The organism is Kitasatospora sp. NPDC056446 (assembly GCF_042796115.1).
Lineage (GTDB): Bacteria > Actinomycetota > Actinomycetes > Streptomycetales > Streptomycetaceae > Kitasatospora.
Genome location: NZ_JBHTRF010000062.1, coordinates 1 through 52,113 on the forward strand (window position 1 = coordinate 1; position 52,113 = coordinate 52,113).

General features: G+C 72.3%; 39 protein-coding genes. 21 read left to right on the top strand and 18 right to left on the bottom strand.

Going from position 1 to position 52,113, the window contains the following annotated elements:
* Positions 1-143: 143 nt before the first annotated feature.
* Entirely contained in the window at positions 144-584 is a 441-nt protein-coding gene (locus ACFQ6N_RS29795) for an ATP-binding protein (RefSeq protein ID WP_380655570.1), read from the bottom strand.
* Positions 585-747: 163 nt separating this feature from the next.
* Between ACFQ6N_RS29795 and ACFQ6N_RS29800 the strand changes: the two genes are divergently transcribed.
* The 3 genes from ACFQ6N_RS29800 (at position 748) to ACFQ6N_RS29810 (ending at position 2,832) form a co-directional block, all read left to right on the top strand.
* Positions 748-1,557 carry a helix-turn-helix domain-containing protein gene (locus ACFQ6N_RS29800; RefSeq protein WP_380655572.1) on the top strand — a complete coding sequence of 270 codons (810 nt, stop codon included), beginning with the start codon at positions 748-750 and terminating at the stop codon, positions 1,555-1,557.
* Positions 1,558-1,595: 38 nt separating this feature from the next.
* Positions 1,596-1,718, top strand: coding sequence for a DUF397 domain-containing protein (locus ACFQ6N_RS29805; protein WP_380655670.1), 123 nt, complete (start codon positions 1,596-1,598; stop codon positions 1,716-1,718).
* A gap of 214 nt (positions 1,719-1,932) precedes the next feature.
* Positions 1,933-2,832, top strand: coding sequence for a hypothetical protein (locus ACFQ6N_RS29810; RefSeq protein WP_380655575.1), 900 nt, complete (start codon positions 1,933-1,935; stop codon positions 2,830-2,832).
* Positions 2,833-3,109: 277 nt separating this feature from the next.
* On the opposite strand, the gene ACFQ6N_RS29815 is transcribed toward ACFQ6N_RS29810, so the two are convergent.
* The 4 genes from ACFQ6N_RS29815 to ACFQ6N_RS29830 all read right to left on the bottom strand — a co-directional run bounded on the left by ACFQ6N_RS29815 (position 3,110) and on the right by ACFQ6N_RS29830 (position 7,998).
* Positions 3,110-3,655: an ATP-binding protein gene (locus ACFQ6N_RS29815; RefSeq protein ID WP_380655578.1), complete on the bottom strand. Its 546-nt coding sequence runs from the start codon at positions 3,653-3,655 to the stop codon at positions 3,110-3,112.
* Between the two features lie 182 nt (positions 3,656-3,837).
* The gene (locus tag ACFQ6N_RS29820; protein ID WP_380655581.1) at positions 3,838-5,058 is read right to left on the bottom strand and encodes an Ig-like domain-containing protein; all 1,221 of its coding nucleotides are present in this window, start codon (positions 5,056-5,058) and stop codon (positions 3,838-3,840) included.
* A 213-nt stretch (positions 5,059-5,271) separates the two neighbouring features.
* On the bottom strand, positions 5,272-6,528 hold the full coding sequence (locus ACFQ6N_RS29825) for an Ig-like domain-containing protein (protein ID WP_380655584.1): 1,257 nt from the start codon (positions 6,526-6,528) through the stop codon (positions 5,272-5,274).
* 234 nt (positions 6,529-6,762) lie between these two features.
* Positions 6,763-7,998 carry an Ig-like domain-containing protein gene (locus ACFQ6N_RS29830; protein ID WP_380655587.1) on the bottom strand — a complete coding sequence of 412 codons (1,236 nt, stop codon included), beginning with the start codon at positions 7,996-7,998 and terminating at the stop codon, positions 6,763-6,765.
* Positions 7,999-8,231: 233 nt separating this feature from the next.
* Here ACFQ6N_RS29830 and glgX point away from each other — a divergent pair, with 233 nt between their 5' ends.
* The gene (gene glgX, locus ACFQ6N_RS29835) at positions 8,232-10,454 is read left to right on the top strand and encodes a glycogen debranching protein GlgX (protein ID WP_380655590.1); all 2,223 of its coding nucleotides are present in this window, start codon (positions 8,232-8,234) and stop codon (positions 10,452-10,454) included.
* A gap of 35 nt (positions 10,455-10,489) precedes the next feature.
* Here the strand turns inward: glgX and ACFQ6N_RS29840 are convergent, their stop codons facing one another.
* The gene (locus ACFQ6N_RS29840) at positions 10,490-11,923 is read right to left on the bottom strand and encodes a family 2B encapsulin nanocompartment shell protein (protein ID WP_380655593.1); all 1,434 of its coding nucleotides are present in this window, start codon (positions 11,921-11,923) and stop codon (positions 10,490-10,492) included.
* A 233-nt stretch (positions 11,924-12,156) separates the two neighbouring features.
* Between ACFQ6N_RS29840 and ACFQ6N_RS29845 the strand changes: the two genes are divergently transcribed.
* Both ACFQ6N_RS29845 and ACFQ6N_RS29850 read left to right on the top strand, forming a co-directional pair.
* Positions 12,157-14,004 (top strand): ABC transporter ATP-binding protein, encoded by a 1,848-nt coding sequence (locus ACFQ6N_RS29845; RefSeq protein WP_380655596.1) that lies wholly within the window; start codon positions 12,157-12,159, stop codon positions 14,002-14,004.
* Positions 14,001-15,854, top strand: coding sequence for an ABC transporter ATP-binding protein (locus tag ACFQ6N_RS29850; RefSeq protein ID WP_380655599.1), 1,854 nt, complete (start codon positions 14,001-14,003; stop codon positions 15,852-15,854). The genes ACFQ6N_RS29845 and ACFQ6N_RS29850 overlap by 4 nt, the downstream gene beginning before the upstream one ends.
* Before the next feature lie 98 nt (positions 15,855-15,952).
* Here the strand turns inward: ACFQ6N_RS29850 and ACFQ6N_RS29855 are convergent, their stop codons facing one another.
* Both ACFQ6N_RS29855 and glgP read right to left on the bottom strand, forming a co-directional pair.
* The gene (locus tag ACFQ6N_RS29855) at positions 15,953-16,855 is read right to left on the bottom strand and encodes a hypothetical protein (RefSeq protein WP_380655602.1); all 903 of its coding nucleotides are present in this window, start codon (positions 16,853-16,855) and stop codon (positions 15,953-15,955) included.
* 78 nt (positions 16,856-16,933) lie between these two features.
* The gene (gene glgP / locus ACFQ6N_RS29860) at positions 16,934-19,633 is read right to left on the bottom strand and encodes an alpha-glucan family phosphorylase (protein ID WP_380655605.1); all 2,700 of its coding nucleotides are present in this window, start codon (positions 19,631-19,633) and stop codon (positions 16,934-16,936) included.
* Between the two features lie 1,163 nt (positions 19,634-20,796).
* Between glgP and ACFQ6N_RS29865 the strand changes: the two genes are divergently transcribed.
* The 4 genes from ACFQ6N_RS29865 to glgB all read left to right on the top strand — a co-directional run bounded on the left by ACFQ6N_RS29865 (position 20,797) and on the right by glgB (position 28,763).
* Positions 20,797-22,767 (top strand): alpha-1,4-glucan--maltose-1-phosphate maltosyltransferase, encoded by a 1,971-nt coding sequence (locus ACFQ6N_RS29865; RefSeq protein WP_380655673.1) that lies wholly within the window; start codon positions 20,797-20,799, stop codon positions 22,765-22,767.
* Positions 22,764-24,488: a maltose alpha-D-glucosyltransferase gene (gene treS, locus ACFQ6N_RS29870; protein WP_380655608.1), complete on the top strand. Its 1,725-nt coding sequence runs from the start codon at positions 22,764-22,766 to the stop codon at positions 24,486-24,488. The genes ACFQ6N_RS29865 and treS overlap by 4 nt, the downstream gene beginning before the upstream one ends.
* A 251-nt stretch (positions 24,489-24,739) precedes the next feature.
* Complete coding sequence (locus tag ACFQ6N_RS29875) at positions 24,740-26,230, top strand: phosphotransferase (protein ID WP_380655611.1); 1,491 nt, start codon at positions 24,740-24,742, stop codon at positions 26,228-26,230.
* Positions 26,231-26,615: 385 nt separating this feature from the next.
* Positions 26,616-28,763 carry a 1,4-alpha-glucan branching enzyme gene (gene glgB, locus ACFQ6N_RS29880; RefSeq protein WP_380655614.1) on the top strand — a complete coding sequence of 716 codons (2,148 nt, stop codon included), beginning with the start codon at positions 26,616-26,618 and terminating at the stop codon, positions 28,761-28,763.
* Between the two features lie 33 nt (positions 28,764-28,796).
* On the opposite strand, the gene ACFQ6N_RS29885 is transcribed toward glgB, so the two are convergent.
* Positions 28,797-29,201 carry a type II toxin-antitoxin system VapC family toxin gene (locus ACFQ6N_RS29885; protein ID WP_380655617.1) on the bottom strand — a complete coding sequence of 135 codons (405 nt, stop codon included), beginning with the start codon at positions 29,199-29,201 and terminating at the stop codon, positions 28,797-28,799.
* Positions 29,198-29,479, bottom strand: a complete 282-nt coding sequence (locus ACFQ6N_RS29890) for a type II toxin-antitoxin system Phd/YefM family antitoxin (protein WP_380655620.1) — start codon at positions 29,477-29,479, stop codon at positions 29,198-29,200. Before ACFQ6N_RS29890 ends, ACFQ6N_RS29885 begins: the two co-directional genes overlap by 4 nt.
* 178 nt (positions 29,480-29,657) lie before the next feature.
* Here ACFQ6N_RS29890 and pta point away from each other — a divergent pair, with 178 nt between their 5' ends.
* From pta to pyk, 3 genes are all read left to right on the top strand, one after another.
* The gene (gene pta / locus ACFQ6N_RS29895; protein WP_380655623.1) at positions 29,658-31,787 is read left to right on the top strand and encodes a phosphate acetyltransferase; all 2,130 of its coding nucleotides are present in this window, start codon (positions 29,658-29,660) and stop codon (positions 31,785-31,787) included.
* Positions 31,784-33,007 (top strand): acetate kinase, encoded by a 1,224-nt coding sequence (locus ACFQ6N_RS29900; RefSeq protein WP_380655626.1) that lies wholly within the window; start codon positions 31,784-31,786, stop codon positions 33,005-33,007. Before pta ends, ACFQ6N_RS29900 begins: the two co-directional genes overlap by 4 nt.
* Before the next feature lie 94 nt (positions 33,008-33,101).
* On the top strand, positions 33,102-34,529 hold the full coding sequence (gene pyk, locus ACFQ6N_RS29905; RefSeq protein ID WP_380655628.1) for a pyruvate kinase: 1,428 nt from the start codon (positions 33,102-33,104) through the stop codon (positions 34,527-34,529).
* 96 nt (positions 34,530-34,625) lie between these two features.
* Here pyk and ACFQ6N_RS29910 read toward each other — a convergent pair whose 3' ends face one another.
* The 4 genes from ACFQ6N_RS29910 to ACFQ6N_RS29925 form a co-directional block, all read right to left on the bottom strand.
* Positions 34,626-36,161 carry a hypothetical protein gene (locus ACFQ6N_RS29910; RefSeq protein ID WP_380655631.1) on the bottom strand — a complete coding sequence of 512 codons (1,536 nt, stop codon included), beginning with the start codon at positions 36,159-36,161 and terminating at the stop codon, positions 34,626-34,628.
* On the bottom strand, positions 36,158-36,883 hold the full coding sequence (locus ACFQ6N_RS29915; RefSeq protein ID WP_380655633.1) for a DUF6114 domain-containing protein: 726 nt from the start codon (positions 36,881-36,883) through the stop codon (positions 36,158-36,160). Before ACFQ6N_RS29915 ends, ACFQ6N_RS29910 begins: the two co-directional genes overlap by 4 nt.
* Positions 36,884-37,039: 156 nt before the next feature.
* The gene (locus ACFQ6N_RS29920) at positions 37,040-37,711 is read right to left on the bottom strand and encodes a DUF6230 family protein (RefSeq protein WP_380655635.1); all 672 of its coding nucleotides are present in this window, start codon (positions 37,709-37,711) and stop codon (positions 37,040-37,042) included.
* A 714-nt stretch (positions 37,712-38,425) separates the two neighbouring features.
* Positions 38,426-39,415: a tetratricopeptide repeat protein gene (locus tag ACFQ6N_RS29925; RefSeq protein WP_380655637.1), complete on the bottom strand. Its 990-nt coding sequence runs from the start codon at positions 39,413-39,415 to the stop codon at positions 38,426-38,428.
* A gap of 364 nt (positions 39,416-39,779) precedes the next feature.
* Between ACFQ6N_RS29925 and ACFQ6N_RS29930 the strand changes: the two genes are divergently transcribed.
* Complete coding sequence (locus ACFQ6N_RS29930) at positions 39,780-40,466, top strand: TetR/AcrR family transcriptional regulator (protein WP_380655640.1); 687 nt, start codon at positions 39,780-39,782, stop codon at positions 40,464-40,466.
* Positions 40,467-40,538: 72 nt separating this feature from the next.
* Here the strand turns inward: ACFQ6N_RS29930 and ACFQ6N_RS29935 are convergent, their stop codons facing one another.
* The 3 genes from ACFQ6N_RS29935 to ACFQ6N_RS29945 form a co-directional block, all read right to left on the bottom strand.
* Positions 40,539-42,224 carry a methylmalonyl-CoA mutase gene (locus ACFQ6N_RS29935; RefSeq protein WP_380655642.1) on the bottom strand — a complete coding sequence of 562 codons (1,686 nt, stop codon included), beginning with the start codon at positions 42,222-42,224 and terminating at the stop codon, positions 40,539-40,541.
* Between the two features lie 203 nt (positions 42,225-42,427).
* A complete protein-coding gene (locus ACFQ6N_RS29940; protein WP_380655645.1) occupies positions 42,428-42,769 on the bottom strand; it encodes a DUF3817 domain-containing protein in 342 nt (113 codons plus the stop codon).
* Positions 42,770-42,845: 76 nt separating this feature from the next.
* Positions 42,846-43,382: a MarR family winged helix-turn-helix transcriptional regulator gene (locus ACFQ6N_RS29945; protein WP_380655647.1), complete on the bottom strand. Its 537-nt coding sequence runs from the start codon at positions 43,380-43,382 to the stop codon at positions 42,846-42,848.
* Positions 43,383-43,876: 494 nt separating this feature from the next.
* Here ACFQ6N_RS29945 and ACFQ6N_RS29950 point away from each other — a divergent pair, with 494 nt between their 5' ends.
* Together ACFQ6N_RS29950 and ACFQ6N_RS29955 are read left to right on the top strand one after the other, a co-directional pair.
* Positions 43,877-45,505, top strand: a complete 1,629-nt coding sequence (locus ACFQ6N_RS29950) for a M4 family metallopeptidase (protein WP_380655650.1) — start codon at positions 43,877-43,879, stop codon at positions 45,503-45,505.
* Positions 45,506-45,942: 437 nt separating this feature from the next.
* Complete coding sequence (locus ACFQ6N_RS29955) at positions 45,943-47,571, top strand: M4 family metallopeptidase (protein ID WP_380655653.1); 1,629 nt, start codon at positions 45,943-45,945, stop codon at positions 47,569-47,571.
* Positions 47,572-47,710: 139 nt separating this feature from the next.
* Here ACFQ6N_RS29955 and ACFQ6N_RS29960 read toward each other — a convergent pair whose 3' ends face one another.
* A complete protein-coding gene (locus ACFQ6N_RS29960) occupies positions 47,711-48,022 on the bottom strand; it encodes a DUF3817 domain-containing protein (RefSeq protein ID WP_380655657.1) in 312 nt (103 codons plus the stop codon).
* Positions 48,023-48,314: 292 nt separating this feature from the next.
* On the opposite strand from ACFQ6N_RS29960, the gene ACFQ6N_RS29965 reads away from it, so the two are divergent.
* The 5 genes from ACFQ6N_RS29965 to ACFQ6N_RS29985 all read left to right on the top strand — a co-directional run bounded on the left by ACFQ6N_RS29965 (position 48,315) and on the right by ACFQ6N_RS29985 (position 52,060).
* On the top strand, positions 48,315-49,112 hold the full coding sequence (locus ACFQ6N_RS29965; RefSeq protein ID WP_380655660.1) for a DUF2127 domain-containing protein: 798 nt from the start codon (positions 48,315-48,317) through the stop codon (positions 49,110-49,112).
* A gap of 81 nt (positions 49,113-49,193) precedes the next feature.
* Positions 49,194-49,832: an AIM24 family protein gene (locus tag ACFQ6N_RS29970; protein ID WP_380655663.1), complete on the top strand. Its 639-nt coding sequence runs from the start codon at positions 49,194-49,196 to the stop codon at positions 49,830-49,832.
* Entirely contained in the window at positions 49,832-50,482 is a 651-nt protein-coding gene (locus ACFQ6N_RS29975) for an AIM24 family protein (protein ID WP_380655665.1), read from the top strand. The genes ACFQ6N_RS29970 and ACFQ6N_RS29975 overlap by 1 nt, the downstream gene beginning before the upstream one ends.
* Positions 50,483-50,694: 212 nt before the next feature.
* Positions 50,695-51,504 carry an AIM24 family protein gene (locus tag ACFQ6N_RS29980; protein ID WP_380655676.1) on the top strand — a complete coding sequence of 270 codons (810 nt, stop codon included), beginning with the start codon at positions 50,695-50,697 and terminating at the stop codon, positions 51,502-51,504.
* Positions 51,505-51,544: 40 nt separating this feature from the next.
* Positions 51,545-52,060, top strand: a complete 516-nt coding sequence (locus ACFQ6N_RS29985; protein ID WP_380655667.1) for a MarR family winged helix-turn-helix transcriptional regulator — start codon at positions 51,545-51,547, stop codon at positions 52,058-52,060.
* Positions 52,061-52,113 lie beyond the last annotated feature (53 nt).

Here is a 52,113-nt window from a genome sequence, read left to right on the forward strand (position 1 = left end):
CCAAAAACCCCCCCCCCTTTGGCCCCTCTTCTTATTTTTTAAAATCCCCATCCTACCTCCCCCCCCCGGCGGGGTTTTTGGCCGGGGGGTGCCGCCCCCCGCCCCCCCCCCCCACCCCCCGCGCCGGGGTGTGCCGGGGTGGTTCAGATGCCCGGGGTGGGGCCCGCAGGGGAGGAGAGGGCGAGTTCGCACCAGGTGGTCTTGCCGATGTGGCCCTCGCCGCGCGGGTGGGCGCCCCAGGAGGTGGCGAGGGCTTCGACGAGTTCGAGGCCCCGGCCGGACTCGTCGTCGGGGGCGGCCTGGCGCAGGACCGGAAGTTCGGAGTTCGCGTCCGAGACCTCGATGCGGAGCAAGGAGGGGGTGCGGAGGAGGACACGGACGCCGATCATCCGGTCACGCGGGCCACGGGCGTGCCGGCAGGCGTTGGTGACGAGTTCGCTGAGGAGGATCAGCCCGGTCTCGGCGGAGTCGACGGGCACGTCCCACTCGAACGCCTTCCGGATGAAGCGCAGACGCGCACGGCCCGCACTGCGGGGGAGGCGGGGGAACATCCACTCGACGACATTGGCGGGCTGAGTGAGCATCAGAGTCCCTCGGGAGTGTACGGACGGCTTCACTCGCAAGGGCCGAGTTGAGCCATTTCACCCTTCAAGGGTCGGCAGGCGGACATACGCTCGGCAAGTAACACCACAGGTACAGCGCGAGCTTGACCGCCCTGCAACCAGGGGCCGGGAGGGGTGCCAGACAATGAGCACGGCGAAGGAAAACCCGATGTCGTGGAAGTACTGCGGCGATCAGCTCAAGCGGTGGCGCGCCCAGGCGGGAGTGACACGGGAGCAGTTGAGCCAGGCCGCCTGCTACGACATCGAGAGCGTGCGCTCGATGGAAGCGGGGAGGCGGCGACCGTCGCTCAAGGTGCTTCAGGCGGCAGATGAGTTGTGTGATGCGAAGGGGATGTTGGTGGCGGCCCACCCGTACCTGGTGCCGGAGCCAGCGCCCACACGCAGCGATGTCTTCTTCGATATCGAGAAGGAGGCGGTCGCCTGTTACTTCTATGAGGCCCTTCACATTCCGGGCTTGCTGCAGACCGAGGACTATGCCAGGACGATTCTCAGTCGCCACATGCCTCCCGTGGACAGCGCCATCGCGGAAAAACACGTGGCAATCCGCCTCAAGCGGCAAGAGAGGCTCAAGGAGCCCGAGGTGCTGTTCAGCTTCACGATCTACGAAGCGGCCCTCCACACCTCCATCGGCGGCAGGGAGGTCATGAAGGAGCAGCTTCAACGGCTGCTTGAGTTCGAGAACTCATTCAGCCTCCCGATTCAGATCGTACCTACCGGGCAGGTACTCCCTTCCGGACTCGCGGGATCGCTCACCATCCTCGAAACCATCGACAATGAGCAGTATGCGTATGTTGAGACGCACGGGACGAACGCACTTCACTCCGAGCCGCGACTCGTAGGCAAACTCAGCCGACGTCACGCGATGATCCGCGCGCAGGCCCTGAACGTGCGGGATTCAGCACAGCTCATCCGAAAGACACTGCAACACCTATGAGCACCACCATGCCGTGGTTCCGCTCCAGCTAGGCACAACTGACGGCGGCGAGTGCGTCGAGACCCAAGGACAGGACCGGCCCGACCCTCACTTTCTCCCCCGCCGCCTGGTCGGCCTTCCTCGCCCTGGCGACCGAAGCTCAAGCCGCCAAGGCCGAGTGACCCTTTGGTCGAATGGGTGGGAAACCACCTTCCAACCACCCCCGTACACAGCAGATATGACTTATCGTCACCGCTTCGCGACGGCCGGTTCCCCCGTGTAGCGTGCCCATCAACGAAACAACCCCCGCCGGTGCTCCAACACCGAACGGGGGTCTGACCGGCACGATCGAAACGCGAGTTCGACCCTGTGGCTACCCACGACTCTACCGCCGCCATGGCCTCTCCCGGATACGGCAAGCAGTCCGCCCCCGGGCAACTTCCTCCGGCCGCCGACGACTTCGGCCACCTCCCGGCCCGCGAGGCGTACCTCGCCAGCCTGATCAACAACCTCCCCGACGGCGCCGCGATGGACGTCAAGACCCTCGCCGCCTACCAGCCCCTCTTCGGGCAGATGGCCGTCCGGACAGCCCTCAACAGGCTCTCCGCCGCAGGTCACCTGCGTCGCGTCCGGGAGCGCGTGAACGCCGAGCGCCCCCAGTGGGTGTTCCGCACCTACTTCTCCCGGACGCCGCGCGGCGACGGCTGGTGGAACTACTTCCTCGCCACCGGGGAGGCCCCGGGAGCGTCAACGGATTCGTCACCGGACCCCCCGGAAGAGCGAAGCGCCACCGCGCTCCCCGAGACCGCGCCCCCCGCGCCGCCCGCCACATCGCCCGCGTCGCCCACATCGCCCGCCTACGCCGCCCTCGCCAGCCTGGGCCTCGCGGACGCCCGGCTCTCCCTCTCCGCCGCCGACTGCGAAGCCCTCGCGCCGCTCGCCGCCGAGTGGCTGGCCCGGGGCTCCACCCCGGCCATCTTCACGGCGGCCCTCACCGCGGGCCTTCCGACGCCGGTCCACAGCCCGGCGGCCTTCACCCGCCGCCGCCTGCTCGACAAGATGCCCCCGGTGCGCCCGCGCCCCGACCCGCCGGCCGTCCGCATCCCCGAGTGCACCGGCTGTCGCACCCCGTGCCGCCCGCACGCCCTTCTCGGCGGCCTCTGCCGCGCCTGTCGCAGCACCCGTGCGCCCGCTCCCCCGCCGCCCCGCCCCGGCGGCCTCTCCGCCGCCGCCGTCCGCCGCCACGCCGCCCGGGTCCGCCAGGCCATGGGTGCGGGCGCAGTGCCGCGATCATGAATATTCACAGGCAGCGGCGTTAACCTATGCAAAATCCAAAGGTGAAGTAGGTTACAAACCTTGGATTCCCAGCCATCCGGTTTGCCCACATGCTGAGATCCGTGCGATAGTCAAGACATCGAGAACTTCGGCGGGCCCGACCTGGCACTGCCGACGCCCATCGCGCGGCACGCACCCCCTTGGCCGCCGCGATGACTTGCACGGGCCCCCAGCCGCCGGACCACGGCGATTCCGGGGGCCCTGCGTGTTTTCCGGACCGGAACAGCCCGGCAGCCGCTCAGTGCCGCTCGCGCACCTTGAGCTCGAACCAGACGCCCTTGCCGCGCGGCAGCAGGTCCGCGCCCCAGCGGTCGGACAGGTCGTCGACGATCTTCAGTCCGCGTCCGCGCTCGTTCACCGGCTTGGACTCGGCCATGATCATGCAGGGCAGCGCCCGGGAGGAGTCGCGGACCTCGACCCGCAGCCAGCCCGGCTTGCGGCTGACATGCAGACCGATGGTGCGCCCGGCGGCGTGCCGCACCGCGTTGGCCACCAGCTCGCTGGTGAGCAACTCACCGGCCTCCAGGAGCTGATGGAGCTCCCAGGACTCCAGGACGGAGAGCACCAGCCGGCGGGCCACCGGGCCCGACGCCGGCCGGGACGGCAGCCGTACCTCGTTCGGCGAGGACTGGTCGCACAGTCTGCCGCAATACATCTCCTCCAGTTCCTCGGAGCTGAGCCGCTCCAGCGCCGAGAGCGATCCCTGGACGTCGATCCAGGACGCCTCGGCGACCGTTCCGGCCCCGGGAACTGATGACTGATCTGCTTCGCCCCAACCCGCCATGCGGACCATCATTGCGGAACGCAAGCGGCCGCGTACGGACAATGAACAAACGATCTCACGCGAGTCGGCATATGCCGGACGCAACCGGGGCCGACCCGGACCGACGTACGTCAAGCCCGAGTTGACCCCGACCCCGTCCCACCGGCCGACCGGCGGGCGCCGGCCGGTCGGCTACCGGCCGCCTACCAGGTGCCCCACGGCAGGTTCCAGCCGCTCAGCCCGTTCGACGGGTCGAGCGTCTCCTTCTTCGTCGAGTTCTTCACGACGACCACGTCGCCGACCATCGAGTCCTCGTAGAACTTCCCCATCGAGGTGGAGTCCCCGCCGCCCTTGACGTCCTTGAGGCCGACGCAGCCGTGGCTGACGTTGTCCTCGCCGAAGGCGTTGCTCCAGTAGTTGCCGTGCACGTACGTCCCGCTGTCGGTGAGCCGGATCGAGTGCGGCACCTGGAGGTCGTACGGCGCGCCGGTCATCCCGGGCAGGGTGCTGGACTGCATCCGCACCACGCCCTCCTTGGCCATGACGACCATGGTGCCGTTCCAGGTGGCGTGTTCGGGCGAGCCGGCGGTGATGTCGATGTCACTCGACTGCCCGGCCGCGGCCACCGTCATCCGGTGCGCGGCGGCGTCAACCGTCGAGATCCGGGATCGCCCGATCGTGAAGGGCTCGTCCCGGTCCCCGCCGTACACCCCGGGGGCGATCTCCACGCTCTTGAGGCGGTAGTGCACGACCACCTTGGTGCCGGGCGTCCAGTACTGCTCCGGGCGGAAGTCCAGCCGGCGGTCGCCGAACCAGTGGCCCTTCACCGCGGTGCCGTTGTCGGTCTGGAAGGTGATCCCCCGCAGGACCTCGTCCTTGTTCTTGACGTCCTTGCTGAAGTTCACCGAGACGATCATGCCGACGCCGTACGTGGCGTCGTTGTCCACGTTGTCGGAGGCCTTGGCGAGCGCCGTCGGGGTCAGCGTGGTGAAGCTGCTGTCCGCCGTGGCGACCGCGCCGTCGGCGTCCGCCGCCATCGCGCTGACCTGGTAGGCCGAACCCACCGCCAGGGCCTCCGCGGGCGTCCAGGAGGCGCCGTCGGCGGAGATCGTGCCCGGGACCTCCTTGCCGGCCTTGTCACTCACCTTCACGGTGGTGAGCTTGCCGCCCGTCGCACCGACCTTGAGCGCGTTCGGCGCGACGTCCACCGAGCCGGCCTTCGGCTCGATGCTCACCGCGGCCCTGGAGACCTTGGGCACCGAGGCGGTGGGCGCCGCCGCAGGCGCGGAACCGGCCGCGCCGGCCCCCAGGTCGGCCTTGGCCGCGCTGCCGCCACCACCGCCGCCACCGCCACCGCAGGCGGCCGTCAGCGCCATCGCCCCGCCGACCAGGCCGGCGGTCACCACCCTGCGTATCGACCTCAACGTCGATTCCTCCCTCTGGACTCCCCGTACTCCCCGCGGACCTGCGACGGCCCCGGCCGGGTTCACACACCCGGCCACCGGAAAGGTTGCGCCATGCACGGGACTTCACGCCCCGGAAACCCGAGCGGCCCGACCCCATCGGGTGAGGACCGGACCGCTCGACGAGAACTCACCGGAGCGCCCGGACCCGCCGGGCCGCCCTCCGGGTGGGGCCTACCAGGAGGCCCAGTCCACGTTCCAGCCGCCGAGCCCGTTCGAGGGCGCGACGGTCTTCTCCTTGCTGTTCACGATCTTGATGACGTCGCCGACCATCGAGTCGTTGAAGAACTTGCCCGCCACCGAGGTGTCGCTGCCGCCCTTCACGTCCTGCATCGACACGCAGCCGTGGCTGGCGTTGGTCTTGCCGAAGGGGCTGGCCCAGTAGTTGCCGTGCACGAAGGTGCCGGAGGTGGTCAGCCGCATCGCGTGCGGCACGTCCTGGATGTCGTACTCGCCGCCGAGACCGACGGTCTGCGAGTTCATCCGGGTGACCTTCTCCTTGGACATGACCACCATCGTCCCGCCCCAGGACGGCGTGGCGTCCGCGCCCAGGGTGACCGGCACCGTGGTGCTCTGGCCGCCCCGGTCGATCGTCATCTGGTGCGACTTGGCGTCGGCGGTGGCGATCTGCGAACGGCCGATGGTGAACGGCTCGTCCTTGTCCACGTCGCCGTAGACGCCGGGGGCGACCTCGACGTTCTTCAGCCGGTACTTGATGGTCACCTTGGTGTTGGGCGCCCAGTACTGCTCCGGGCGGAAGTCCACCCGGTTGTCGCCGAACCAGTGGCCCTTCACCACGGTGCCGTTGCCGGTGTCGAAGGTGATGCCCTTGAGGACGGCTTCCTTGTTCTTCACGGCCTTGTTGAAGTTCACCGAGACGATCATGCCGACGCCGTAGGTGGCGCCGTCGCTGATGTTGTCGTTGGTGGAGACCTTCTTCTCCGGCGTCAGCGTGGTGAACGACGTGGTCGACGCGGTCACCAGGCCCGCACCGTCCTTGGCCTGCGCGTTCACCTTGTACGCCATGCCCACGGCGAGCGCCGCCGCGGGCTTCCAGCCGCTGCCGTCCGCGCTGATCGCGCCCTCGACCGGCTTCCCGTCCTTGTCCGTCACCTCGACCGTGGTGAGCTTGCCGTTGGAGACGGACACCTGCAGCCCGTTCGGCTGGACGTCCTGGGCCCCGTCCTTCGGCTCCACGGCGAGCACCGCGGCCGAGGCCTTCGGCGTCGCCGAACCGCCCGCGTCCGCCGAGGCCGGCGCACTGGCCGAACTGTCCCCACCGGCGGCCGCGGTACCGCCGGAACCGCCGGGCTTGTCGTCGTTGCAGGCCGCGGTGAGCAGCAGCACCCCACCCATGACCAGCGCCATCGCACCCCGGCGCCCGTAGCGGTTCGCGGTGCGTATCGCGGCGTCGGCCGTCTTCCCCGTCATCACGGTGTCTCCCCTCCCGTTATCCACCCTCTTGACGCATCGAACGCCCCGATGAGTTGCACCGGGCGCCGATCTTTCGCGCCGGGCGGTGGACGCGCCGGAGCAGGATAACCGGGCCGTCCTGAAGAGCTCACAGGGGTACCGGGTGAAGCCGGGGTGAACCGGGCGTGAAGCCCCGCCGGGGAGCCTGCGAAGGGCCGCGCCCGCCCGGGCCCGACCCTTCTGCAACGAGCTTCAGCGCAGGGCGCTCCCGGCGACCCACTGCTCCCAGGCCATGTTCCAGCCGTTGAGCCCGTTCTGCGGCGGCACCACGTCCCCGGCCGCGGCCCTGACCTCCAGCACGTCCCCCGGGACGGTGTGCTCGAACAGCCAGCCCGCCGGGGTGTCCTTGCTCGCGCCGCCCTTGGCGTCGGCCAGGCCGATGCAGCCGTGGCTGGTGTTGGCGGTGCCGAACACCCCGGGGTTCGCCCAGTAGTTGCCGTGCACGAAGGTCCCGGAGCCGGTCAGCCGCATCGCGTGCGGGACGTCCTTGATGTCGTACTCGTCGCCCATGCCGACGGTCTGCGAGTTCATCCTGGTCACCTTGTACTTCTCCGACACCACCATCACCCCCCGGTAGGTGGAGTGGTCGCGGCTGCCGCCGGAGACCTTCAGCACCCGGACCACCTTGCCGCCCTCGCCGGCCCGGACGGTCAGGGTGTGCGCGTCCAGGTCCACGGTGGAGACCTGCGCCCGGCCCACGGTGAAGCGCAGGTCCCGGCTCTGGGTGCCGAACTCGCCCGGCGCGCCCTGCACGTCCTTCAGTCGCAGCGCCACCGACACCCTGGTGCCCGCCGCCCAGTACTGCTGCGGGCGGAAGTCCAGCCGCTGGTTGCCGAACCAGTGCGCGGCCACCGGGACCGGCGGGTCCGCGACGACCTGGACGGCCCGCTCCACCGCCGCCCGGTCGGCGATCGGACGGCTGAAGCGCAGCGAGACCGGCATGCCGACACCGACCGTGGAACCGTCCTCCGGGGTGAAGAAGGCCACGAAGGTGTGCGCCCGGGCGACGGTCGAGAACGCCGAGTGCTGCGCGGCCTTCTGCCCCTGGTCGTCCTCGGCCACGGCGTCCAGGGTGAACGCGGTGCCCAACGGCAGCGGGCCGTCGGGGGCCCAGCCGGCACCGTCCGGGGCGATCGTGCCCGGCACCTCGGTGCCCTTGGCGTCCGCCAGCCGGACCGAGACCAGCCGGCCCTGCGCCGCGCCCACCCGGACCGCGCCCTCCGGCTGCACGTCCTGGGCGCCGTCGGCCGGCAGCGCGGTGAGCACCGCCCGGGACGCCGGCGGGGGCGCGCCCGCCGGGGCGACCGCCGCGTCCGCCCCGGCCGCGTCCCCGGCCGGCCCGGCCGGGTCGCCGCAGCCCGTCAGGACGGCCAGGCAGCAGGCCACCGCCGCCGCTCCCCGTGCCCACACCCGTCCTCGGCGCCGCATCCCGGGGCCTCCCACTGTTCGCGTCCGACGCCCGGGACAACGAGGGCCGCCGACCGGGGGACACGCGCGACGGGCGGAATCCCGTCGTCCGGGTACCGCTCCGCCCGCCCGGCGGCCCCGTCCCCTGCCCGCCATCCGTCGGCAAGCCCCCGTTCAGCGGCTTCCTCGCCCCGCATTCCGGGAAGGAGGAAGTGAACGGGGTCCGGGACACCCCGCCCAGGGAGGGTGCGGCCATGGCGTCAGGGCAGGAGCTGGAAGCCGGGGTACGGGCGGACGACGGCCCGCGCACCGCCGAGCCGCCGCGGCCCGGCAGCTGGCAGCCGCTCGGCGCCCGCTTCCGCACCGACCGGAACGGCTGCCAGGGCACCAACTTCGCGCTCTGGGCGGCCGGCGCCGAGGCCGTCGACCTGTGCCTCTTCGACGAGGACGGCCGGGAGAGCCGGCACCGCCTGGCCGAGCAGGACTTCCGGATCTGGCACGGCTTCCTGCCCGGCGTGCGCCCCGGCACCCGCTACGGCTACCGGGTGCACGGCCGGTGGGACCCGTGGACCGGCGCCCGCTGGAACCCGGCCAAGCTCCTGCTCGACCCGTACGCCCGGGCCGTCGACGGCTGTCACACCTCCCACGACGCGGCCTGCGCCGCCGTCCGCAACTGGCCCGAGGCGGACGTCGCCGACACCGTCCGGGACAACCGGGACTCCGCGCCGTACGTGCCCAGAGCCGTGGTCGTCCACGACGACGACGACTGGTCCGACGACCGCCGCCCGAAGACCCCGTGGGCCGAGACGGTCCTCTACGAACTGCACGTGCGCGGCTTCACCATGCGTCACCCCGACGTCCCGCCGCACCTGCGCGGCACCTACGCCGGCCTCGCCCACCCGGCCGCCATCGCCCACCTCACCCGGCTCGGGGTGACGGCCGTCGAGCTGCTGCCGGTCCACCAGCACACCAGCGAGGACCACCTCCAGGCGCGCGGCCTGGTCAACTACTGGGGCTACAACACCGTCGGCTACTTCGCCCCGCACGCCGGCTACTCCGCCTCCGGCTCCCGCGGCGGCCAGGTCGGGGAGTTCAAGCGGATGGTCCGCGCGCTGCACGCCGCCGGCATCGAGGTGATCCTCGACGTGGTGTTCAACCACACCGCCGAGGGCGGCGAACTGGGCCCGATGCTCTCGCTGCGCGGCATCGACAACGCCGCCTACTACCGCCTCCCCCCGAACCGCCCGCGCGGCTACGCCGACTACACCGGCTGCGGCAACACCCTGGACACCCGCCGCCCGCAGGTGATCCGGCTGATCACCGACTCGCTGCGCTACTGGGCCGCCGAGATGGGCGTGGACGGCTTCCGCTTCGACCTCGCCGCCGCCCTCGCCCGCGGCGGCCCCGACGGCGGCGACGGCGTGGACATGGACCACCCGTTCCTCGCCGCCGTCGCCCAGGACCCGCTGCTCAGCCGGGTGAAGCTGATCGCCGAGCCCTGGGACGTCGGCCCGGGCGGCTACCGGGTCGGCGGCTTCCCCCCGCCCTGGGCCGAGTGGAACGACAAGTACCGCGACACCGTACGGGACTTCTGGCGCGGCGCCCGCCCGGACGTCCGCGAGCTCGGCTACCGCCTCAGCGGCTCCTCCGACCTCTACCAGCACGACGGCCGCCGCCCGTTCGCCTCCGTCAACTACGTGACCGCGCACGACGGCTTCACCCTGCGCGACCTGGTCTCCTACGACCGCAAGCACAACGAGGCCAACGGCGAGGCCAACCGGGACGGCACCGACGACAACCGCTCCTGGAACCACGGCGCCGAGGGCGAGACGACCGACCCGCAGGTCAACGCCCTGCGGCTGCGCCAACTGCGCAACCTGACGGCCACCCTGCTGCTCTCGGCCGGCGTCCCGATGATCACCGCCGGCGACGAGCTGGGCCGCACCCAGGGCGGCAACAACAACGCCTACTGCCAGGACAACGAGGTCGGCTGGCTGGACTGGTCACTGCTGGCGGAGCCCGGCTGGCAGGAGCTGTGCGACCTCACCGCCCGGCTGGTCCGGCTGCGCCGCTCCCACCCGGTGCTGCGCCGGCGGGCGTTCTTCTCCGGCCGGGCCGCCACCCCCGGCGGCCGGCCCGACCTGGCCTGGTTCACCCCGCAGGGCAAGGAGATGACCGAGGCCGACTGGTTCGCGCCGACGGCCTGCCTCGGCATGCTGCTGTCCGGCACCGCGATGTCCGAACGGGACGACTCCGGGCGGCCGTTGCGCGACGACAGCTTCCTGCTGCTGCTCAACGCCGGCCACCCGGAGACGCTGTTCACCCTGCCCGGCGAGCCCTGGGCGGCCGACGGGCAGGCGTACCGGACGGTGGTCGACACCGCCGCCGCGGGCACGGGTGAACCGTGCCCGCGGGGCGCCGTCGTCCTGGCCGGACGCTCGCTGCGACTGCTGCGGCTGCCCGCCCCCGGAGCCTGAGGCCGCCGCCCCGGGCCGCCGGGGGCGCGGCCGGATCAGCCCCGGGCGTGCCCGAGTTCGACGTTCTCCAGCACGCCGATCGCGTCCGGCACCAGCACCGCCGCCGAGTAGTAGGTGCTGACCAGGTAGGAGGCGATCGCCTTCTCGTCGATGCCCATGAAGCGGACGTTCAGCCCCGGCTCGACCTCGTCCGGGATGCCGACCTGGGTCAGCCCGACCACGCCCTGGTTGTCCTCGCCGACCCGCAGCGCGAGGAACGAGCTGGTCTGCTGGTCGGAGACCGGGATCTTGCCGCACGGGAAGATCGGCACCCCGCGCCAGGTCGGCCGCTGCTTGCCCAGGACGTCCACGGTGCCCGGGTAGACGCCCGCCCGGTTGCACTCCCGCTCGAAGGCCGCGATGGCGCGCGGGTGGGCGAACAGGTAGTCGGTGTCACGCCGCATGCTGAGCAGCTCGTCCAGGTCGTCCGGGGTGGGCGCGCCGGAGCGGGTCTGGATCCGCTGGTCGAAGTCGGTGTTGCCGAGCAGGCCGAACTCCGGGTTGTTGACCAGCTCGTGCTCCTGCCGCTCACGCAGCGCCTCGATGGTCAGCCGCAACTGCTCCTCGGTCTGGTTCATCGGCTTGTTGTAGAGGTCCGCGACCCGGGAGTGCACCTTGAGGACGGTCTGCGCGACGCTCAGCTCGTACTCGCGCGGCTTCAGCTCGTAGTCCACGAACGCGCCGGGGAGCTCGTACTCGCCCCGGTGGCCGGCCGACAGGTCGATCTCCGCCTCGCCGTGCGCGTTCTGGGCCTGCGCGGCGTCGGCGGCGAAGCCGAGCAACTGCTCGCGCAGCGACTCCGAGCGGTCGACCAGCTCCTGGAAGACCGTCCTCGGCATCGCCATCGCCACGCCGGCGGTCACCGCCTTCACGGTGTACGACCAGGTGCCGCCCGGCTCGGTGATCACCTCGTCGCCGAGGTGGTCGCCGTCGGCCAGGGAGCCGAGCACCGTCTCCTCGCCGTACTTGCCGGTGCCGATCCGGTCCACCTTGCCGTGCGCGACCAGGAACACCTCCTCGATCGGCGCGCCCTCCCGCACCAGCACGTCGCCCGCCGAGAAGTCCCGCTGCACGAACCGGCGGGCCAGTTCCTCCAGCACCGCGTCGTCCTGGTAGCCGTTCAGCGCCGGCACCTCGCGCAGCGAGGGGGCCACCACGCTCACCGCCGACCCGGTCTTGGCGAAGCCCACCCGGCCGCGCCCGGCGGCGAAGCTGAGCCGGCGGTTGACCCGGTACGTGCCCGCGCTGACCTGCACCCAGGGCAGCATCTTCAGCAGCCAGCGGGAGGTGATCTCCTGCATCTGCGGCTTCGACTTGGTCGTGGTCGCGAGGTTGCGCGCCGCGGTGGTGCTGAGGCTGAGCTGGGCCCGTACCCGCACTGTCGCGGCACCGGGACCGGGCGCCTGGGCGGGATCGGTTTCGACCGTCATGTCCGCACTCCTGTCACTCAGGTTTCAATGAGCATCCGTCAGGAGATCCATCGGCTGATCGGGCGGGGCTCGCAAGAGGCGCCCGGCGCACTCCTCCCTGCACGAACCGCCGCGCGCGCCCCCCGCGTCCGCCTCCGGGCGGCCCGCCCGGGTGGCCGGTTCTCGCCCTGCGTCCGCGACAGGGGCGAAAAACCTGATGAGAAATGACGGCCTCTCTGCCTACCCTCACCGCGATGGCCGAGAACCGACAAGACACCGACAAGCCGACCACGGACGAGCCCGACCGGACGGCCGCCGCCCCCGCACCCGGGGCCGGCCCGCGCCGCTCCACGGTCCGCTCGCTGCTGCGCCTGTGGGCGTACGCCCGCGCCGTCCGCGGCCGGCTGACCGTCTCGGTATCGGCCGCCGTGCTCGCCATGCTGAGCGTCCTCGCCGTCCCGATCGTCCTCGGCCGGATCGTGGACGGCCCGCTCGCCCGGCACGACCTGTCCGGCCTCTGGCCGCTGGTCGGCCTGCTGCTCCTGCTCGGCCTGGTCGAGGCCGGCCTGTTCTACACCCGCCGGGTGGTCCTGGCCCGGCCGCTGGCCGGACTGGAGACCGCGATGCGCGGCGACCTCTTCGCCAAGCTCCAGCGGCTTCCGGTCTCCTTCCACGAACGCTGGGGCTCCGGGCAGCTGCTCTCCCGGGCCACCGCCGACATGTACACCATGCGGCTGTTCCTGGCCTTCCCGCTGGTCTTCCTGATCGTCAACTCGCTGGGGTTCCTGGCCGGCACGGCCGTGATGTTCACCCAGGACTGGCGGCTCGCACTGATCACCCTCGTCCCGGTCGTCCCGCTGTTCGTGCTCACCCGGCGCTTCGAGTACGGCTACTCCGGCGCCTCCCGCCGCGCCCAGGACCAGAACGGCGACCTCGCCACCGTGGTCGAGGAGTCCGTCCTCGGCATCCGGATCCTCAAGGCCTTCGGCCGCCACCGCTCGATGGCCGAGCGCTTCCGCGCCCAGTCCCACGAGCTGCGCCGCACCGAACTGCGCAAGGCCCACCTGCTCGCCAACCTCTGGGCCGTCATCGTCGGCCTGCCGGAGGTCGCCCTCGGCTGCGCCCTCGCCGTCGGCGCCTACCTGGTCGCCCACGACGAGATGAGCGCCGGCACCCTGGTCGCCTTCCTCTCCACCGCGCTCGCCCTGCGCTGGCCGGTCGAGTCGCTCGGCTGGCTGCTCGCCTACGCCAACGAGGCCGCCACCGCCACCGACCGCTTCTTCGAGGTGCTGGACGAGCCGGACACCCCGGACGGGGGCACCGCCACCGGGCTCGCCGCCCCGGACGGCATCCGCTTCACCGGCGTCCGCTTCCGCTACCCCGACGCCCCCGAAGGCACCCCCGACCTGCTGTCCGGCATCGACCTGCACATCCGCAGCGGCGAGACGATGGCCCTGGTCGGCGCCACCGGCAGCGGCAAGACCACGCTCACCGCGCTGCTCCCGCGCCTGTACGAGGCCACCGCCGGCACCGTCACGCTGGACGGCCGGGACATCCGCGACCTGCCCCGGGCGCGGCTGCGCGAGCTGGTCGCGGTCGCCTTCGAGGAGCCCACCCTGTTCTCCGCCACCGTCCGGGAGAACGTCCTGATGGGCGCCCCGGACGCGAACCGGGAGCAGTTGCGCTCCGCGCTCGGCATCGCCCAGGCCGGCTTCGTGGACACGCTCCCCGAGGGCGCCGACACCGAGGTCGGCGAGCAGGGCCTGAGCCTGTCCGGCGGCCAGCGCCAGCGCCTCGCACTGGCCCGCGCGGTGGTCGGCGACCCGGCCTTCCTGGTGCTGGACGACCCGCTCTCCGCCCTGGACGTGCACACCGAGGCGCTGGTCGAACGGGCACTGCGCGAGGTCCTCGGCACCACCACGGCCCTGGTGGTCGCCCACCGCCCCAGCACGGTGCTGCTCGCCGACCGGGTCGCGGTGCTGGCCGGCGGCCGGATCGAGGCCGTCGGCACCCACCAGGAGCTGCTGCGCGACTGTCCGCACTACCGCGAACTGATGTCGGGCGAGGCCGCCCTCGTGCCCGAAGGAAGTGCAGCCCCGTGACCACCACCGTCGAGCCCACCACGACCGGTCCCGTCGGGTCCGCCGAGGAGGAGCCGCCCCCGCCCCCGCCGGCCGACGAGGAGGACATCCCCGTCCCGCCCGGCGCGCCCCGGGAACTGCTGCGCTCCCTGCTCGGCCCGCACCGGGCCCGGATCGCCGTCGCGATGGTGGTGATCCTGGTCCAGCAGGCCGCCCTGCAGTCCGGCCCGCTGCTGGTCGCGGTGGCGATGGACCGCGGCATCCCGGCGCTGCGGGCGCACGACTCCGGCCCGCTGATCGCGGTGGTCGCCGGGTACCTGTTCTGCGCCCTGCTCAGCCCGGTGCTCCAGTGGGTGTTCATCAAGGTCAGCGCCCGGGTCAACCAGGACATCCTGCTGGAGCTGCGCGGCCGGATCTTCCGGCACGCCCAGCGGCTGAGCCTGGACTTCCACGAGCGCTACACCTCGGGCCGGATCATCTCCCGGGCCACCAGCGACATCGACGCGCTGCGCGAACTGCTCTCCGAGGGCCTCCAGGAGCTGCTGACCGTCCTGCTGTCGGTCTGCTACATCTCGGTGCTGCTGGTGGTGCTGGACTGGCGGCTCGGCCTGGTCTCGCTGGTGTCCGCCGTGCCGCTGGCGCTGATCGCCCGGTCGTTCCGCCGCCGCTCGCGCCGGGTCTACCGCCGCTCCCGGACCTCGGCCGCCTCGCTGATCGTCCGCTTCACCGAGACCATGAACGGCATCCGCCTGGTGCAGGCCTTCCGCCGCGAGAAGGCCAACGACGACGCCTTCGCCGTGGTCAACCGGCAGTCCGCCACCGCGACCGCGGACGGCCTGCTGGAGATCGCCCGCTACGTCGGCCTCTCCCGCACCACCGCCAACCTGTGGATCACCGGCGTGGTGCTGCTCGGCGCCTACCTGGCCGTCGACGACGGGCTGGAGCTGGGCGTGCTGACCGCCTTCGTGCTCTACCTGCGCCGGCTGTACGACCCGATCGACCAGCTGGCGATGTTCCTGAACAGCTACCAGTCGGCCGCGGCCGCCCTGGAGAAGATCGCCGGCCTGCTCGCCCACGAGCCGACCGTCGCCGAACCGGCCGAGCCCGAGACCCTCCCGGGCCCGGAGCGGGTCACCGCCCGCGAGGTCTCCTTCGAGGGGACCCGCTTCGCCTACCGCACCGGCAAGGAGGTGCTGCCACCCTTCGACCTGCTGATCCCGGCCGGGCAGACGGTCGCCGTGGTCGGCGCGACCGGCGCGGGCAAGTCGACGGTCGCCAAGCTGCTCGCCCGCTTCTACGACCCGACCGACGGCCGGATCCGGCTGGACGGCGTGGACCTGCGGGCGCTGGCCACCCCCGAACTGCGGCGCGCGGTGGTGATGGTCACCCAGGAGTCCTTCCTGTTCTCCGGCACCGTCGCCGAGAACATCGCGATCGGCCGCCCCGGCGCCACCCGCGAGGAGGTCGAGCAGGCCGCCCGCGACATCGGCGCGTACGAGTTCATCGCCGCGCTGCCGGACGGCTTCGACACCGACGTGCGCAAGCGCGGCGGCCGGATCTCGGCCGGACAGCGCCAGCTGGTGGCCTTCGCCCGCGCCCTGCTGGCGGACCCGGCGGTGCTGATCCTGGACGAGGCGACCAGCTCGCTGGACGTCCCCGGCGAGCAGGCCGTCCAGCGGGCGATGCGCACGGTGCTGGCGGGCCGCACCGCGGTGATCATCGCGCACCGGCTCTCCACCGTGGAGATCGCCGACCGCGTCCTGGTGATGGACCAGGGCCGGATCGTCGAGGACGGCTCCCCGAAGGAGCTGACCGAGGGCACCGGCCGCTTCGCCGACCTCCACCGGGCCTGGCGGGACAGCCTGGTCTGACGGGGCCGACGCCGGGGGCCGACGCCCCCGGCCCATGAATGTGCCCGTCCGGGTGCGCCGTTACGCACCCGGCCGGGCCGCCCCCTTTCCGCGGGCCGTCAGCTCACGGTCACCACGAAGTCGGTGTGCCAGTCGGGCGAGGGCCAGTCCTCCTGGCCGGACACGTCCAGCGTCCCGCCGGTCAGCACCTGCCCGCTGACGGCCGCCGGGTCGATCACCACGGCCGGGTCGATGAAGACCGCGTCGTGGTAGCGCGGCCCGGCGGCGAAATGGCAGGTCAGCGTCCGCTCCCCGGTCGCCGTGCAGCCGTACGGCGGGGTGCCGGTCAGCGTGGTGTGCTCCGGCGTGGTGACCCGCAGGTCGATCGGGTGGGTCGAGTACGAGGGGCCCGCGTTGTACACCCACAGCGGCAGGTAGACGGTCGCCCCGGGCTCGCCGGTGAGGTCGCCCGGCTGCGGCACCGGGTGGCCGGCCTGCCAGGCCGAGGAGGCCCCGACCATGAAGTGCGCCCTGGTGTCGGCGGTGGTGAGGCTGTAGGGCGTGGTGTGGCCGGACTGGTCAGGGTCCCCGGCGTAGAAGGCCTGGACGTCGCCGCCGATCGTGGTGAACGGCGAGGTGATCGGCGCGACGTACAGCGCCAACTTCTCGACCGAGGTCGCCCCCGGGGCGAGGCCGGCCGGGATCTCGTAGGAGCTGCCGGTGCCGAAGTAGGTCAGGGTGACCGGCGGGTCGGCGGACCGCACCACGCCCGGCGGCGGGAAGTGCACGACCACCTGGGTCGGGTCGGAGGTCGCGGCCGGACCGTGGTTGGTGATCCGGACCTCCATGGCCCCGGTCTCGCCCGGGACCACCGGGTCCTGCGGCGGGCAGAGTTCGACGGACAGCCCCGCGGTCGCCGGTGGCGCCGCGAGCGGGGCAGTGGCGGCCTGGGCCGGCCACGCCACCAGGACGACGGAGAACACGGCGAGGGCGGCCGCGCGCAGGGTTCGCATCATGGGCATCACGCTCCCCCGGCCCGACACGCGGGGCAACCGGATGACTGCCGTCCGTGGCGGACGGACGGCAGTCATCCGACCGGCTCAGCGCAGCAGCCCCGCGTCCATCCCGGCCGACTCGGCCGGCAGCGCGACCAGCCCCAGCTCGGCCGGGGAGGCCAGCCGGGGGTGCGCCGGCAGCACCCGGACGGTGTAGCCGAACGGGCCGGTGCGGCACAGCTCCAGCGAGCCCTCGTAGCGGGTGCGGCCGTCCAGGTCGGGCCCGCCGACCGGCTTGAGGGCGAGCAGGCAGGCGTCCGAGATGCCGTCCGACTCGTCCACCCGGCCGGAGACCACCTGGACCTCGACGTCGGCCGGGTCCAGCGTCCCGAGCGCGACCTGCACCCGCAGCGCCAGCGCGCTGCCCAGCTCCTGGGCCTCGGCCGGACAGTCCGCCTCGACGTGCTCGACCCGGACGGCCGGCCAGGCCTCCCGGACCTTCGCCTTCCAGACCGCCAGCTCCCGCGCGGCCGTGAACCGCCCGCCCGGCGGGCGGCCCGCCGACAGCTCCCGCTGGGCCAGCGCCGCCGGGGCGTACAGCCGTTCGACGTACTCGCGGACCATCCGCCCGGCCAGCACCTTGGGCCCGAGGGTCACCAGGGTGTGCCGGACCATGGCGATCCAGTGGTGCGGCAGCCCGTCGGCGTCCCGGTCGTAGAACCGGGCGGCGACCTCGTCCTCGATCAGGTCGTAGAGCGCCGCCGCCTCGATGTCGTCGCGCCGCTCGGCCTCGCCGCTGTCCGGGTCGAGCACCCCGCCGCTCTCGTCGGCGGTGGGGATCGCCCAGCCGTTGCGGCCGTCGTACCACTCGTCCCACCAGCCGTCCAGGACGGACAGGTTGAGGCAGCCGTTGAGCGCGGCCTTCATCCCGGAGGTGCCGCAGGCCTCCAGCGGGCGCAGCGGGTTGTTGAGCCAGACGTCGCAGCCCGGGTAGAGGTGCCGGGCCATCGCCATGTCGTAGTCCGGCAGGAAGACGATCCGGTGCCGGACGGCCGGGTCGTCGGCGAAGGCGACCATCTGCTGGATCAGCCGCTTGCCGCCGTCGTCGGCCGGGTGGGCCTTGCCGGCGACCACGATCTGCACCGGCCGGGTGGGGTGCAGCAGCAGGCCGCGCAGCCGCTCCGGGTCGCGGAGCATCAGCGTGAGCCGCTTGTACGAGGGCACCCGGCGGGCGAAGCCGATGGTGAGCACGTCCGGGTCGAGCACCGAGGAGACCCAGCCGAGCTCGGCCTCGCCGGCCCCGCGCTGGCGCCAGGAGGCGCGCAGCCGGCGGCGGGCCTCGTCCACCAGCTGGGCGCGCAGGGTGCGGCGCAGCTCCCAGACCGCCGAGCTGCCGATGGCCTCCAGACCGGTCCAGCGGGTGGCCTCGCCGGTGGTCATCGCCTCCTCGGCGCGCTCGGCACCGATCTCGGCGGCGCCGAGCCGCACCACCGCCGGGTCGATCCAGGTGGCGGCGTGCACGCCGTTGGTGACCGAGGCGATCGGCACCTCGGCGTTGTCGAAGCCGGGCCAGAGGCCGCTGAACATCGAGCGGCTGACCTCGCCGTGCAGGGTGGAGACCCCGTTGGCGCGCTGGGCCAGCCGCAGGCCCATCGCGGCCATGTTGAACAGCTTCGGGTCCCCGCCGCGCCAGGTCTCGGCGCCGAGCGCGAGCACCTGGTCGACCGGCACGCCGGGCAGCGCGGCGTCACCGGCGAAGTGGCGGGCGACCAGCTCGCGGTCGAAGCGGTCGATGCCGGCCGGGACGGGCGTGTGCGTGGTGAAGAGGGTGCCGGCCCGGACGGACTCCAGGGCGGCGGCGAAGTCGAGGCCGGCGGTGTCCGGGTCGGTCGGGCCCTCGGCGACCAGCTCGCGGATCCGTTCCACGCCGAGGAAGCCGGCGTGGCCCTCGTTGGTGTGGAAGACCTCGGGGGCGGGGTGCCCGGTGAGCCGGCAGTAGGCGCGCACCGCCCGTACGCCGCCGATGCCGAGCAGCATCTCCTGGAGCAGCCGGTGCTCGCTGCCGCCGCCGTACAGCCGGTCGGTGACGTCGCGTTCGGCGGGCGAGTTGGCCTCGATGTCGGAGTCGAGCAGCAGCAGCGGCACCCGCCCGACCTGGGCCTTCCAGATCCGGGCGGCCAGGGTGCGGCCGCCGGGCAGCACGAGGTCGACCTGGCTGGGGGTGCCGTCGGCCTCCCGCAGCGGGCTGACCGCGAGCTCGTCCGGGTCGAGCAGCGGGTAGCGCTCCTGCTGCCAGCCGTCCCGGCCGAGGGACTGCCGGAAGTAGCCGTGCCGGTAGAACAGCCCGACGCCGACGACCGGGACGCCGAGGTCGCTGGCGGCCTTGAGGTGGTCGCCGGCCAGGATGCCGAGCCCGCCGGAGTACTGCGGCAGGGCGGCGGCGATGCCGTACTCGGGCGAGAAGTAGGCGATCGCGGCGGGCAGCGGGGCGGCGTCGGCCTCCTCCTGCCGGGTCTGGTACCAGCGCGGGCCGGTCAGGTAGTCGCGCAGGTCGTCGGCGAGGTCGCCGAGTCTGCGCAGGAACCGCCGGTCGGCGGCGAGCGCGGCGAGCCGGCCGGCCGGGACCTCCCCGAGCAGCCGCACCGGGTCCTCGCCGGTCGCGGCCCAGACTTCCGGGTCCACGGACCGGAACAGGTCCCTGGTCTCGGGGTGCCAGGACCAGCGCAGGTTGAGGGCCAGCTCGTGCAGCGGCTGGAGTTGTTCGGGCAGGACGGTGCGGACGGTGAATCTGCGGATTGCCTTCACGGCGTGAAGCGTAGCCGCGGCGGTCGGCCCGACAGTGGGTCAAGTGGACTATTGGGCATCCGTTCGGCCTATTGATGAGATCGCATTCGGCGCATTGGTCTGCACGGGGGGCGCGCGCGGCGCACATTTCGGGGGGACGCACTACCAATACGTGAACTCTGCGGTACGGATCCATTTCCGATGGCGCATCCGCTCGCGAGAAGGCCCGAAACTACTGTCGTACCGCTGCAAAAACCTTGTCGCCGGTGCGAGGATGACCGAAGGTCGTTGATGCTGTGGGGAGTACGGCGACGGGTGGCGTCCCCCCTGAAGCAGCACGTCCGAATCCTTTTCGCGTTGGCCGTTCCCGTTCTTCTTAGCCCATTCGGCGCTCACCTCCCACCGGCGCGTGTCCTCGCGCCCGGCCTGCTCGTTCACGGGTGGACCGGGCCGCCCGGGGACGCGCCCCCGGAGGCGTGCGCCGGGCCGCACACGGGCTCCGGGGCGTCCCGCCACCGGCTCGGCGGGCGCCGGGCAGGTTGCCGGGAACAGCGGCGCGGGCAGGCTCCGGTCGCACGTCCTCCCCACCCAGCAGTCCTCCCGGTACTCCCCTGGCCCGACCCCGGCCCGCGGGAGCTGCCGCCGATCTCGGGCAGGAGCTTGGCATGCACGGCGACACGCGGGACCAGTCCACACCGGTGGCGGAAACGCCCGACGCAGCGGTCGCGGAATCCGCCGGACGGGTGGATTCCGACACTCGGACAGATCCGGCGATGCCCGCGCCCAGGGCGTCCGGGGCGGTCGGTGGCGGATCCTCCGAATCCCGGCCCCCCGCGGCACCGACCGCCGCGGCACCGACCGCCGGGGCGCACACCTCCGCGGCACCGTCCTCCGCAGCGGCCCGACAACCCGGGGCCGAGGAGGACCGGGCCGCGGCACCCCGCCGGCGCACCACCACCACGCGCCGCACCACCGCCACCGCGACGGCCGCCACCCCGAAGGCCGGCACCGGGGCCGACCCCGCGCCGCGCCGCGCCGCCGGCGCGAAGAAGGCGGCGGCCCCCAAGGCGGCCTCCGCCGGACCCGCCGTCAAACCCGCCGCCCGGAGCGCCGCCAAAGCCACCGGCAAACCCGCCGGCAAGAGCGCCGCCAAGACCGCCGCCCGCAAGACAGAGAGCGACACCGTGATCGGCCGCATCCCCGTCCTGGACGTCAGCCCCCTCGTCGACTCCGGCCGCCGCCCGGCCAAGGCCGTCGCCGGCGAGGCCTTCCTGGTCACCGCGACCGTCTTCCGGGAGGGCCACGACGCCGTCAACGCCAACGTGGTGCTGCGCGACCCGCGCGGCCGCGGCGGCCCGTGGACGCCGATGCGCGAGCTGGCCGAGGGCACCGACCGCTGGGGCGCGTACGTCACCCCGACCGCGCCCGGCCGCTGGTCCTACCTGGTGGAGGCCTGGAGCGACCCGATCGCGACCTGGCGCAGGACCGCCTCGGTGAAGCTGCCCGCCGGGATCGACACCGCGCTGGTCCTGGAGGAGGGCGCCCGGCTGCTGGAGCAGGCCGCGGCCGGCGTGCCGAAGAAGGAGGGCCGCGCCGACGTCCTGGCCGGCGCCGACGCGCTGCGCGACCCGACCATGCCGCCGCTCTCCCGGCTGGCCGCCGCCCTCGCCCCCGAGGTGCTGGAGGTGCTGGCCCGCCACCCGCTGCGCGAGCTGCTCAGCACCTCCCGCCCGCTGCCGCTCCAGGTCGACCGCGAGCGCGCCCTGTTCGGCTCCTGGTACGAGTTCTTCCCCCGCTCGGAGGGCGCCGCGGTGGACCCGAGCGGCGTCGCGCCGCCGCGCCCGGGCACCCTGCGCACCGCCGCCGAACGGCTGCCGGCCGTCGCCGCGATGGGCTTCGACGTGGTCTACCTCCCGCCGGTCCACCCGATCGGCCGAGCCTTCCGCAAGGGCCCGGACAACACCCTGACGGCCGGTCCGCACGACGTCGGCTCCCCCTGGGCGATCGGCTCCCCCGAGGGCGGCCACGACGCGGTCCACCCGGACCTCGGCACCATCGAGGACTTCGACCACTTCGTCACCGAGGCCCGGGAACTGCACCTGGAGGTGGCGCTCGACTTCGCCCTCCAGTGCTCCCCCGACCACCCCTGGGTGAACAAGCACCCGGAATGGTTCAGCCACCGCGCGGACGGCACCATCGCCTACGCGGAGAACCCGCCGAAGAAGTACCAGGACATCTTCCCGATCAACTTCGACCAGGACATGGACGGAATCGTCAAGGAAACCATCCGGATCCTCCGGTTCTGGATGTCCCACGGCGTACGGATCTTCCGAGTCGACAACCCGCACACCAAACCGGTGCTGTTCTGGGAGAAGGTGCTCGCCGACATCGCCCGCACCGACCCGGACGTGGTGTTCCTGGCGGAGGCCTTCACCCGCCCCGCGATGATGCACACCCTCGCGAAGATCGGTTTCCACCAGTCGTACACGTACTTCACCTGGCGCACCACCAAACCGGAACTCACCGAGTACCTCACCGAACTCACCGGTGACGCGGCGGCCTACATGCGCCCCAACTTCTTCGCCAACACCCCGGACATCCTGCACGCCTACCTCCAGCACGGCGGCCGCGCCGCCTTCGCGATCCGCGCGGTGCTCGCCGCCACCCTCTCCCCCAGCTACGGCGTCTACGCCGGCTACGAGCTGTACGAGAACGAGCCGGCCCACCCCGGCTCCGAGGAGTACCTGCACTCGGAGAAGTACGAGCTGCGCCCGCGCGACTGGAACCGCACCGACACCCTCGCCCCGCTGCTGACCGTGCTGAACCGGCTGCGCCGTCGCCACCCCGCCCTGCAGCAGCTGCGCGACCTGCGCTTCCACCCCACCGACAACGACCAGGTGCTCGCCTACTCCAAGACCGCGACCACCCCCGAGGGCCTCACCGACCAGGTCATCACCGTGGTGAACCTCGACCCGCACCACGTCCAGGAGGCCACCGTCACGCTTGCCCTCCCCGGGCATGACACGGCCGGCCCGTTCGTGGTGCACGACGAGCTCACCGGCGCCGTCTACACCTGGGGCCGGCACAACTACGTCCGGCTCGATCCCTCAGCCGAGCCGGCTCACCTCCTCACGGTTCGGAGGAACCCAGCGTGACAGTGAACGAGCCCGTCCCCGACACCTTCCCCGGGACCTCGAAGAAGGACCTGGACCCCGAGTGGTTCAAGCGTGCGGTGTTCTACGAGGTGCTGGTGCGGTCCTTCCAGGACAGCAACGGCGACGGGGTCGGGGACCTGAAGGGGCTCACCGCCAAGCTCGACTACCTCCAGTGGCTCGGGATCGACTGCCTCTGGCTCCCGCCGTTCTTCGCCTCGCCGCTGCGCGATGGCGGGTACGACGTGTCCGACTACACCTCGGTGCTGCCGGAGTTCGGCGACCTCGCCGACTTCATGGACTTCGTCGACGCCGCGCACGCCCGCGGCATGCGCGTGGTCATCGACTTCGTCATGAACCACACCAGCGACCAGCACCCGTGGTTCCAGGCCTCCCGGACGGACCCGGACGGACCGTACGGCGACTTCTACATGTGGGCCGACGACGACAAGCAGTACCCGGACGCCCGGATCATCTTCGTCGACACCGAGACCTCCAACTGGACCTACGACCCGGTCCGCAAGCAGTACTACTGGCACCGCTTCTTCTCGCACCAGCCGGACCTCAACTACGACAACCCCCGGGTCCAGGCCGAGATGATCGCCGGGCTGCGGTTCTGGCTCGACCTGGGCATCGACGGCTTCCGGCTGGACGCGGTGCCGTACCTGTTCGCCCGCGAGGGCACCAACTGCGAGAACCTGCCGGAGACCCACGAGTTCCTCCAGCGGGTCCGCAAGGAGATCGACGCCGACTACCCCGACACCGTGCTGCTGGCCGAGGCCAACCAGTGGCCGGAGGACGTCGTCGACTACTTCGGCGACTTCACCTCGGGCGGCGACGAGTGCCACATGGCGTTCCACTTCCCGGTGATGCCGCGGATCTTCATGGCAGTGCGCCGCGAGTCCCGCTACCCGGTCTCCGAGATCCTCGCCAAGACCCCGCGGATCCCCAGCGGCTGCCAGTGGGGCATCTTCCTGCGCAACCACGACGAGCTGACCCTGGAGATGGTCACCGACGAGGAGCGCGACTACATGTACGCGGAGTACGCCAAGGACCCCCGGATGCGCGCCAACGTGGGCATCCGCCGCCGGCTCGCCCCGCTGCTGGAGAACGACCGGAACCAGATCGAGCTGTTCACCGCCCTGCTGCTCTCCCTGCCGGGCTCCCCGGTGCTCTACTACGGGGACGAGATCGGCATGGGCGACAACATCTGGCTCGGCGACCGGGACGGCGTGCGCACGCCGATGCAGTGGACCCCGGACCGCAACGCGGGTTTCTCCTCCGCCGACCCGGGCAGGCTCAGTCTGCCGCCCATCATGGACCCGGTGTACGGCTACCAGGTGACCAACGTCGAAGCGCAGCAGAGCAGTTCGAGTTCGCTGCTGCACTGGACGCGTCGCATGATCGAGATCCGCAAGCTCAACCCGGCGTTCGGCCTCGGCAGCTACGCCGAACTGCCGTCCAGCAACCCGGCCGTCCTGGCCTTCGTGCGCGAGCACGAGGGGGACCTCGTCATGTGCGTGAACAACTTCTCGCGGTTCGCACAGCCGACCGAGCTGGACCTGCGGCAGTACGGCGGACGGTACCCGGTCGAACTGATCGGCGGGGTGCGCTTCCCGTCGATCGGCGAGTGGCCCTACCTGCTCACCCTGGCCGGGCACGGCTTCTACTGGTTCCAGCTCCGGCAGCCCCCGCGCCCGAGCGGCACCAGGCGGTCGAAGTAACGATCCGCCGTACCCCGCCGCACCGCCCCGACCGCACCACCAGACCCTCCGGGGGCGCGAGTTGAACCCCAGCGCCCCCGGAGTTCTCTGCACCGCCGCGTACGGAGAACAGCCCAACGGCCACCCACACGAAGGCGTGACACCCGAGCCACACTCGCGTGCCGCGACCGCCGCGCCGCCGAAATCCGGAAGACTGACGGACCCGGCCACGACCCGTCGGGCAGTCCGCGTGCTTCCGGGGAAAGGGAGCCATGTCCGAACCCTCCCGTTCTCAAGCCCATGTGCAGCACGACGCCCAGGCCGGCACCACCGCGCCGGCCGGCGCCCGGGGCCCCGGGGCCCGCAGAACCGCCCTGGGAGTCAGCGAACTCGTCCAGGCCGCACTGCCGCTGATCTCCGCATGGCTGCCCACCCAGCGCTGGTACGCCGGAAAGGGGCGGCCCATCACCGGCCTCACCCCGGTGGTCGGCACCCCGCTCCAGGTCGGCGACCCCGCCCTGCTGCACCTCCTGCTCCGGGTCGAGCACGCCACCACGGCCGGCGCCCCGCACGGCGACATCTACCAGCTGCTGCTCGGCATCCGCTCCGCCGGGCTAGGGGACATCGGCCCCGGCGCCGTCCTCGGCCGGCTCACCCAGGGCCCGTACGACGGCGCGACCCTCTACGACGCGGTGCACGACCCCGAACTCACCGGGCGGCTGCTGGAACACCTCGCCACCGGCGACCGCTTCGGCTCGCTGTCCTTCCGCCGCACCCCCGGCTCCGGACTGCCCGCCAACCTCCCCGGCCGCGCCTCCACCGCCGAGCAGTCCAACAGCTCGGTCATCTACGGCACCTCGTACATCCTCAAACTGTTCCGCCGCATCCACCCCGGCACCAACCCCGACCTCGAACTCTCGCTCGCCCTCTCCCGGGCCGGCTCCACCCGGATCCCCCGGGTCGCCGCCTGGTTCGAGAGCCGGATGGAACGCGCCGAGCCCGCCACCCTCGGCCTGCTCCAGCGCTACCTGCCGGACGCCGAGGACGGCTGGGAGCTCGCCCTCGACCAGGTCGGCCGGCTCAAGGGCGACCGCTCCCCGGGGAACTTCGCCATCGAGGCGCACCGGCTCGGCCGGGCCACCGCCGAGGTCCACCGGGTCCTGGCCCGCTCGATGCCGGTCGCCCGGCTCGACCGCACCCAGACCGGACGACTGGCCACCGCGATGGCCGACCGGCTGGACAGCGCCGTCGCCGCCGTCCCCGGCCTGCTGCGCTTCCGGGCCGCCCTGCGCACCGCCTTCCAGCAACTCGCCGACGCCCACCCCGACGGCCTGCCCGTCCAGCGCATCCACGGCGACCTCCACCTCGGACAGGCCATGCGGACCCCGCACGGCTGGGTCCTGCTGGACTTCGAGGGCGAGCCGGCCAAATCGGTCAACGAGCGCCGCGAACCGCAGCCCGCCCTGCGCGACGTCGCCGCGATGCTCCGCTCCTTCGACTACGCCGCCGCCCACCTGCTGGCCGGCGGCCCGGTCGACCCGGAACTGGCCCACCTGGCCGCCGCCTGGGCCCAGCGCAACCGCACCGCCTTCTGCGCCGGCTACACCGCCGGGGGCGGCGCCGACCCGGCGGCCTCCCCGGAGCTGATGCGGGCACTGGAGATCGACAAGGCGGTGTACGAGGTGGTGTACGAGGCCCGGCACCGGCCGAGCTGGCTGCCGATCCCGCTGGCCGCGATCAACCGGCTCGCCCTGTCCGTCTGACGCCCGCCCGCCGCACCGCCGTCTCCCGCCCGCCGTTGCCCGATCGCCCGCAGCAGTTCGTCCACCCCCGCCGCAGGAGGACCACGCCGTGACGCCGCCCGACCCGACCGGCCGCCCGAGCCGCCCCGTTCCGGAGACCTTCCTGGCCGGCCCGCCGCCCGCCGAAGGGCGCACCGACACCGAGGGCCCGGGCCGCTCCGGCCCGCCCGCGCGCCCGGAGGGAGCGGACCGGGCGGCGGGCGCCTCCTCGGCCACGTCCGCAGTCCCTTCCCCAGCCCCTTCCCCAGCCCCGTCCCCAGTCCCGTCCCCAGGCCCGTCCGGAGGCCCGTCCGGGGCGCTGCGCCTGCCCGAGGCGCCGCTGCCGCCGGCAGAGGTGGACCGGCTGGTGGGCGGGCAGCACCACGACCCGCACGCGCTGCTCGGCGCGCACCCCGTGCACGGCGGCACGGCGATCCGGGTGCTGCGCCCGTTCGCCGAGCGGGTGGTCGTCGAGACCGCCCAGGGCCCCGCAGAACTCACCCACCAGCAGGGCGGGTTGTTCACCGGGCTGGTGGCCGGCGGCGAACTGCCGGACTACACCCTGCTGGTGACCTACGCGGACGGCGAGCCACTGCGCCAACAGGACGGCTACCGCATCCCGCCCACCCTCGGCGACCTCGACCTGCACCTGATCTCCGAGGGCCGGCACGAGCAGCTGTGGCGGGCGCTCGGCTCGCACGTGCGCACCGTCGACGGCGTGGCCGGCACCGCCTTCGCGGTCTGGGCGCCGAACGCCGTCGGCGTACGGCTGATCGGCGACTTCAACCACTGGGACGGCACCGGGCACCCGATGCGCTCGCTCGGCTCGTCCGGGATCTGGGAGCTGTTCGTCCCCGGCCTGGCCGAGGGCGCCACGTACAAGTACGAGGTCCACACCCGGCAGGGCTGGACGCTCGACAAGGCCGACCCGCTGGCCCGCGCCGCCCAGTGCCCGCCCGGCACCGCCTCGGTGGTCACCTCCACCGCGTACCGCTGGGAGGACGCCGAGTGGATGGCCCGCCGGGCCCGCACCGCGCACCACCGGGCGCCGATGTCGGTGTACGAGCTGCACCTGGCGTCCTGGCGGCCCGACCTCACCAGCTACCGTGCGATCGCCGAGGAGCTGCCCGGCTACCTCAAGGAGCTGAACTTCACCCACGTGGAGTTCATGCCGGTGATGGAGCACCCCTTCGGCGGCTCCTGGGGCTACCAGGTGTCCGGCTACTACGCCCCCACCGCCCGGCTCGGCGGCCCGGACGACTTCCGGCACCTGGTGGACACCCTGCACCGGCACGGCATCGGCGTGATCGTCGACTGGGTGCCCGCACACTTCCCCAAGGACGACTTCGCCCTCGCCCGCTTCGACGGCGAGCCGCTGTACGAGCCCGCCGACCCGCTGCGCGCCGAGCACCCGGACTGGGGCACGCTGGAGTTCGACTACGGCCGCAAGGAGGTGCGCAACTTCCTGGTCGCCAACGCGGTCTACTGGTGCGAGGAGTTCCACATCGACGGCCTGCGGGTGGACGCCGTCGCCTCGATGCTCTACCTGGACTACTCCCGCGAGGGCGGCGCCTGGACGCCCAACCGGCACGGCGGCCGGGAGAACCTGGACGCGGCCGCCTTCCTCCAGGAGATGAACGCCACCGTCTACCGGCGCTGCCCCGGCGTGATCACCATCGCCGAGGAGTCCACCGCCTGGGACGGCGTGACCCGCTCCACCGACGCCGGCGGCCTCGGCTTCGGGCTGAAGTGGAACATGGGCTGGATGCACGACTCGCTGGTCTACATGTCCAAGGAGCCGGTGCACCGCAAGTACCACCACGACGAGATCACCTTCTCGATGGTGTACGCCTACTCGGAGAACTACATCCTGCCGATCTCGCACGACGAGGTCGTCCACGGCAAGCGGGCCCTGGTCTCCAAGATGCCCGGCGACTGGTGGCAGCAGCGCGCCGACCACCGCGCCTACCTCGGCTTCATGTGGTCCCACCCCGGCAAGCAACTGCTCTACATGGGACAGGAGTTCGCCCAGGGCGCGGAATGGGACCACGAGCAGGGGCCGCAGTGGTGGGTGCTCGACGAGCAGTGGCCGGCCCACCGGGACCACCTGGGCGTGCGCCGCCTGGTCCGCGACCTCAACCGCCACTACCTCGACACCCCGGCCCTCTGGGAGCTGGACACCACCCCGGACGGCTTCCGCTGGCTCGACGGCGGCGCCGCCGAGGACAACCTGCTCTCCTTCGTCCGCTACGCGGCCGACGGCAGCCCGCTCGTCGCGGTCTGCAACTTCTCCCCGGTCGTCCGGCACGGCCGCCGGGTCGGCCTGCCCCGGCTGGCGGGCCGCGACCAGCTGTGGGAGGAACTGCTGAACACCGACGCCGAGGAGTACGGCGGCAGCGGCGTCGGCAACTCCCACCCGGTCAAGGCCGACCCGGTGGAGTGGGACGGCCAGCCCCGCTCCGCCGAACTGGTCCTCCCCCCGCTCGCCACCCTCTGGCTCCGCCCGGCCCGCTGAGCCCCCGGGCGCCCGCCCTCACCGGGCGGGCGCTCACCGGGGGGCGGTGACGGGGAAGCCGAGGTCCTCCGCCGCCCGGCCGAGCTCGCGGTCGTAGGTGACGAAGTCGGTGAGTTCGGCCCGGAACGGCTCCGCACTGGCCAGGTGGAGCGCGTCGAGCGACCCGAGCCTCGGGGTGCGGTACGCGAGGGCCCTGGCCAGCACCGCGCTGCTCAGATCGACCCGGTAGGCGCCCCGGAGCGCCTGGTCGACGTGGTACGGGACGAGTTGGTGCGACAGGCCCGCCCGGAGCAGCGTGCGGGTGATCTCCAGCCCGGCCAGCTCGCTGGTGATCAGCTCGGTGCCGTCCGGGAGCGCCGCCCGCCAGGCGCGCAGTGCGGCCGTCTCGGACTCCGGCTTGATGAACTTCAGCAGCGCACACGAGTCGAGGTAGATCAACGGTCACGCTCCCGATTGCGGTCCTCGATCAGGAGGTCCGACAGGCTGCCGAGGTCCGGCAGCAGGTCGAGGGCCAGCTCGGGCATGCCCGACGCGACGGGCGGGGTGACCTCGCCGGCCGCGACCATGCGTTCGAGGGTCGTCTCCGGAGGCGTCTCCGGCACGAGTCTCATCACGGGCCGCCCGCGGTCGGTCACGACGATGGTCGCTCCGGCCCGGACCCGCGCGACCGCCTTCGAGGGGTTCTGGTTCAGCTCGCGAAGTCCCATGGTCTCCATACCACCCAATGTAGCTACAACATGTAGGTACATCAAGGGCGGGCATGCGCGCAACTCCCCTGGTCGGGCCCTCCGGCCCTTGCCCGACCGGGCCCGCTCTGCTCGCGGACAGCCGTTCGCAGTGCGAAGGTATGGTCGATATGACCACCTTCCGAGGCGACGGGACGGAGACACCCACGTGGCGCGCAGCGTGTACGTGACCGGGATCGACCGGGGGGACGGCCGGCAGGTCGTCGAACTCGGGGTCATGGAACTGCTCACCCGCCAGGTGGACCGGGTCGGGGTCTTCCGCCCGCTGGTGCACGCCGACGCACCCGGCGAGCGGGGCTCGGACCACGTGGTCGAGCTGCTGCGCGGGCGCTACCGGATCGACCTGCCGAGCACCGAGCTGTACGGCCTCACCTACGAGGAGGCCGCCGCACTCCAGGCCGCCCAGGGACAGGACGAGCTGGTCTCCGTCCTCGTCGACCGCTTCCGCGCGATGGAACGGCGCTGCCAGGCCGTGCTGGTGCTCGGCACCGACTTCGCCGACACCAACATCCCGGACGAACTCGCCTTCAACGCCCGCCTCGCCAACGAGTTCGGCGCGGCCGTGCTGCCGGTGGTCGGCGGGCACGCCGAGGACGCGGACGCCGTGATCGCCGAGGTCCGCAACGCCCACCGGGCGTACACCGACCTCGGCTGCGAGACCCTGGCGATGATCGCCAACCGGGTCGCGCCCGGCGCCAAGCAGCGGATCCAGCGCACCCTCACCGAGAAGCTGCCGATCCCCGCCTACGTCATCCCGGAGGAGCCGGCGCTGGCCGCGCCGACCGTCGCCCAGCTGGTCGGGGCCACCGGCGCCGAGGTGCTGCTCGGGGACGCGGCCGGGCTGGCCCGGGACGTCCGCGGCTACGTCTTCGGCGGCGCCATGCTGCCGACCTTCCTGGACGCGCTGACCGAGGGCGCGCTGGTCGTCACCCCCGGGGACCGCGCCGACCTGGTGATCGGCTCACTGGCCGCGCACGCCGCCGGCGCCCCGCCGATCGCCGGCGTGCTGCTGACACTCGGCCAGCACCCCGGCCCGAACGTGATGGCCCTGGCCGCGCGGCTCGCCCCCGGCACCCCGGTCGCGGTCGTCCCCGAGGGCAGCTGGCCGACCGCCGCCACCCTGACCCACCTGGAGGGCAAGCTCACCGCGGCCAGTCCGCGGAAGGCCGAGATCGCCCTCGGCCTGTTCGAACTGCACGTCGACACCGCCGAGTTGACCAACCGGATCGAGGTCGGCCGGTCCGAGCGGGTCACCCCGATGATGTTCGAGCACGAGCTGCTGGAACGCGCCCGGGCCGGCCGCCGGCACGTCGTCCTGCCCGAGGGCACCGAGGAGCGGGTGCTGCGCGCGGCCGAGATCCTGCTGCGCCGCAACATCTGCGACCTCACCCTGCTCGGCGAGACGGACGCGGTGCGCCGCAAGGCCGCCGGCCTCGGCATCGAGCTGCCACAGGAAGAGCCGGGCGCCGACCGCGCCCAGGTCCGGATCGTCGACCCGACCACCAGCCCGCTGCGCCGCCAGTTCGCCGAACTGTACGCGCGGCTGCGGGCCCACAAGGGGATGACCGTCGAACTGGCCCTGGACGTGGTCACCGACGTCTCGTACTTCGGCACGCTGATGGTCCAGGAGGGCATCGCGGACGGCATGGTGTCCGGCGCGGTGCACTCCACCGCGGCCACCATCCGGCCCGCCTTCGAGGTGATCAAGACCTCGCCGGGCGCCTCGATCGTCTCCTCGGTCTTCTTCATGTGCCTGGCCGACAAGGTGCTGGTGTACGGCGACTGCGCGGTCAACCCCGACCCGGACGCCCAGCAGCTGGCCGACATCGCGATCCAGTCGGCCGCCACCGCCGCCCAGTTCGGGGTGGAGCCGCGGGTCGCGATGCTCTCGTACTCGACCGGCACCTCCGGCTCCGGCGCGGACGTCGACAAGGTGCGCAAGGCCACCGAGCTGGTCCGGGCGCTGCGGCCGGACATCCTGGTCGAGGGCCCGATCCAGTACGACGCGGCGGTGGACGCGCACGTCGCGGCGACCAAGCTGCCGGGCTCGGCGGTGGCCGGGCGGGCCAGCGTGCTGATCTTCCCGGACCTCAACACCGGCAACAACACCTACAAGGCCGTCCAGCGCTCGGCCGGCGCGGTCGCCGTGGGCCCGGTGCTGCAGGGGCTGCGCAAGCCCGTCAACGACCTCTCGCGCGGGGCGCTGGTGCAGGACATCGTCAACACCGTCGCGATCACCGCCATCCAGTCCCAGGACCGCAAGGAGCCGTCGGCATGAGTGAGGGAACCCGTGTCCTCGTCCTGAACGCCGGCTCCTCGTCGGTGAAGTACCAGCTGATCGACATGCTGGACGGCGCCCGGCTCGCCTCCGGGCTGGTCGAGCGGATCGGCGAGTCGAGCGGCCGCCTGGTGCACACCCCGCCCGGCGGCGAGCGGCGCGAGACGCCACAGGCCTTCCCCGACCACGCCGCCGCGCTGAAGGCCGTCGCCGAGGAGCTGGCCGCCGACGGCCTCGGCCTGGACTCCCCCGAGCTGGCCGCGATCGGCCACCGGGTGGTGCACGGCGGCAAGCGGTTCACCGCGCCGACCGTGGTCACCGACGAGGTGCTCAAGGAGATCCGCCGGCTGATCCCGGTCGCCCCGCTGCACAACCCGGCGAACATCACCGGCATCGAGGTGGCCCGCGCGCTGCGGCCCGACCTCCCCCAGGTGGCCGTCTTCGACACCGCCTTCCACGCCTCGATGCCCGAGTACTCGGCCCGCTACGCGATCGACAAGGCCGTCGCCGACGAGCACCGGGTGCGCCGCTACGGCTTCCACGGCACCTCGCACCAGTACGTCTCGCGGGCCACCGCCCGGCTGCTCGGCAAGGACCCGGCCGAGGTCAACGTGATCGTGCTGCACCTGGGCAACGGCGCCTCCGCCTCGGCGGTCAGCGGCGGCCGCTGCGTGGACACCTCGATGGGCCTGACCCCGCTGGAGGGCCTGGTCATGGGCACCCGCTCGGGCGACATCGACGCCGGCGTGGTGTTCCACCTGCACCGGGTCGGCGGGCTGTCGGTCGACGAGATCGACGACCTGCTCAACCGGCGCAGCGGCCTGCGCGGGCTGTGCGGCGAGAACGACATGCGCGAGATCATGCGCCGGGCGGACGAGGGCGACGCGGACGCGAAGCTCGCCTTCGACGCGTACGTCCACCGGCTGCGCAAGTACATCGGCGGCTACTACGCGGTGCTCGGCCGGGTGGACGCGATCGCGTTCACCGCGGGGGTCGGGGAGAACGCGGCGCCGGTGCGCGCGGCGGCCACCGCGGGGCTGACCGAACTGGGCATCGAAGTGGACCCGGAGCTGAACTCGGTGCGCTCCGGCGAGGCCCGGATCATCTCGCCCGCGTACGCCCGGGTGGCGGTCGCGGTGGTGCCCACCGACGAGGAGTTGGAGATCGCCCGGCAGGCCTTCGCGCTGGTGCACCGAGAACAGCGGGGGTCCGAGGACTGACACGGAACTGTCTCATTCTTCGGAACCATTCGACGGCGATTCCTCCCGGTCCGTGCCGAATGCACCTATAACACGAACGGATAGACTGATCCATATGCGCCGAGCGAAAATTGTCTGCACCCTGGGTCCGGCGACGGACTCCTACGAACAGCTGAAGGCCATCGTCGAGGCGGGCATGAACGTCGCCCGACTGAACATGAGCCACGGCAACCACGCGGACCACGAAGAGCGGTACCGCAAGGTCCGCCAGGTCTCGGAGGACACCGGCAAGGCCATCGGCGTCCTGGCCGACCTCCAGGGTCCGAAGATCCGTCTGGCGACCTTCGCCAACGGCCCGGTGACCGTCGACAACGGCGACGAGTTCACCATCACCACCGAAGACGTGCCCGGTGACCAGTACATCTGCGGCACCACCTACAAGGGCCTGCCCGGCGACGTGAAGCCCGGCGACCCGATCCTGATCAACGACGGCGTCATCGCCCTGGAGGTCGTCAGCGTCGACGGCCCGCGGGTGAAGACCGTGGTGGTCGAGGGCGGCGTGCTCTCGAACAACAAGGGCATCAACCTGCCCGGCGCGGCCGTGAACGTGCCCGCCCTGTCCGAGAAGGACAAGGACGACCTGCGCTTCGCGCTGCGCCTGGGCGTCGACATGATCGCCCTGTCCTTCGTCCGCAACGCGGACGACGTCAAGGACGTCCACGAGGTCATGGACGAGGTCGGCATCCGCGTGCCGGTCATCGCCAAGATCGAGAAGCCGCAGGCCGTCGAGGCCATGGAGGAGATCGTCCTCGCCTTCGACGCCATCATGGTCGCCCGCGGCGACCTCGCCGTCGAGTACCCGCTGGAGCGGGTGCCGCTGGTCCAGAAGCAGCTGATCACGCTGGCCCGCCGCAACGCGAAGCCGGTCATCGTCGCCACCCAGATGATGGAGTCGATGATCCACGCCTCGCGCCCGACCCGCGCCGAGGTCTCCGACGTCGCCAACGCCATCCTGGACGGCGCCGACGCGGTCATGCTCTCCGCCGAGTCGAGCGTCGGCAAGTACCCGATCGAGACCGTCCGCACCATGAGCCGGATCTGCGAGAAGGCCGAGGAGGAGCTGGCCTCCCAGGGCCTGCAGCCGCTCAACCCGGGCCGCAAGCCGCGCACCCAGGGCGGCTCCGTCGCCCGCGCCGCGTGCGAGCTGGGCGACTTCCTCGACGGCAAGGCACTGGTCGCGTTCACCAAGTCCGGCGACACCGCCCGCCGGCTGTCCCGCTACCGTTCGCCGATCCCGGTGATCGCCTTCACCCCGGACAGCGCCACCCGCAACCAGCTCTCGCTGAGCTGGGGCGTCGAGGCGTACGTGACCGAGCAGGTGGCCACCACCGACGCCATGGTCGCCCAGGTCGACCGTGAGCTGCTGCGGCTGCGCCGGCTCGACGAGGGCGACACCGTCATCGTCACCGCCGGTGTCCCGGTCGGCATCCCCGGCACCACCAACATGGTGCAGGTGCACCACCTGGGCACCCGGAGCGAGTGAGCCCCGGCCCGCCAGAACGCCCGTGGGGCGGTCCTCCCGTCCGGAGGGCCGCCCCACGGGCGTCACGGCGCCGCCCGCCCGGGGCGGGCCGTCCCGCTACTTGTCGCTGTAGGGCGCGTCGTCGTTGAACAGGTGCATCCCGGGGATGTGCAGGGTGCCGCCGAACTGGCCGGCCTGCTTGGCGGTGACGCCGGTCAGCTCCAGGTCCAGCGGGATCGGGATGGCGCCGATCAGGTCGTACAGCCAGCGCGGCAGGGTGTCCGGGGTGAGGGTGATCTCCCCCAGGTCGATCGGGATCGGCAGGCCGAGCAGCTTGGAGAGGTGGCCTGACAGCCGCTCCACGTACATGGTGACCTGGCCCTCGCGCATGGTCGAGGTGGAACCCGGGGCGCCCTGGACGTGGAAGGTCACGCCGTTGCCCTGAAGGGTCGACATGTCGAGGTTGTCGATGTCGACGCTGTCGACCACGAACTTCAGCACCCGCTTGCTGCCGGTCGGGGTCCGCACGTCGTAGACGCCGTGGAAGGTCGCGCCGTGCAGTGCCAGCCGGCTGGTCCGCAGCGTCCAGTTCTGCTCCGGGACGACGTGTCCGGGGGCGGGCGCGCCGGCGGTCAGACTCCGGGCGTCCACATCGCAGTTGGGGTTCTCGGTGGGCGTCGCGGACGGGCTGCCGGAGGCGCCCGCGGTGGGCGAGGCGGAGCCGGAGGCACCCTCGGTGGGCGTCGCCTTGGGGCTCGCCTTGCCGCTCGCCTTCCCGGTGGGCGTCGCGGCGGGCGAGGAGCCGCCGGAGGGCTCGGCCGCGGGCGGAGCGGCGTCCTGGGCGGCCGCCGGGGCCTGCTGCTGCCCGGGGGCGGGCTGGGCCGGGGTGCCCGTCCGCGGGGCCGGGGCGTCCGGTCCGGCCGGGGTGGTGGCCGCCGGCGGCGGGGTCGTCCCCGGCTTGGGGGCCGGGGTCGGGGCCGCGGTCGGGCTCGGGCTCGGCGAGGCGCTCGGGTTCAGCAGGTGGTTGATGCCGCCGACGATGTCGTCGATCAGCCCGGCCCGGGTGGCCTGGCCGGTGCCCCCGGCCGTACCGGTGCCGGTGTCCTGCCGGGCCGTGCCCGACGGGAGCGCGTCGCCGACGGCGCCCGCGCGGGCGGCGGGCTGCTGAGTGGCGGGCGTTCCGGCGGGCGTTCCGGCGGCCGGCTGGGTGGCGGGCGGCTTGACCGGCGAGGTGGGCTTCCCGGCGGGGGCGCCGGTGGGCGCCTGGGTCGGTACCGAGCCCGGGTCGGTCGAGGGCGCGGTGGTCGGCGCGGTCGTGGGTGCGGTGGTGGGTGCGGTGGTGGGTGCGGCGGTCGGCTCCGCGGACGGTCCCGGCGGCGGCTCGGGCAGCTCGCTCTTGGGGACGGGCGTCTCGATCGGCGTGACATCCGGCACGGCGACCGGCGCGTTGCCGCAGGGCTTGGCCGCGGCGGCCTCGGCCAGCGCCGGGTTGGGCGTGTAGGCGGCGGCCATCAGCAGCGCGGTCGGCACCGCGGCCATCGCCAGCGCGCGGCCTCTCAGCCGGACCCGTACCGGCGTGCGCGGGGCCGCGTGGCGGCCGGAGCGCCGGGCGGGGGCGGCCGGGTCGTCGGCTTGCCCGTCCGACCCGGTCACCGGGCGCCCTCCGGGTCGCCGGCGGCCTGCTTGGGCGCGACGGCCTGCTTGGGGGCGACGGCCTCGGCGGCGGGGCCGACGGGCGGCTCCTGCGGCCCGCCCTGGGCGGGCAGTTGGGCGGTGGGCGCCTCGGCGGCGGGCTCCGCCGTGGTGACGGCCGCGGGCTCTGCTGCGGGCTCCGTGGCGGTGACGGCGGCGGGCTCGGCGGCGGACTCGGTGGCGACGCTCTCCGCCACGGCAGCCGTGCCCTCGGCACCCTCGGCGCCCTTGGCCCGGCGGCGCCGACCGCCCCTGGCCGTCGACTCGGCCCTGGGCTCGGGCAGCGGCGCCCAGGAGACCATCAGCCCGCCGCCGATCAGGCCCGGCAGCAGTGCCATCCCGAAGCCCGCCAGGTTGGAGACCGGGATCGAGACCAGCGTCAGCAGGATGGTCGCTATGCCGCCGAACACCCGCACGGCGGGCTGGAACCAGGCGGTCAGACCGAGGATGATCATCAGGACGCCGATGATCATCGACCCGGCGCCGGCCGTGGTCGACATCGCGATGGTCAGGCCGCCGAACGTGATGTGCGCGTAAGGGAAGTAGAGGATCGGGACGCCGGCGATCATGGCCAGCAGGCCGCCCCAGAAGGGCCTGGTGCGGCGGAAAACACGGAAGTGCCGCCAGAGCCACCCGATCGGGTTCTGGTGGCCGGTCCGGGGTTCGACCGTTGCGCTGGACATGGTGCAGCTCCTCGACGTCGCTACGAGGGAAGGACATATGGGGGTGGGCCGGGAGAGGCGGTGCTCCGCCTGTCCCGGCCCGGGTGGACCCGTCGTCCGGGCCGGCCGCCCGGTCCGCCGTCAGGCGTGCCGGGCGGCCGTGCCGTCAGGCGAGGCTCAGAAGCACTCGTTGCCCGCGCCGTCGCCGCTCTTCAGCGCGAGGTTCAGGCCGTTGAGCTTGAAGGTGCCGGCCGAGGTGGCGCGGGCGACCTGCTGGACGCCGCTCAGGTCGGCCTTCTTGGCGGCCTGGGCGAAACCGGTCGGACCGGTCGGCAGGCCGGCGCCGCCGCCGGCCTTGGTGACGCCCGCGTGCGGGGCCCAGCCCTGGGTCGCCGTGCCCGGGAGGGTGGAGGCGTCCTGGCCGATGTTGATGTCGGTGAAGGTCGCGTCCGCCTTCAGCTGCTCCAGGTCGATCAGCAGGTTGTCGGCCTGGACCGGCTTGCCTGCCTCGGTACCGGCGTGCAGCTGGAGGGTGATCTTGCCCAGACCGAACGCGGTCAGGTCGGTCACCACCGACTGGCACAGGTTGGTGATGTCGGCGTGGTCGAAGGCCGAGACCGCGACCGGGTGCGGCTTGCCGTTCGCCTCGATGTCGACCGAGCCGAACTGGGAGAAGTTGGTGCCGTGCAGCTGGTCGGTGCTGACCTTGAACTGCTGGCCGGAAATGCTGAACGAGGCGGCGAGCGCACTGTTGGCGATCGAGACGCCGACCATCGCGGTGGCCGCGACGCTCGGCACCATCACCAGGGCGAAGCGCTTCCAGCGGGTCTTGCCGTAGGTCTGGGACATGCGAGTCCTCCTTCTAGGACGTACATCTCCGGCTCCCCGGCGGCGCGTCCCGCGCCGGTGGGGGCCTGGGATGGGAGAGAGCTACGTCCTCGGTAGCGGAGAGCGCCTTGGGCGTCGTCGGACGCGGGAGCGGTCCGCGTACAGCGGCCCTCCCGGCCAAGCACCGGCCGACCTTGTGGGGCGGCGGGCAGGACCGACGACATCGGCGATCACCCCCGAGCGACAACCAGCGACCGCGCAGGGCCGCGCGGCCGGTCGAAGGACAGGAACCGCCGTGGGACCGCGGATACCCCCCTGCCCTCCCTACCGCCGGCCGGAGCCGACGGATCACCCGGTGGGGATCCCTCGCCCCGCGTGGCCGACGGACTGTCGGCGGAGGCGGAGTCTGGGACCGGGCGTCGCCGATGCTGCTCGAATCCCGGGCGAAGCACAAGAGGTGCCTTACTGACGGGTAATGCAACATCCGGTGGTGTCGATCATGGAATGGGCGCCATCTGCACCGTGCGTGACGCCTTGAAGAAAGCGTGACGGCGAAATTTACCGGAAATACTGATGAAACACCCGTGGGCGGTCACCAAGAGTGACCGCCCACGGGTGAAATCAAGATTTGGTAAACCTCTGTCCGGTTGGCCTGATTGTCGCCAAATCACCTGGCGACACCGCAGGTCATCCGCCGTGCCAGACGGCGGCCCCGGACCGGGGCCTGACGGTGGCTCAGAACAGCACGCGCGCCAGCGCCGTACGGGCCGCGACGACCCGCGGGTCCTCCGGGCCGATCACCTCGAACAGCTCCAGCAGGCGCAGCCTGGCCGCGTCCCGGTCCTCGCCGGCTGTCCGCCCGACCGTGTCCACCAGGCGCCCGAAGGCGTCCTCGACGTGACCGCCGACCAGGTCCAGGTCGGCCGCCTGGAGCTGGATCCCGACGTTCTTCGGGTCGGCGGCGGCCGCCGCCCGGACGCTCTGGAGGTCCAAGCCCTCGATCCGCTGGAGCAGCTCCGCCTGGGCCAGGCCCAGCTTGGCCTCGGTGTTGCCCGGCTGGTCGGCGAGCACGTTCCGGTAGGCCTGGATGGCGCCGCCCAGGTCGCCGGAGTCCAGCGCGTCGTGCGCGGCGGACAGCGCCGGGTCCTCGGGGCGCTGCGGGGCCGCGGCCGGGTCCTCGCCCGGGGCGGCGCCGCCGCCCACGCCGAAGCGCTGCTCGGCGACCAGGATCAGCTGGTCCAGCACCTTGCGGATGTTGGCGGCGCTCTCCGCGCCCTGGAACAGCGGCACCAGCTGGCCGGCCACCACGGCCATCACGGCCGGGATGCCCTGGATGCCGAACTGCTGGGCGAGCAGCTGGTTGGAGTCCACGTCGATCTTGACGAGCACGAAGCGGCCGGCGTACTCCTCGGCCAGGCCCTCCAGGATCGGGCTGAGCTGCTTGCAGGGGCCGCACCACTCGGCCCAGAAGTCGATGACGACCGGCACCTCGGTGGAGCGCTGGACGACCTCGGCCTCGAAGGTGTCCTCGGTGACGTCGATGACGAGCGGGTGGAGGGGCTGGGGAACGGCGGTGCCGTCCGCTTCGGCGGTGGCCGCCTGACGGGCCCGCTCGGCCCGGGCCTGCTCGGCCTTCTGGGCGGCCTCGCCCGCCGCCTTCACTGCGGCGAGGTCGACCGCGCCGCGGAGGGCGGAGCTGTTGAGACGCGAATTCCGTGGCTGCATGGCACTATCCTCCCCCGTCCGCACTGCTCGCGGGCACCATCCCCGGGAAAGTCGCCCCGCGCGGACCGCGCGGCGCGGGTTCCCGGGCGCCGCGCCCTTCCCCCGGTAGCCTGAACCGTTCGGCGCGGATCCCCACCCGCGCCCGCGCCGTCCCGTCCCACGGGTACGGCGCCTGGTTGTCGCCAGCTTTCGCTACGAGTCGTAGCGTAACTGGAGCCGGTGCCCCGGCCGCAAGCCCCCTCGGCGGTTCGGGGACGTGAGCTGCCCCACTTTCCCGGTCGGCCCGGCTGCCCGAACGGGCGAACAGTCGCTACCGTTACCAGCCCCACCCAAGTTACTTACCAGTACAGAGCCAGGAGGCCCGGTGCCCGCCGCCCAGCCCCCCGCGGCCCCGGAGAGCACCGCCCCGGCAGCCCCGACCCCGGCAGGCGCGGTCCCGGAGACCGCCGGCGCCGCCCGCGCCAAGGGCCGGCCGCGCAGCGCCGCCGCCGACCGCGCGATCCTCGACGCCACCCGCGAGGCCCTCGCCGAACTCGGCTGGGGCGGACTGACCATGGGCCACGTGGCGAGCCGCGCCGGGGTCGCCAAGACCACCCTCTACCGCCGCTGGCCGTCCAAGAACGAACTCGTGGTCGACGCCGTCGCGACCCTGTTCGACGACCTGGTGATGCCCGACCTCGGCAGCCTGCGGGCCGACATCGAGGCCGTGGTGGCCCAGTTCGCCGACCTGCTGGCCCGCCCGGAGACCCAGGCCGCGCTGCTCGCGCTGTTCGCCGAGGGCACCCGCGACGGACAGCTGCGCCGCCGGATCCGCGAGGCCATCGTGGACCCGCAGAAGCGGCTGGTCCGCCAGGGCCGGGCCTCCGCCCAGGCGCGCGGCGAACTGGAGGCGGACACCGACCCCGACGCGGCCCGCGCGGAGGTCGACATCATCTTCGACACCATCGCGGGCACCGTCGAGCACCGCGTCCTGGTCAGCGGCGAACCGATCACCCCGGCGTGGACCCGCCGCTTCACCGACCTGCTGCTGGGCCCGCTCACCACCTGCTGAGGACACGGCGAAGCCGCCCGTACGGGTTCCGTACGGGCGGCCGCCGACCGGGACGCCCCAGCCGGGACGCGGTCAGAACGCCGCGTTCTCCTGGTACGTCCCCCACTCCTGGCGCAGCGCGTTGCAGATCTCGCCCAGCGTCGCCTCGGCGCGCACCGCGTCCAGCATCGGCGGGATCATCGACGCGCCCGAGCGCGCCGCCGCCAGCATGGCGTCCAGCCCGGCCCGCACGGCCGCCTCGTCCCGCGCCGCCTTGCGCTCGGCCAGCACCCGCACCTGCTCGCGCTCGACCTCGTGGCTGACCCGCAGGATCTCCAGCTCCGGGGTGACGCTGCGCGGGTGGCAGTTGACGCCGACCACGCGCTTGTCGCCCTTCTCCACCGACTGCTGGTACTGGAAGGCCGCCTCGGCGATCTCCCCGGTGAACCAGCCCTCCTCGATGCCGCGCAGGATGCCGGAGGTGATCGGGCCGATCTCGTGGTCCTCGCGGCCCTTGTCCAGGATCCGCTGGAAGATCGCCTCGGCCTGCTGCTCGATCCGGTCGGTCAGCGCCTCGACGTACCAGGAGCCGCCCAGCGGGTCGGCCACGTTGGCGACGCCGGTCTCCTCCATCAGCACCTGCTGGGTGCGCAGGGCGATCTCGGCGGCCTGCTCGGAGGGCAGCGCCAGGGTCTCGTCCAGGGCGTTGGTGTGCAGCGAGTTGGTGCCGCCGAGCACCGCGGCCAGCGCCTCGACGGCGGTGCGGACCACGTTGTTGTACGGCTGCTGCGCGGTGAGCGAGACGCCGGCCGTCTGGGTGTGGAAGCGCAGCCACTGCGCCTTGTCGGTCTTGGCGCCGAAGCGGTCGCGCATCCAGCGGGCCCAGATCCGGCGCGCGGCACGGAACTTGGCGATCTCCTCGAAGAAGTCCAGGTGCGCGTCGAAGAAGAAGGACAGGCCGGGCGCGAAGACGTCCACGTCCAGGCCCCGGGACAGCCCCAGCTCGACGTAGCCGAAGCCGTCCGCGAGGGTGTACGCCAGCTCCTGCGCGGCCGTCGACCCGGCCTCGCGGATGTGGTAGCCGGAGACGGACAGCGGCTTGTACGCGGGGATGCCCTCGGCGCAGTAGGCCATCAGGTCGCCGATCAGGCGCAGGTGCGGCTCGGGCGCGAAGAGCCACTCCTTCTGCGCGATGTACTCCTTGAAGATGTCCGTCTGCAGGGTGCCGTTGAGCACCGCCGGGTCGACGCCCTGGCGCTCGGCGGCGACGAGGTACATGCAGAAGACCGGGACGGCCGGGCCGCTGATCGTCATCGAGGTGGTGACCTCGCCGAGCGGGATGCCCTTGAACAGCACCTCCATGTCGGCGGCCGAGTCGATGGCCACGCCGCAGTGGCCGACCTCGCCGAGCGACTTGGCGTCGTCGGAGTCGTAGCCCATCAGGGTGGGCATGTCGAAGGCCACCGAGAGGCCGCCGCCGCCCGCGTCCAGGATCATCCGGTAGCGCTCGTTGGTCTGCTGCGCGTTGCCGAAGCCGGCGAACTGGCGGATGGTCCAGGTGCGGCCCCGGTATCCGGTCGGGTGCAGGCCCCGGGTGTACGGGTACTCGCCCGGCCAGCCGATCCGCTCGAAGCCCTCGTAGGCCTGCCCGGCGGGCGGGCCGTAGACCGGCTCGACCTCGTCGCCGGACAGGGTGCTGAAGTCGGCGTCCCGCTTCCGGGACTTGTCGTACCGCTGCTGCCAGCGCTGCCGTCCGCGCTCGATCTCCTCGGCGTCCATGGCCCCGAACTCCGCTCCGTAGGGCCGCCACGGCGACGGGCGGCACTGCTATTAGGACGTCCTACCAATTTACTCGGACGTCCTAGTACTTGTCGACGGCCATCCGCGGGCGAACGGCTGACCCGGGCGAACGGCTGACCCGGGCAACACGAAGGGCCCCTCCCCCGTGACGGGGAAGGGGCCCTCGGCGCGGACTCCCGGACTCAGACGCCGGCCGGCTGGCGGGCGCCGGCGCCCGCCGTCAGCCGCTCGGCGGCCTCGCCGGCCACCTTGCGCTCGAAGACGAAGGAGAGGAACGGGATGCAGCCCGCCGCCAGGGTCAGCACCAGCCGCCCGAGCGGCCACTTCAGCTTCTGCCCGAGCAGGAAGGTCACCACGAAGTACCCGATGTAGAGGTAGCCGTGCAGCATCGCGACGTACGTGGTCACCTCCTCGGCCTTGCCGAAGCCGTACTTCGCGACCATGAAGCCGCAGAACACCAGCAGCGCGACACCGGTCGCGATGGCCAGGGCCCGGTACCAGCCCAGCAGGGGGGTCGCCTTCATGTTCTTCCTCGCCTCGCTCGGCATTTTCGGCCGGTACGCCCGGATCCGCGCACCGCTCCCACGAGGGTAGCCGTCCTCACGCCCGCTCCTTCGCAGCCCCCTCGTCCGGCTCGGAGAAGTCGCCGGCCGCGACCCGCAGCGGCCTGAGCAGTTCGAACACCTGGCGGCACTGGTCGGGGCCGTACTCCTCCAGCCCGAACTCCATCGCCATCAGCTCCCGGGTGGCCTCCTCGACCGCCTCGCGGCCGCGCCCGGTGATCGCGGCCAGCACGCCGCGACCGTCCAGCGGGTTGGGGCGGCGGGCGACCAGTCCGGCCCGCTCCAGGCGGTCGACGGTGTTGGTCACGCTGGTCGGGTGGACCATCAGCCGCTCGCCGATCTTGGAGAGCGAGAGCTCGCCGGTCCGGCTGAAGGTCAGCAGCACCAGTGCCTCGTACCGGGCGAAGGTCAGCCCGTACGGCTTGAGCACCGCGTCCACCCGGGACAGCAGGATCTGGTGGGCGCGCATGATCGAGGTGATCGCCGCCATCGAGGGGACCCCGCCCCAACGGCGGGTCCACAGCTCGTCGGCGCGGGCGATCGGGTCGAAGTCGAGAGCGAGGGGCTTGGCCACCTCCTTACCGTACCGGCGGCCCGGACGGGCGCTACCAGGTGTCCTGATGGTGGACAAGCGGGACACGTGGCGGGATCCCGCCAATCGGACGGCCAGGTCCATACCAGGACATTGCACCGGCGTGAACCCTGGCCAACGGGCGCACGGCGCACCGGGGTTGACCGCCGATCACGCCACTGCCCCGCTACCAGGCCTCGGTTCGGATCGAAACCCGCTGAAAGGCGGGTCGATTCGCACCTTTTGTCGGTCCGTTCACAATCCTTCCGGCTGGCGGGACTTGGCCAATTCATGAACAAGACCTGTCATTTGATTTGCTCGATTGTCATGCTTTCCGCCAACCCCGTCCGGTAGCCACCACCCCCACCCACCGGTGGCCAGCCGCTCGACCGCTCGGGGCCCTGCACGTCAGCGCCCGTCCCGCCCCTCAGGTGCCGACCCGGCCCCCGGGACGCGGCGCGACCGCGCCCTACGCGGTTTCCCGGAAGGACTCGTCCGTGAAGCGAAAGCTCGCCGCAGTCGCCGTACTCTCCGCCACCGCCCTGCTCACCGGCGTCGTCCAGGTGAGCACCGTGGCCGTCGCGGACCCCGCCCCGCACTCCCGGTCCGCGCAGCGCGCCGACCTGATAGCCCTGGCGAACGGCCAAGCGGGCAAGGTGGCGCACGGCCTGGCCCTCGGCGGCCAGGAGCACCTGGTGGCCAAGGACGCCGTGGTCGACGCCGACGGCACCCGCCACTTCCGTTACGAGCGCACCTTCGCCGGCCTCCCCGTCCTGGGCGGAGACCTGGTGGTGCACCAGAAGGCCGACGGCTCGACCTCCTCCGTCGACCTGGCCACCGGCGCGCGGATCGCCCTGCCGAGCCTGACCCCGCAGATCCCCGCCGACAAGGCCGCCGCCCAGGCGACCGGCGCCGTGCGGTCCACCATCGGCATCGCCGCCGACGAGGACGAGGCACCGCTGACCGAGGTCCGCCAGACCGGCGCCGCCGAGCTGGTCGTCTGGGCCACCGACGGCACCCCGCGCCTGGCGTACCGCACCACGGTCGAGGGCCTGCGCGCCGACGGCACCCCGAGCAGCCAGCTGCTGGTCACCGACGCGGCCGGCGGCCAGGTGCTCTCCAGCCACGAGCAGGTGCAGACCGCCACCGGCTCCGGCAAGGGCGTCTTCGTCGGCACCGTCCCGCTGACCACCACCCAGAGCGGCACCTCGTACCAGCTGAAGGACGCGAGCCGCGGCGGGCAGGCCACCTTCACCCTGAAGAACAAGACCTCCGGCTCCGGCACCCTGGTCGCCAACACCACCAACAGCTTCGGCAACGGCCTGGCCTCCAACGCGGAGTCCGCCGCCGTCGACGCCCAGTACGGCGCCGCGGCCACCTGGGACTTCTACAAGAACACCTTCGGCCGCAACGGCATCAAGAACAACGGCGTCGGCGCCACCAGCCGGGTCCACTACGGCACCAACTACGTCAACGCCTTCTGGAACGACAGCTGCTTCTGCATGACGTACGGCGACGGCGCGAGCAACACCCACCCGCTGACCGCGCTGGACGTGGCCGGCCACGAGATGACCCACGGCGTCACCTCCGCCACCGCGGGCCTGAACTACTCGGGCGAGTCCGGCGGCCTCAACGAGGCCACCTCGGACATCTTCGGCACCATGGTCGAGTGGTACGCGAACCTGCCCTCCGACCCGCCGGACTACCTGATCGGCGAGCAGATCAACATCAACGGTGACGGCAAGCCGCTGCGCTACATGGACCAGCCCTCCAAGGACGGGCGCTCGGCCGACTACTGGTCCTCCTCGGTCGGCAACCTGGACGTCCACTACTCCTCCGGCGTCGCCAACCACTTCTTCTACCTGCTCGCCGAGGGCAGCGGCGCCAAGACCGTCAACGGCGTCAGCTACAACAGCCCGACGTACAACGGCTCGACCCTCGCCGGCATCGGCCGGGACAAGGCCGCGCAGATCTGGTACCGCGCGCTGACCACCTACTTCACCTCCACCACCAACTACGCGGCCGCCCGCACCGGCAGCCTGAAGGCCGCGACGGACCTGTACGGCGCCGGCAGCGCCGAGTACAACGCCGTCGCCGCGACCTGGACCGCCGTCAACGTCAACTGACGTACGGCGCACGGCACACGGCACACGCGCAGCGGACGTCCCGGGGCCCGTCGAGGGCGGGCCCCGGGACGCCCGGCCACCGGGCACGTCCCGCCACCGGGGGCGTCCGGCTGTCAAGGACGTCCGGCTGGCGGAGTCCCGCCAGGGGGAACGAACCCGCCGATACCGGGCAGCGGACAGCAACCGAACCATCCGTACCGGCACTGGCGATTCCTGGCCAAACCCCGGACGCGACCTGTCCATTCATGCCAACGATTGTCATGCTTCTGACCAAGTCCCGTCCAAGCCCCGCCACCCCCACCCGATTCGGCGGAGCTTCAGGAACCGCACGGGACCAGCACGTCCGCGCCCTACCGCCCCACGGTGCCAACCCCGGCGCCCCGGTACGCGGCGCACCCGCATGCACCCCGCGGGTCTCGTGGAAGGAACACCCGTCCGTGAAGCGAAAGCTGACTGCCGGAGCCGTACTCTCCGCCACCGCCCTGCTCGCCGGCGTCGTCCAGATCGCCGCCGTCCCCGCCGCCCAGGCCGCCGCCCCCTCGCCCGCCCAGCAGCAGTCCGCGCTGCTCGCGCTGGCCGACGGGCAGAGCGCCCCGGTCGCCCGGGCCCTGGCCCTCGGCGGCCAGGAGAAGCTGGTGCCCAAGGACGTCGTGGTGGACCAGGACGGCACCCGCCACCTGCGGTACGACCGGACGTACGCCGGACTGCCGGTGCTCGGCGGCGACCTCGTCGTCCACCAGAAGGCCGACGGCTCGGTGAAGTCCGTCGACCAGGCCTTCGCCGGCCGCCTGTCGGTCCCCAGCCTGACCCCCGCCCTGTCCGCGCCCCAGGCCGCCGAGCAGGCGACCGCCGCGGTGCGGGCGACCGTCGGCATCGCCGCCGACCAGGACGAGGCCGCGCTCACCCGGGTCGACGGCGCCGGCGCGCCCGAGCTGGTCGTCTGGGCCGCCGACGGCACCCCGCGACTGGCCCACCGCACGGTGGTCGAGGGCCTGCGGGCCGACGGCACCCCGAGCCGCCAGGAGGTCGTCACCGACGCCGCCACCGGCCGGGTGCTCGCCACCGACGAGAAGGTGCAGACCGCGACCGGCACCGGCAAGGGCGTCAACGTCGGCACCGTCACGCTGACCACCACCCAGAGCGGCACCTCGTACCAGCTCAAGGACGCCACCCGGGGCAACCAGTCCACCACCGACCTCAAGGGCGGCACCTCCGGCAGCGGCACGCTGTTCGCCAACACCACCAACAGCTTCGGCAACGGCACGCCGTCCAACCGCGAGTCCGCCGCCGTCGACGCGCAGTTCGGCGCGGCCGCCACCTGGGACTACTACAAGAACACCTTCGGCCGCAACGGCATCAAGAACAACGGGGTCGGCGCCGCCAGCCGGGTCCACTACAGCACCAACTACGTCAACGCGTTCTGGGACGACTCCTGCTTCTGCATGACGTACGGCGACGGCTCCGGCAACACCCACCCGCTGACCGCCATCGACGTCTCCGGCCACGAGATGAGCCACGGCGTCACCTCCGCCACCGCCGGCCTGATCTACTCCGGCGAGTCCGGCGGCCTCAACGAGGCCACCTCGGACATCTTCGGCACCATGGTCGAGTGGTCGGCCAACCTGCCCGCCGACCCGCCGGACTACCTGATCGGCGAGAAGCTCAACATCAACGGCAACGGCACGCCGCTGCGCTACATGGACAAGCCCTCCAAGGACGGCGCCTCGGCCGACTACTGGTCCTCCACCGTCGGCAACAAGGACGTCCACTACTCGTCCGGCGTCGCCAACCACTTCTTCTACCTGCTGTCCGAGGGCAGCGGCGCGAAGGTGATCAACGGCGTCAGCTACAACAGCCCGACCTCCAACAACTCGACGCTGACCGGCATCGGCCGGACCAAGGCGGCGGCCGTCTGGTACCGCGCGCTGACGGTCTACATGACCTCCACCACCAACTACAAGGCCGCCCGCGCGGCGACCCTGAAGGCCGCCACCGACCTGTACGGCGCGACCAGCACCGAGTACAAGGCGGTCGCGGCCGCCTGGAGCGGCGTGAACGTCAACTAGCCGCTCCGGCGCGAGCCACCCCGGCGTGAACCACCCCGGAAAGAACGCGAGCCACCCCCGGTAAGAAACGGCGACAGGCTGCCGCGGCCCTTTGGGAGAGGAGGCCGTGGCAGCCTGTCGACCGTGTGCGCGCCGCAGGTCAGGCGGTGGCGGGCTTGAGCTCCCCGCGCTCCTCGCGGGCGAGCATCCGCTCGGCGAAGAAGCCGCCGGTGGGCAGCACCGAGAGGACGAACAGCAGCACGCCGCGCTTGGCGTCCCACTTCTGCGCCTGCCAGGCCTGGATCCAGAAGACCACGTAGAGGATGAACAGGATCCCGTGGACCATGCCCATCACCGGGACGCCGTCGAACGAGGTGGTCCGCTTCAGCACCGAGCAGATCAGCAGCAGGATGAACGAGACCCCTTCGGGGCCGGAGATCAGGCGCAGGCGGTGGACGGCGCTGCTGTTCACGTTGGATACCTCAATACGGGGGTCGGAGGCGCGGGGGCGCTTGTGAAGCGACTCACAAGCCTTCGGGCCATTATCACCGAGCACATGTCCGGGCCCCCGTCCGGGGGTGGGCTCCGTGCCCGATCTCACAGCGCCCGCCCGAACCGCCCCCGGGGCCCCCGCCCGGGTTGTCACAGCTGTGTGCCGGAACGCCACCGGGCGCGAACGCCCGTCACCGGGAACCCCTATCCTGCTGCCCGCGCGCCCACCGATCCGGGCGCCGGAAGCACCACGCCACGGGGGTAGTCACCACATGTTCAAGCGCGACTGGGACCGCAGGACCTGCGCGAAGCGCGGCCACACCACCTACCGGCCTGCCGAGCCCGAGCTGGCCTCCCGGCTGCACGCCGCCACCGCCCTCGGCGACGCCTGGCGCTGCCTGCGCTGCGGCGACTTCGCACTGGGCGAGCCGCACGGCTCCGGCCCCGCCGCGGACGCGCCGCTGGTTCCGCGCGGCAAGGCGCTGCGGGACCTCTTCATCCTGCGCTTCCTCGCCGTCGAGCGGGTGCTGCGCGGGCTGCTGATCATCGTGATCGCCTGGGCCGTGTGGAAGTTCTCCAACAGCCAGGACGCGGTGCACCGGGTCTTCGACGAGAACCTGTCGGTCTTCCGGCCGGTCACCGAGCACTTCCACTGGGACCTCGAACACGCGCCGATCGTCGAGACCATCCGCAAGACCTTCGACTTCAAGAAGAGCACCCTGCTGATCGTCGCCGGCGCGCTGGTGGCCTACGCGCTGATCGAGATCGTCGAGGCCGTCGGCCTCTGGCTCAACAAGCGCTGGGCCGAGTACCTGACGGTGGTGGCCACCGCGGCCTTCCTGCCGCTGGAGGGCTACGAGCTCAGCCACCACGTCAGCGCGCTGAAGGTCTGCACCCTGGTGCTGAACATCGCGGCGGTCCTCTGGATCATGCTCTCCAAGCGCCTGTTCGGCCTGCGAGGCGGCGCTGCCGCGTTCGAGGCGGAGCGCCACTCGGCCTCGCTGCTGGAGGTCGAGCAGGCGGCCGGCACGGTTCCGCGCCCCGGACACGGGGCGCACGCCCACTCCTGAGCGGCGCGTTTTGTCGCAGGCCGGTACCAGTCCGGCCGCGAACCCTCGCCGGGCCACGGCCGCAACGGCTAGATTGCGGCCGTGGCACAGTTCAGACTCCAGGGATCCCGCGTACTCGCCGTCGAGTTGGGCGGGGACGCCGTCAAGGCCAGACACGGCTCGATGGTCGCCTACACCGGGCAGATGACCTTCAAGAAGCTGACCGGCGGCGGGGACGGCCTACGCGGCATGGTCACCCGCCGGCTCACCGGCGAGAAGATGACCGTGATGGAGGTGAAGGGCCAGGGCACCTGCTACTTCGCCGACAAGGCCACCGAGATCAACCTGGTCAGGCTGAACGGCGAGGCGCTGTACGTCGAGTCGGACAACCTGCTCTGCACGGACGCCGGCCTGCACACCGGCACCAGCTTCACCGGCCTGAACGGCATGTCCTCCGGCAACGGCCTCTTCACCACCAAGGTGGAGGGGCACGGCTGGGCCGCCGTGACGTCCAACGGCCCGGCCATCATCCTGCGGGTCGACAAGAGCATGCCGCTGCGGGTGGACCCGGGCGCGTACGTGGCGCACACCGGCAACCTGCACCGCAGCATCAAGTCGGGCGCGGGCTGGACCACGGTGATCGGCGAGGGCGGCGGCGAGGCGGTCCAGGTCGAGTTCACCGGAGACGGCCTGGTGTACGTCCAGCCCTCCGAGAAGACCACCATCGGAGGTGACGTCTGATGGGCTTCACGAAGATCAACGGGAAGATGATCGAGGCCCTGGTGGTGCCCGGGCAGCGGCTGTTCAGCCAGCGCGGCGCGATGCTCGCCTACTCCGGCGAGGTCCGTTTCACGCCGAACATCACCGGCGGGCAGGGCGGCGTGATGTCGATGATCGGACGCCGGGTGGCCAACGAGGACACCCCGCTGATGACCGTCGAGGGCCAGGGCCGGGTCATGTTCGGCCACGGCGGCCACCACGTCCACGTGATCGACCTGCTCGGCGACACCCTGTACGTCGAGGCCGACCGGCTGCTCGCCTTCGAGGGGACGCTGCGCCAGTCCACCATGTTCATGGGCTCGCAGGGCGGCGTGATGGGCATGGTCCGGGGCCAGGTCACCGGGCAGGGCCTGTTCACCACCAAGCTGGAGGGCAAGGGCTCGGTCGCGGTGATGGCCCACGGCGGCGTCTTCGAGCTGCCGATCGTCCCCGGCCAGGCGGTGCACGTCGACCCGCAGGCGTACGTGGCGCACCGCGGCGACGTCCGCAACAAGCTGTCCACCGCGCTCGGCTGGCGCGACATGATCGGCCGCGGCTCGGGCGAGGCGTTCCAGCTGGAGCTGTCCGGACAGGGCGCGGTGTACGTCCAGGCGAGCGAGGAGAAGCTCTGATGTCCTACCCGCCGCAGCCCCCGTACGGGTCCCCGCACGACCAGCCGACCCAGCCCGGCTTCGCCGTGCCGCCGCCCCCGCCGAACCACGGCCCCCAGCAGGGCGGTTACCCGCCCCCGCCGCCGGGGCAGCCCCACCAGCCGCCGCACCAGCCGGCCCACCAGCCGCCGCAGTCCTACGCGCAGGAGCAGTTCGGCGGCCCGGTCGCGCCGCTGCCGACCGCCCACGGCGGGGCCGGCCCGGTGGTGCACGACGTGTACAGCCTGCCGGTCAACGACAACGTCAACCCGTACGCCTTCTCGGTTGAGCTGAACGGGGCCTATTTCCTGCAGAAGGGGAAGATGGTCGCCTACTACGGCGACATCACCTTCAAGGGCGTCGGCGCCGGCATGGTCGACCGGATGCTCGGGCAGCACTTCAACTCGCCGATGCACGCGTCGGACTGGGTGGTCGCCGAGGGGCGGGGCAAGCTGCTGCTGGCCGACCGCGCCTTCGACCTCAACTCCTACGACCTGGAGGACGGCAACCTGACCGTCCGCTCCGGCAACCTGCTCGCGTTCGACCCGACGCTGCGGCTCAAGCAGTCGATCATCCCGGGCTTCCTGACCCTGATCGGCACCGGCCGCTTCGTCGCCGCCTCCAACGGGCCGGTGCACTTCGTGGAGCCGCCGATCCGGGTGGACCCGCAGGCGCTGGTCGGCTGGGCGGACTGCCCCGCGCCGTGCCACCACTACGACCACGACTACATGCACGGGCTGATCGGCGGCCTGCGGCGGCTGACCGGCATCGGCGGCGCCTCCGGCGAGGAGCACCAGTTCGAGTTCATCGGCGCCGGGCAGGTGCTGCTGCAGTCCAGCGAGAAGCTGATGGCGGAGCGGTCGGTCGGCGAGGTGGGGGCCGAGGCGGGCGTCCCGGTGGGCGGGGTGCCGTCCCAGCCGGGTTCGGCCGGGCACGGCGGGGGCAACCCCAATGTGCCGGGGCTGGGTAACCTGGGCGACCTCGGCCGGCGTTTCGGCCTGTAAACTCGTACAACATTTAACTAAATCGGCTATGCTGGATCCCATGGAATCGCACACGATCGACACTGCGGGCAACCCTCCGTCGCAGCCCGAGGAGGAGACTCCCTGGTTGACCGCCAGGGAGCAGCGGATGTGGCGCGCCCATCTGGAGGTCGCCAAGCTGCTGGACTACCAGCTCAGCCGCGAACTCCAGCCCCACAACCTGGCGATCAACGACTACGAGATCCTGGTCGTGCTCTCCGAGGCCCCCGACCGCCGGATGCGGATGACCGACCTCGCGACCGCCACCCTGCAGTCCAAGAGCCGGCTCTCGCACCAGATCACCCGGATGGAGAACGCCGGCCTGGTGCTCCGCCAAGAGTGCCCCGGCGACCGGCGCGGCCTCTACGCCCACCTCACCGAACAGGGCTGGGAGACCATGCAGCGGGTCGCCCCGGACCACGTGCGCAGCGTCCGGACGCACTTCATCGACCGCTTCACCCCCGAGCAGCTGGACGCCATGTTCGAGGCGCTGGCACCGATCGCGGAACACCTGCGCGGCCTGCGCGGCCGCCCGTAAGACGCGTCCGCGCACGTACGGCGGAAGGGGCCGGCACCCCGGGCCCGCCCCCG

Bases quoted from the DNA above. Each gene is read 5' to 3' on its own strand.
- ACFQ6N_RS29795 (WP_380655570.1), bottom strand. From the start codon at position 584: ATGCTCACTCAGCCCGCCAATGTCGTCGAGTGGATGTTCCCCCGCCTC.
- ACFQ6N_RS29845 (WP_380655596.1), top strand. From the start codon at position 12,157: ATGGCCGAGAACCGACAAGACACCGACAAGCCGACCACGGACGAGCCC.
- ACFQ6N_RS29800 (WP_380655572.1), top strand. From the start codon at position 748: ATGAGCACGGCGAAGGAAAACCCGATGTCGTGGAAGTACTGCGGCGAT.
- ACFQ6N_RS29900 (WP_380655626.1), top strand. From the start codon at position 31,784: ATGAGTGAGGGAACCCGTGTCCTCGTCCTGAACGCCGGCTCCTCGTCG.
- ACFQ6N_RS29855 (WP_380655602.1), bottom strand. From the start codon at position 16,855: ATGCCCATGATGCGAACCCTGCGCGCGGCCGCCCTCGCCGTGTTCTCC.
- ACFQ6N_RS29965 (WP_380655660.1), top strand. From the start codon at position 48,315: ATGTTCAAGCGCGACTGGGACCGCAGGACCTGCGCGAAGCGCGGCCAC.
- ACFQ6N_RS29925 (WP_380655637.1), bottom strand. From the start codon at position 39,415: ATGCAGCCACGGAATTCGCGTCTCAACAGCTCCGCCCTCCGCGGCGCG.
- glgX (WP_380655590.1), top strand. From the start codon at position 8,232: ATGGCGTCAGGGCAGGAGCTGGAAGCCGGGGTACGGGCGGACGACGGC.
- ACFQ6N_RS29920 (WP_380655635.1), bottom strand. From the start codon at position 37,711: ATGTCCCAGACCTACGGCAAGACCCGCTGGAAGCGCTTCGCCCTGGTG.
- ACFQ6N_RS29915 (WP_380655633.1), bottom strand. From the start codon at position 36,883: ATGTCCAGCGCAACGGTCGAACCCCGGACCGGCCACCAGAACCCGATC.
- ACFQ6N_RS29890 (WP_380655620.1), bottom strand. From the start codon at position 29,479: ATGGAGACCATGGGACTTCGCGAGCTGAACCAGAACCCCTCGAAGGCG.
- ACFQ6N_RS29810 (WP_380655575.1), top strand. From the start codon at position 1,933: ATGGCCTCTCCCGGATACGGCAAGCAGTCCGCCCCCGGGCAACTTCCT.
- pyk (WP_380655628.1), top strand. From the start codon at position 33,102: ATGCGCCGAGCGAAAATTGTCTGCACCCTGGGTCCGGCGACGGACTCC.
- ACFQ6N_RS29825 (WP_380655584.1), bottom strand. From the start codon at position 6,528: ATGACGGGGAAGACGGCCGACGCCGCGATACGCACCGCGAACCGCTAC.
- ACFQ6N_RS29935 (WP_380655642.1), bottom strand. From the start codon at position 42,224: ATGGACGCCGAGGAGATCGAGCGCGGACGGCAGCGCTGGCAGCAGCGG.
- ACFQ6N_RS29875 (WP_380655611.1), top strand. From the start codon at position 24,740: ATGTCCGAACCCTCCCGTTCTCAAGCCCATGTGCAGCACGACGCCCAG.
- ACFQ6N_RS29985 (WP_380655667.1), top strand. From the start codon at position 51,545: ATGGAATCGCACACGATCGACACTGCGGGCAACCCTCCGTCGCAGCCC.
- ACFQ6N_RS29840 (WP_380655593.1), bottom strand. From the start codon at position 11,923: ATGACGGTCGAAACCGATCCCGCCCAGGCGCCCGGTCCCGGTGCCGCG.
- ACFQ6N_RS29975 (WP_380655665.1), top strand. From the start codon at position 49,832: ATGGGCTTCACGAAGATCAACGGGAAGATGATCGAGGCCCTGGTGGTG.
- ACFQ6N_RS29815 (WP_380655578.1), bottom strand. From the start codon at position 3,655: ATGGCGGGTTGGGGCGAAGCAGATCAGTCATCAGTTCCCGGGGCCGGA.
- ACFQ6N_RS29940 (WP_380655645.1), bottom strand. From the start codon at position 42,769: ATGAAGGCGACCCCCCTGCTGGGCTGGTACCGGGCCCTGGCCATCGCG.
- ACFQ6N_RS29830 (WP_380655587.1), bottom strand. From the start codon at position 7,998: ATGCGGCGCCGAGGACGGGTGTGGGCACGGGGAGCGGCGGCGGTGGCC.